At 27.6% G+C, this 57,671-nt stretch carries 48 protein-coding genes, 1 pseudogene and 1 riboswitch (1 of these 50 cut by a window edge); of the genes and pseudogenes, 37 read left to right on the top strand and 12 right to left on the bottom strand.

Going from position 1 to position 57,671, the window contains the following annotated elements:
• The 4 genes from I2E83_RS13520 to I2E83_RS13505 form a co-directional block, all read left to right on the top strand.
• Nucleotides 1-518, top strand: the 3' portion of a protein-coding gene (locus I2E83_RS13520) for an rRNA adenine N-6-methyltransferase family protein (protein WP_195266762.1). The gene continues 40 nt to the left of window position 1, outside the view; only the last 518 of its 558 coding nucleotides appear in the window; its start codon lies beyond the left edge, outside the window; it ends in the stop codon at nucleotides 516-518.
• Nucleotides 511-1,188 (top strand): response regulator transcription factor, encoded by a 678-nt coding sequence (locus I2E83_RS13515; RefSeq protein WP_195266763.1) that lies wholly within the window; start codon nucleotides 511-513, stop codon nucleotides 1,186-1,188. The genes I2E83_RS13520 and I2E83_RS13515 overlap by 8 nt, the downstream gene beginning before the upstream one ends.
• A complete protein-coding gene (locus tag I2E83_RS13510; RefSeq protein WP_195430390.1) occupies nucleotides 1,185-2,249 on the top strand; it encodes a HAMP domain-containing sensor histidine kinase in 1,065 nt (354 codons plus the stop codon). Before I2E83_RS13515 ends, I2E83_RS13510 begins: the two co-directional genes overlap by 4 nt.
• Before the next feature lie 262 nt (nucleotides 2,250-2,511).
• Nucleotides 2,512-3,186 carry a VTT domain-containing protein gene (locus I2E83_RS13505; protein ID WP_195430387.1) on the top strand — a complete coding sequence of 225 codons (675 nt, stop codon included), beginning with the start codon at nucleotides 2,512-2,514 and terminating at the stop codon, nucleotides 3,184-3,186.
• A gap of 128 nt (nucleotides 3,187-3,314) precedes the next feature.
• Here the strand turns inward: I2E83_RS13505 and I2E83_RS13500 are convergent, their stop codons facing one another.
• Nucleotides 3,315-3,836: a GNAT family N-acetyltransferase gene (locus tag I2E83_RS13500; protein ID WP_195430385.1), complete on the bottom strand. Its 522-nt coding sequence runs from the start codon at nucleotides 3,834-3,836 to the stop codon at nucleotides 3,315-3,317.
• A 391-nt stretch (nucleotides 3,837-4,227) separates the two neighbouring features.
• On the opposite strand from I2E83_RS13500, the gene I2E83_RS13495 reads away from it, so the two are divergent.
• On the top strand, nucleotides 4,228-4,407 hold the full coding sequence (locus tag I2E83_RS13495) for a hypothetical protein (protein ID WP_207733856.1): 180 nt from the start codon (nucleotides 4,228-4,230) through the stop codon (nucleotides 4,405-4,407).
• 412 nt (nucleotides 4,408-4,819) lie between these two features.
• On the opposite strand, the gene I2E83_RS13490 is transcribed toward I2E83_RS13495, so the two are convergent.
• Nucleotides 4,820-5,170, bottom strand: a complete 351-nt coding sequence (locus I2E83_RS13490; RefSeq protein WP_195430379.1) for a thioredoxin domain-containing protein — start codon at nucleotides 5,168-5,170, stop codon at nucleotides 4,820-4,822.
• A gap of 53 nt (nucleotides 5,171-5,223) precedes the next feature.
• Nucleotides 5,224-6,681, bottom strand: coding sequence for a DUF4317 domain-containing protein (locus tag I2E83_RS13485; RefSeq protein WP_195430376.1), 1,458 nt, complete (start codon nucleotides 6,679-6,681; stop codon nucleotides 5,224-5,226).
• A gap of 390 nt (nucleotides 6,682-7,071) precedes the next feature.
• Between I2E83_RS13485 and I2E83_RS13480 the strand changes: the two genes are divergently transcribed.
• Nucleotides 7,072-8,568 (top strand): glycoside hydrolase family 43 protein, encoded by a 1,497-nt coding sequence (locus I2E83_RS13480; protein WP_195430373.1) that lies wholly within the window; start codon nucleotides 7,072-7,074, stop codon nucleotides 8,566-8,568.
• 202 nt (nucleotides 8,569-8,770) lie between these two features.
• On the top strand, nucleotides 8,771-9,367 hold the full coding sequence (locus I2E83_RS13475) for a sugar O-acetyltransferase (protein ID WP_195430370.1): 597 nt from the start codon (nucleotides 8,771-8,773) through the stop codon (nucleotides 9,365-9,367).
• A gap of 145 nt (nucleotides 9,368-9,512) precedes the next feature.
• On the opposite strand, the gene I2E83_RS13470 is transcribed toward I2E83_RS13475, so the two are convergent.
• From I2E83_RS13470 to I2E83_RS13460, 3 genes are all read right to left on the bottom strand, one after another.
• Nucleotides 9,513-10,442 carry a TDT family transporter gene (locus tag I2E83_RS13470; protein ID WP_195430367.1) on the bottom strand — a complete coding sequence of 310 codons (930 nt, stop codon included), beginning with the start codon at nucleotides 10,440-10,442 and terminating at the stop codon, nucleotides 9,513-9,515.
• 10 nt (nucleotides 10,443-10,452) lie between these two features.
• Nucleotides 10,453-10,938, bottom strand: coding sequence for a C-GCAxxG-C-C family protein (locus I2E83_RS13465; protein ID WP_195430364.1), 486 nt, complete (start codon nucleotides 10,936-10,938; stop codon nucleotides 10,453-10,455).
• Nucleotides 10,939-11,017: 79 nt separating this feature from the next.
• Nucleotides 11,018-11,869, bottom strand: a complete 852-nt coding sequence (locus I2E83_RS13460) for a Cof-type HAD-IIB family hydrolase (RefSeq protein WP_195430360.1) — start codon at nucleotides 11,867-11,869, stop codon at nucleotides 11,018-11,020.
• Between the two features lie 381 nt (nucleotides 11,870-12,250).
• Here I2E83_RS13460 and I2E83_RS13455 point away from each other — a divergent pair, with 381 nt between their 5' ends.
• Both I2E83_RS13455 and I2E83_RS13450 read left to right on the top strand, forming a co-directional pair.
• On the top strand, nucleotides 12,251-13,222 hold the full coding sequence (locus I2E83_RS13455; protein ID WP_195430357.1) for a DUF2087 domain-containing protein: 972 nt from the start codon (nucleotides 12,251-12,253) through the stop codon (nucleotides 13,220-13,222).
• 96 nt (nucleotides 13,223-13,318) lie between these two features.
• A pseudogene (locus I2E83_RS13450) lies at nucleotides 13,319-13,444 on the top strand (MerR family DNA-binding transcriptional regulator); the annotation flags it as partial.
• A 197-nt stretch (nucleotides 13,445-13,641) separates the two neighbouring features.
• Here the strand turns inward: I2E83_RS13450 and I2E83_RS13445 are convergent.
• Both I2E83_RS13445 and I2E83_RS13440 read right to left on the bottom strand, forming a co-directional pair.
• Nucleotides 13,642-14,232: a class I SAM-dependent methyltransferase gene (locus I2E83_RS13445; RefSeq protein ID WP_195430354.1), complete on the bottom strand. Its 591-nt coding sequence runs from the start codon at nucleotides 14,230-14,232 to the stop codon at nucleotides 13,642-13,644.
• 13 nt (nucleotides 14,233-14,245) lie between these two features.
• Nucleotides 14,246-14,716: a MarR family transcriptional regulator gene (locus I2E83_RS13440; RefSeq protein ID WP_195430351.1), complete on the bottom strand. Its 471-nt coding sequence runs from the start codon at nucleotides 14,714-14,716 to the stop codon at nucleotides 14,246-14,248.
• 263 nt (nucleotides 14,717-14,979) lie between these two features.
• Between I2E83_RS13440 and I2E83_RS13435 the strand changes: the two genes are divergently transcribed.
• The 13 genes from I2E83_RS13435 (at nucleotide 14,980) to I2E83_RS13370 (ending at nucleotide 32,026) form a co-directional block, all read left to right on the top strand.
• A complete protein-coding gene (locus I2E83_RS13435; RefSeq protein ID WP_195430348.1) occupies nucleotides 14,980-15,849 on the top strand; it encodes an AraC family transcriptional regulator in 870 nt (289 codons plus the stop codon).
• A 566-nt stretch (nucleotides 15,850-16,415) separates the two neighbouring features.
• Nucleotides 16,416-17,495 (top strand): GntR family transcriptional regulator, encoded by a 1,080-nt coding sequence (locus I2E83_RS13425; protein WP_195265731.1) that lies wholly within the window; start codon nucleotides 16,416-16,418, stop codon nucleotides 17,493-17,495.
• Between the two features lie 233 nt (nucleotides 17,496-17,728).
• Nucleotides 17,729-19,387, top strand: coding sequence for a ribulokinase (locus tag I2E83_RS13420; RefSeq protein WP_195430345.1), 1,659 nt, complete (start codon nucleotides 17,729-17,731; stop codon nucleotides 19,385-19,387).
• A 9-nt stretch (nucleotides 19,388-19,396) separates the two neighbouring features.
• A complete protein-coding gene (locus I2E83_RS13415) occupies nucleotides 19,397-20,092 on the top strand; it encodes an L-ribulose-5-phosphate 4-epimerase (protein ID WP_195265727.1) in 696 nt (231 codons plus the stop codon).
• Between the two features lie 118 nt (nucleotides 20,093-20,210).
• Nucleotides 20,211-21,704: an L-arabinose isomerase gene (gene araA, locus I2E83_RS13410; protein WP_195265725.1), complete on the top strand. Its 1,494-nt coding sequence runs from the start codon at nucleotides 20,211-20,213 to the stop codon at nucleotides 21,702-21,704.
• A 116-nt stretch (nucleotides 21,705-21,820) separates the two neighbouring features.
• Nucleotides 21,821-23,296, top strand: a complete 1,476-nt coding sequence (locus tag I2E83_RS13405; protein WP_195265723.1) for an alpha-N-arabinofuranosidase — start codon at nucleotides 21,821-21,823, stop codon at nucleotides 23,294-23,296.
• Nucleotide 23,297: 1 nt separating this feature from the next.
• The gene (locus tag I2E83_RS13400; RefSeq protein WP_195265721.1) at nucleotides 23,298-23,552 is read left to right on the top strand and encodes a DUF6171 family protein; all 255 of its coding nucleotides are present in this window, start codon (nucleotides 23,298-23,300) and stop codon (nucleotides 23,550-23,552) included.
• 141 nt (nucleotides 23,553-23,693) lie between these two features.
• Nucleotides 23,694-25,946, top strand: a complete 2,253-nt coding sequence (locus I2E83_RS13395) for a glycoside hydrolase family 127 protein (protein WP_195430344.1) — start codon at nucleotides 23,694-23,696, stop codon at nucleotides 25,944-25,946.
• Nucleotides 25,943-27,418 (top strand): glycoside hydrolase family 43 protein, encoded by a 1,476-nt coding sequence (locus I2E83_RS13390; protein ID WP_195430342.1) that lies wholly within the window; start codon nucleotides 25,943-25,945, stop codon nucleotides 27,416-27,418. The genes I2E83_RS13395 and I2E83_RS13390 overlap by 4 nt, the downstream gene beginning before the upstream one ends.
• Nucleotides 27,419-27,750: 332 nt before the next feature.
• Nucleotides 27,751-28,728, top strand: coding sequence for a family 43 glycosylhydrolase (locus I2E83_RS13385; protein ID WP_195430340.1), 978 nt, complete (start codon nucleotides 27,751-27,753; stop codon nucleotides 28,726-28,728).
• 59 nt (nucleotides 28,729-28,787) lie between these two features.
• Nucleotides 28,788-30,146 (top strand): sugar ABC transporter substrate-binding protein, encoded by a 1,359-nt coding sequence (locus I2E83_RS13380; protein ID WP_195430338.1) that lies wholly within the window; start codon nucleotides 28,788-28,790, stop codon nucleotides 30,144-30,146.
• Nucleotides 30,147-30,208: 62 nt separating this feature from the next.
• Nucleotides 30,209-31,114, top strand: coding sequence for a sugar ABC transporter permease (locus I2E83_RS13375; RefSeq protein ID WP_195430337.1), 906 nt, complete (start codon nucleotides 30,209-30,211; stop codon nucleotides 31,112-31,114).
• A gap of 12 nt (nucleotides 31,115-31,126) precedes the next feature.
• The gene (locus I2E83_RS13370; protein ID WP_243249644.1) at nucleotides 31,127-32,026 is read left to right on the top strand and encodes a carbohydrate ABC transporter permease; all 900 of its coding nucleotides are present in this window, start codon (nucleotides 31,127-31,129) and stop codon (nucleotides 32,024-32,026) included.
• A gap of 161 nt (nucleotides 32,027-32,187) precedes the next feature.
• Here I2E83_RS13370 and I2E83_RS13365 read toward each other — a convergent pair whose 3' ends face one another.
• On the bottom strand, nucleotides 32,188-33,093 hold the full coding sequence (locus I2E83_RS13365) for an ArsR family transcriptional regulator (RefSeq protein ID WP_195430336.1): 906 nt from the start codon (nucleotides 33,091-33,093) through the stop codon (nucleotides 32,188-32,190).
• A 1,145-nt stretch (nucleotides 33,094-34,238) separates the two neighbouring features.
• Between I2E83_RS13365 and I2E83_RS13355 the strand changes: the two genes are divergently transcribed.
• The 11 genes from I2E83_RS13355 (at nucleotide 34,239) to I2E83_RS13305 (ending at nucleotide 46,388) form a co-directional block, all read left to right on the top strand.
• Nucleotides 34,239-35,057 carry an aldo/keto reductase gene (locus tag I2E83_RS13355; protein WP_195265717.1) on the top strand — a complete coding sequence of 273 codons (819 nt, stop codon included), beginning with the start codon at nucleotides 34,239-34,241 and terminating at the stop codon, nucleotides 35,055-35,057.
• A gap of 253 nt (nucleotides 35,058-35,310) precedes the next feature.
• Complete coding sequence (locus I2E83_RS13350) at nucleotides 35,311-36,441, top strand: DEAD/DEAH box helicase (RefSeq protein ID WP_195265713.1); 1,131 nt, start codon at nucleotides 35,311-35,313, stop codon at nucleotides 36,439-36,441.
• A 197-nt stretch (nucleotides 36,442-36,638) separates the two neighbouring features.
• Nucleotides 36,639-36,738, top strand: a riboswitch (purine riboswitch).
• Nucleotides 36,739-36,887: 149 nt separating this feature from the next.
• Nucleotides 36,888-37,877: an adenosine deaminase gene (gene add / locus I2E83_RS13345; protein WP_195265711.1), complete on the top strand. Its 990-nt coding sequence runs from the start codon at nucleotides 36,888-36,890 to the stop codon at nucleotides 37,875-37,877.
• Nucleotides 37,878-38,088: 211 nt separating this feature from the next.
• The gene (locus tag I2E83_RS13340) at nucleotides 38,089-38,712 is read left to right on the top strand and encodes a plasmid pRiA4b ORF-3 family protein (RefSeq protein ID WP_195430332.1); all 624 of its coding nucleotides are present in this window, start codon (nucleotides 38,089-38,091) and stop codon (nucleotides 38,710-38,712) included.
• Nucleotides 38,713-38,877: 165 nt separating this feature from the next.
• Nucleotides 38,878-39,147: a hypothetical protein gene (locus I2E83_RS13335; RefSeq protein ID WP_195430330.1), complete on the top strand. Its 270-nt coding sequence runs from the start codon at nucleotides 38,878-38,880 to the stop codon at nucleotides 39,145-39,147.
• 130 nt (nucleotides 39,148-39,277) lie between these two features.
• On the top strand, nucleotides 39,278-40,252 hold the full coding sequence (gene uvsE, locus I2E83_RS13330; protein ID WP_195430328.1) for a UV DNA damage repair endonuclease UvsE: 975 nt from the start codon (nucleotides 39,278-39,280) through the stop codon (nucleotides 40,250-40,252).
• Nucleotides 40,253-40,379: 127 nt separating this feature from the next.
• On the top strand, nucleotides 40,380-40,568 hold the full coding sequence (locus I2E83_RS13325) for a hypothetical protein (protein WP_207738510.1): 189 nt from the start codon (nucleotides 40,380-40,382) through the stop codon (nucleotides 40,566-40,568).
• Between the two features lie 393 nt (nucleotides 40,569-40,961).
• Nucleotides 40,962-42,728 (top strand): methyl-accepting chemotaxis protein, encoded by a 1,767-nt coding sequence (locus I2E83_RS13320; protein ID WP_195430324.1) that lies wholly within the window; start codon nucleotides 40,962-40,964, stop codon nucleotides 42,726-42,728.
• Nucleotides 42,729-42,983: 255 nt separating this feature from the next.
• Nucleotides 42,984-44,531, top strand: coding sequence for a glycosyl hydrolase family 18 protein (locus tag I2E83_RS13315; protein ID WP_195430321.1), 1,548 nt, complete (start codon nucleotides 42,984-42,986; stop codon nucleotides 44,529-44,531).
• 334 nt (nucleotides 44,532-44,865) lie between these two features.
• Nucleotides 44,866-45,123: a hypothetical protein gene (locus I2E83_RS13310; RefSeq protein WP_195265697.1), complete on the top strand. Its 258-nt coding sequence runs from the start codon at nucleotides 44,866-44,868 to the stop codon at nucleotides 45,121-45,123.
• Between the two features lie 17 nt (nucleotides 45,124-45,140).
• Complete coding sequence (locus tag I2E83_RS13305; RefSeq protein ID WP_195430318.1) at nucleotides 45,141-46,388, top strand: DNA polymerase IV; 1,248 nt, start codon at nucleotides 45,141-45,143, stop codon at nucleotides 46,386-46,388.
• 658 nt (nucleotides 46,389-47,046) lie between these two features.
• Here I2E83_RS13305 and I2E83_RS13300 read toward each other — a convergent pair.
• Complete coding sequence (locus I2E83_RS13300) at nucleotides 47,047-47,877, bottom strand: AraC family transcriptional regulator (RefSeq protein WP_195430315.1); 831 nt, start codon at nucleotides 47,875-47,877, stop codon at nucleotides 47,047-47,049.
• A gap of 180 nt (nucleotides 47,878-48,057) precedes the next feature.
• Here I2E83_RS13300 and I2E83_RS13295 point away from each other — a divergent pair, with 180 nt between their 5' ends.
• Entirely contained in the window at nucleotides 48,058-51,069 is a 3,012-nt protein-coding gene (locus tag I2E83_RS13295) for a glycoside hydrolase family 2 TIM barrel-domain containing protein (protein ID WP_347708066.1), read from the top strand.
• A 198-nt stretch (nucleotides 51,070-51,267) separates the two neighbouring features.
• Here I2E83_RS13295 and I2E83_RS13290 read toward each other — a convergent pair whose 3' ends face one another.
• Together I2E83_RS13290 and I2E83_RS13285 are read right to left on the bottom strand one after the other, a co-directional pair.
• The gene (locus I2E83_RS13290) at nucleotides 51,268-52,056 is read right to left on the bottom strand and encodes a TSUP family transporter (protein ID WP_195265692.1); all 789 of its coding nucleotides are present in this window, start codon (nucleotides 52,054-52,056) and stop codon (nucleotides 51,268-51,270) included.
• 119 nt (nucleotides 52,057-52,175) lie between these two features.
• The gene (locus I2E83_RS13285; protein WP_195430313.1) at nucleotides 52,176-53,045 is read right to left on the bottom strand and encodes an AraC family transcriptional regulator; all 870 of its coding nucleotides are present in this window, start codon (nucleotides 53,043-53,045) and stop codon (nucleotides 52,176-52,178) included.
• 157 nt (nucleotides 53,046-53,202) lie between these two features.
• Here I2E83_RS13285 and I2E83_RS13280 point away from each other — a divergent pair, with 157 nt between their 5' ends.
• From I2E83_RS13280 to I2E83_RS13270, 3 genes are all read left to right on the top strand, one after another.
• Nucleotides 53,203-54,690, top strand: coding sequence for a sulfatase-like hydrolase/transferase (locus tag I2E83_RS13280; RefSeq protein WP_195430310.1), 1,488 nt, complete (start codon nucleotides 53,203-53,205; stop codon nucleotides 54,688-54,690).
• Between the two features lie 13 nt (nucleotides 54,691-54,703).
• The gene (locus tag I2E83_RS13275) at nucleotides 54,704-56,074 is read left to right on the top strand and encodes a glycoside-pentoside-hexuronide (GPH):cation symporter (RefSeq protein WP_195430307.1); all 1,371 of its coding nucleotides are present in this window, start codon (nucleotides 54,704-54,706) and stop codon (nucleotides 56,072-56,074) included.
• Between the two features lie 233 nt (nucleotides 56,075-56,307).
• Nucleotides 56,308-57,420, top strand: a complete 1,113-nt coding sequence (locus I2E83_RS13270; RefSeq protein ID WP_195430305.1) for an anaerobic sulfatase maturase — start codon at nucleotides 56,308-56,310, stop codon at nucleotides 57,418-57,420.
• Nucleotides 57,421-57,671: the final 251 nt, after the last annotated feature.

The raw sequence follows: 57,671 nt of genomic DNA, 5'->3' as shown, positions 1-57,671 counted from the left end.
GGGCAATTGCACCAAGTGGAAAGTATTTAGCTAATAAAATAATAAGTAATATTAATTTTGAAAAAGCAAAATACATTGTAGAATATGGGCCTGGTACAGGTGTCTTTACAGAAAAAATTCTTGCTAGAATTAAAGATGATACTATAGTATTATTAATTGAAATTAATGAAGAATTTTATAATATTTTAAAAAGTATATATGGACACAAAAATAATGTAATAATCGTAAATGATAGTGTAGAAAATATTGATATAATACTTAAAAAATACTCAATAACAAATGTAGATTATATTATATCTGGACTGCCATTTACGTCATTACCTAAAAGTGTTTCAAACTGCATTTTAAATAAGACATCAAAAATAATAAGTGGCAATGGAGATTTTATTACTTTTCAATATTCACTTTTGAAGATTAGACTTTTTAAAGAGTATTTTGGGGAAATTAATTACACAAAGGTAATTAGAAATATACCACCAGCTTATGTATTAAAATGTACAGGAGGAAAAAATGCATAAAAATATATTAGTAGTTGATGATGATAAAGATATTAGAGAACTTGTAGCTGTTTATATGAAAACAGAAGAATTTTACGTTGATAAAGCTTGCAATGGAGAAGAAGCTCTAAAAATGGTTGAAGAAAAAAATTATGATTTAATTATCTTAGATGTTATGATGCCAAAAGTTGATGGAATGCAAGCTTTAATTGAAATTAGAAAAAAATATTCAATGCCTGTAATTTTTTTAACTGCTAAAAATGAAGAAATCGATATGATAAAAGGATTAGCTTTAGGTGCAGATGATTATATAGCGAAACCTTTTAGTTCAATGGAGTTAATAGCTAGAGTTAAAGCTCAATTAAGAAGATATACGGTATTTAATAATTCAGAAAAAGACATTATAACAATAGGTGATTTGACTTTAGACACAAAAATGCATAGAGTAATGATTTTAGGAAAAGAAGTAAAATTAACTCCTACTGAATATAAAATATTAGAGTTACTATGCAGAAATAGAGATATGGTATTTAGTGTTGAACAAATATATGAAAAAATATGGAGAGATAAATATGCAGTTGGAGACACATCAATAATGGTTCATATAACAAAACTTAGGCAAAAAATAGAAAAAGATCCTAAAAACCCAGAATATCTTAAAACAGTATGGGGAATAGGCTATAAGATATGAAAATTAGCTTTAAAAAACTAAGTATATATATGCTTTTTTCATTAGTAGTTTCTATTTTTGTGTGTGTTGAGTTTATTAAGTTTATAGCCCCTATAATGGAAAAGTTTATGATGGAAGAAAATATAAATCTTATTAAGATTCAGGTTACTGGCATTATTTTAATATTTTCTTCGATAACAGTATTTATTTTTACATTCTTATTTTTAATAAATAGAAAGGCAAAATATATAAATTATATATCAAAAGAAGTAAAAAAAATTAAAAGTGAAGGTTTTGGAAGAACTATTGAGCTAAGAGGAAAAGATGAGTTAACTGAGCTTTGTATGAGCATAAATGAAATGTCATTAGAGCTTAAAGAAAGAATTGAAAATGAGAAGAAAATAGAAAAAAATAAAAATGAACTAATAACAAACATATCTCATGATTTAAAAACCCCTTTAACTTCTATTATAGGATATTTAGAGTTGTTGAATGCTAAAAAGGTTGATGAAGAAAATAGAGATGAATATGTAAAAATTGCATATAATAAAAGCTTGAGGCTAAGGACATTAGTAAATGAGTTGTTTGAGTATACAAAATTGAATAGTACTGATATTAAAATTCGAAAAGTTAAGTTTAATATATCAACTTTAATAAATCAAATTGTTGGTGAAAGTATTATAGATTTTTCAGAAAAAGATATTGAAGTTAGATTAGAAAATCCATATAAAGAATTAAATTCTTTTATAGATAAAAAATTAATTTATAGAGTTTTTGAAAATTTAATGAAAAATGCTCAGAAATATAGTGATCCAAATTCTTTATTTCTAGTAATTGTTGAAGAAAATAATACTAATATAACAATATCTTTTATTAATAAATGTGAGGAGATACAAGAAGATGACTTAGATAAAATTTTTGAAAAGTTTTATAGGATAGACGAAGCAAGAAGTAGTGAGAATGAGGGAGCAGGATTAGGATTAGCAATTGCAAAAAAAATAGTAGAATTACACGATGGAGAGTTATTAGTAAAAAAATTAAATGAAAATATAGAATTTAAAATTATTTTAAATAAAGCATAGCAATTTAGCTATGCTTTATTTATTAAGAAAAATTAATATATTTATAAGCAAATTATTAAAAGTAAAAAATTAATATTTAATTATATTATTGCTAGGATGGTGTAAAAAATGAGTGTTTTAGGAAAAATAATTTTTGTATTAAATAAATATTTATTAGGCATTTTCGTCTTAATAATAAGTATTTTTGCATATCACTTTTTTAAAAAATTAAGAAATTAGTATATAGGTTTAATAGAAGATATGTATATGGAGGAGTTTAGTTATGGAACATAAATTAAGGATAAAAAATAAATTAAGCTTTAATATAAAAAAATGTTTAGTACTTTCTATGATATTAGTAATATTTATAATAATTTCGTTTATATTATCAAAAATAGGTGATATCTTAGATAAAAGCACATTGATAAATATATTGATTAAATATAAAGAGAAGTCAATGCTTATATATTTTTTAGTATGCTTTCTACAACCAATTATTTTACCATTACCAGAACCAGTTACAATAATGGTAGGTAGTTTAATATTGGGAGAAACTAAGGGAGCTGTAATAGGCTTTTTAGGAACTATATTAGGGATAATAAGTATGTTTCTTTTTTCTAGATATGCTAGTCAAAAGCTTATAAAAAAGATGGTAAATAGTAAGAAGATAGAAAAGTTTAATGAATATATAAAGAAAAATGAAACTTTAATCATTTTATTATTATTTATCTTACCTATTTTACCAGATGAGGTTATTTGTATTGGAGCAGGTATTGGCAAATTTAATGGATATAAATTCATTACTATAGCAATAATATCAAAATTAATTACAGCTTTTACATTATCATATTCAATAGAGTTGTTTAGTTTTAATCCGCTAAGTATTTTAATAATTGTAGCAATTATAATTTTAACTATTATAATTACTAAGCTTATTAATAGGGTTATATCAATATAAAATAAAAATAATTATTTAAAGTTAAATATTATTTCAGGTTATCTTTAAAAGTTATTATGTTTTAACATAATATTTAAATATACCATAATAAAACTATAGGTGGAGTTATCCGCCTATAGTTTTTAATATTACTTGTCTACTGGTTTAATAAGTTCCCAGTAAATCAAATTCTGGTCTCGATTAAATTCCTTCATACCAACCTTTTCTAATAGTCGTGCAGAAGGCTTGTTATCAATTAAACACTCTGCCTTAATAATTCTGACATTCTTTTGAGAAATTGCCCAATTCGTAATAGCCTTTAATGCTTCAAAACCAATACCTTTTCCTCTTTCGCTTTCTACTAATCCATAACCAACTTCAACTTCACCTTTTTCATCAGGCTTTCCATGAAAACCTATGTCTCCAATTACCTTCATAGTGTCTTTTTTTATAATCATCCAAACTTCAAAACCACTTGGTACTTTATCATTTTCTAATGATTTATATATAATAGGCAATATATCCTTAGTATCATTCGTTGGCCATTTTTTATCTATTTTAATTCCAAGTTTCTCAACTTCGTTACTGCTTCCATCCATTAAAGATTTAGTTATTTCTAATGTTATTGGTATTAATATTAACCTTGTTGTTTGTATATTTTTTAAATCCACTTTATTTTCCACCTTTCAATATTAAAAAGACTTAATAGAACTAAAGGTGGATTAGTACCTATAAATTTAAGTAGTAAACCACCTCATAGAATTTACAGTTATAAAACTTTTCATAAAATCAACTCCTAACATTATTAATTAAGAAAAAGATATAATCTAAATTAATTACATCTATATAGTAAGTGTACTAAACTCATAATAAAATGTAAATATTTTAATTATTTTCCTGTAATTTATAATTTATACCATGTACATAGACATTAACTTTATATTTTAAAATCTTTTACTTTTATATATGGATGAGATACATTACTTTAAATCAAGCTATTTCTTTAATAAAGTGGAGCCAGAATATTTCTATTATTATTGTGATAAACACGGTATGTTAATTATGCAAGGCATGGTAAATAACGGCTCATATTCTTTTATAAGAGATACAGCCCTTCCTACTATAGGTGTACTTAATATTAAAGATACAAGAAGAGGTAATAAAGAACAAAGAGAAATATTTATAAAGCATACTGAAGAAACAATAAAGCACCTTTATAATCACCCATGCATTATTGGATAGACTATATTTAATGAAGGATGGGGGCAGTTCCGAAGTGATAACCTTTATGAATTTGTTAAGAATATTGATAGCACTCGCTTTATAGATTCAACTTCAGGATGGTTTACTCATGAAAAGAGTGATGTAGAATATGAAGCTAATGGTTTATATACTTATGATAGGAAAGTGTGTAAGGTAGAAAAAGAAAAAATTCTAGAAGTTAGTTTTAAAATCAAAAAGATTATTGAAGAATTGCATTAAAAAGTTAATCTCTTATTTTTACAAAGGGGGTCGCGTTTCGCGAGCCCCTTTTAAACCATTGATTTTACTTGCTTAAAGACGTCTTTAAAGTTAAATTACTGGTTTTTATCTATTATTTAGTATATACAATTGAAAAGTTCTGTTAATAAAAATTGGATTAAATATATTATATTCATTTTAACATATCTAATATTTCATCCTCTGGAGTGGAGGAGTCACAACGAACTTCAATTTCTCCATTTTTATGAACAATAAAGCCTGGCACAGTTACAATATTATATTTATCTCTAAATTCTCTAAGTTCATTATCTAAATGGTTTGAACTATCAACATAATGAATTGGTGTAGTAACTTTACTAGCTAATTCACTTAATTTTTTAGCAAATTTACGGCAGTAAGGGCAGGTTGATCTTCCTATATATACAATAGCTTTATCTTCATTATTTAATAAGTCATCTGCTTCTATAGAAAGTATTTTGTTAAATGACTTTATATTTTCTTCATATTGATCTTCTTCAAACATTTTATATCCTCCTAATATTTTTCAGAATATTATACCAAACTTGAAGTGCTATATCAAATTAAGTCATCTAACCCATTAACTGTAGTTTGCTCATCTTCATTAATAGGAATAACTATACATTTTTGACCATCAATTATTTGAGATTTTATTTGAGGTATTTTTTCAGGTTTAACTTGAAGAATAACATCATAATCAGCTGTAGCATTATTATTTTCTGAATTTGTATCATCAAAATTTTCTATGTTGCTTTCTGAATCTTCATTTGAGTCAGTTTCAGAAGCTTCATCTAATATAATATCATCAGCACTACTTTCTAAAATATCATCATTATTTTTAGGCTTATCAGAATTACCTTCTAAATCATCATTGTTATCTTCTGATTTAGCATCATTATTTTCTGTAGCTGTTGGATTTTCATTATCTACCGCAGCTTCTTGCTTAACTTGCTCAAGTTTAGTTTGAAGTATTTCTACTTGTTTTTGAAGGTGCTTTTCCTTTTTTACTTGTTCATTTGCTTTAAGTACTTTTGCATCTATTAAATTTTCTACTAAAGGAAGTTCATCACCAAAGGTTTCAACATATGATTTTTCAATTTTTGTAGTAATTTCTTCAGGAATTCCACTTTCTATTAATAGACTTTGGATATCATCTTTTGTTAAACTTATAGGTTCAGCATCTGTATCATCATATATAGCATTGTACTCATCTAGCATATTATTTAAATTTTCTTGTACTTCCATAAAGATTTTTTCAGCTTTTTTTTCATCAGCGCTAAATGTATCTTTAATGATTGATTGGAAGGTTTCCTTTTGTATAGTAGCTGTTTGTTTTGAATAACAACCTAAAGCATTTTCCATTAACTCAGGATGTGTATCTTTTGCATTTTTAGTGTAATACATAATGGAATTTACATCTGAACTACGATCAATAAAAGCAGGAAAAACAAATCCATTAGTTGGAGCTTCAACTACCCAATCCCTAATACGAGCTTTTATTTTATTATCTTCCTCAAAGTATCTAAGTCCAGGCTCTGAAAGTGAAACAGGACATAGTGCGCATAATACATATTCATATACTTCTTCTGATTCATCTAACTTAGCGTTGTCTCTAGTTTTAGTAATAACATCATAAGCATCATGGAAAATAAGTATTAAAAAGTTACCAGTATAATCATAGTTATCTATAATTGAGTCATAAAATTCATCAAGAATAACATCATCCCTCAATTGACTACTTTTAAGTCTCATAAGAGAAACTTGTTTTTCATTTATAAGATCTTCATTAGTTGGAAAGTTAAGCTCTAAAATATTATTACCAATAGTACCAGACAGAACTTTTTTAGCAATTTCCAAGTATTTAAAGTATTCATCTTCATCTAAATTTAAAAAGGTTTCTCTAAATTTTAAAATAACATGTTTTTCTCCATTAACATAACAACCACACATTTTAGTAAAGGTGCAGTGATCCTTCTTTAAACGTCTTTTTAACTCAAGTATATCTTTTTTTCTCATATATAAACCTCTCAATCTAGTTTTTATATTTATATTATTTACTATTATATGTATATAAATAAGTAAGCTTGGGGAAGTGCAATTAAATCTTCGTACACTTATTTTAGTATAATATTTTTTCGAAATTAATTAAAGGTTTTATTACATGAACTTAAATTAGACTATGTAGTAGAAGAGTATTAATGAATGTCTATAGCCGTAAAAATGGATGAAAATAAATAATAATTCATTTTAAAATTTTATGTATTTCATCTGAAAAAATATAGGTATTTAGGATTTTACTTTCATGATATAATTTAGAAAATTCTTGCAATAGATAATAAAATAACTTAAAGAATATTGATATGTAAATAAGTAATTTTTACTATGTTATAATTGGAGGTAAATAAAGTGAAATACAATAATCCTATAATTAAAGGTTTTTATCCTGATCCAAGTGTATGTAAAGTTGATGATATATATTATCTTGTATGTAGTTCATTTCAATATTTTCCTGGTGTTCCTCTTTTTGAAAGTAAGGATTTAATTAATTGGAAGCAAATAGGACATTGTTTAACGAGAAAGAGTCAAGTTCAACTTGAGAATGTAAATAGTTCAGGTGGGGTCTTTGCACCAACTATAAGATATAATAATGGTAGGTTTTATATGACCACTAATAATAATACAACAAATCAGAATTTTTATGTATGGACTGATAATATTTATGATGAGTGGTCTGAGCCTATATATGTAGATCAAGGAGGAATTGATCCTTCTTTATATTTTGAAAATGATAAAACTTATTTTATAAGCAATGGAAGAGATGATTATGGAATGAGTGGAATAGTTCAATGTGAAATTGATATAGAAACTGGTAAAAAGCTAACACCTAGTCGTACAATTTGGACAGGTTCAGGCGGACGTTTTATTGAAAGTCCACATATGTACAAAATAAATGGAAAATACTATTTAGTTGTAGCAGAAGGAGGAACTGAATATGGACATATGGTAACATATGCTCGTGGTGATTCTCCATATGGTGATTTTGAAGGGTATAATTATAATCCAGTTTTGACAAATCGCAATTTAGGTGGCTATGAAATACAAGGAGTAGGACATGGAGATCTTATTGAAGATAATGATGGTAATTGGTGGATAATTCATCTTGGCTTCCGTCAGATAGGACAGTGGGAGCAATATCATCATTTAGGTCGTGAGGTTTTCTTAACTCCAATTACTTTTGGAGAAGATGGGTGGTTTATAGCAGGAGATAATTGTACAACAACTAATTCATTTAATCTTGCAAATATAACTAATAATGTTATTCAAAATGACAAGAAATACTATACTTTTGAAAATACTGACTGGGATAAGGATTGGTGTTATTTACGTACACCTAAGAGTGAAAACTATAAATTCACTGAGAATAAATTAGTATTAAAAGGAACAGATATTACACTTGATGATATTGATTCTCCAACATTTATAGGACTTCGTCAAAGAGATTTCAATGCTACTATTTCTTGTGAGGTATGTATATCAGAAGGGGAAAGCGGAATAACTTTATATATGGATGAAAATCATCATTATGATTTAGCAATACGAAAAACTGAAAATGGATATGAGGCAATTAAACGTCTTAATATTGGAGACATTAAATCAGTAGAAAAAACTGTAATTTTAAATGATATCAATAAGGTTTCCCTAGTTATCCGTGCAAATAATAGTGACTATAGTTTTTATGTTAAATCAGCTAGTGAAGAAACTAATCTTGGAACAGCTAAAACTAGATACCTTTCTTCAGAGGTTGCTGGAGGTTTTACAGGTGTTATTATTGGATTATATGCATATGGGGATGGTTGCCGCAATTATTCGGAGTTCACAAATTTTGAGTGCAGATATCTTTAATGAGTATAAATAAATATATCTTTTTATAATTAGTTTTAAAATATAGATTAGAATATTATAAAATACATTTTAATGTTATATTCTTATCTAATGGTAGGGACACGAAAAGTATAGATTTAAAGAAATTAATACAAATGGCGATAATTTATTAGAATTGAGCTATTTTTTATAAAAAAGGTTATATAGAGAAGGAGAATTGAAAATGAGAGATTATGAAAAAATGCATAGTGGAAAGATTTATAATTGTGGTGATGAAGAATTATTAGAAATGCAAACTAAGTGTTTGGATAAGTTATATGATTTTAATGCAACACGCCCAACAGAATTTGAAAAACGCCAAAGTATGTTAAAAGAAATGTTAGCAGAAATGGGAGAGGGGTGTTATATTGAACCTCCATTTCGTAGTAACTGGGGTGGGAAACATGTACATTTTGGCAATAATGTATATGCTAATTTTAATTTAACATTAGTAGATGATACACATATTTATGTAGGGGATTATACAATGTTTGGTCCTAATGTTACTGTTGCTACTGCAGCACATCCAATAGATCCTAATTTTCGTATGCCTGTAACACAATATAATAAACCAGTTCATATTGGGAAAAATTGTTGGATAGGAGCAGGTGCTATTATATTACCTGGAATTACAATTGGGGATAATACAGTAATTGGAGCTGGTAGTGTAGTAACTAAAGATATTCCTGCAAATGTTGTTGCAGTAGGAAATCCGTGTAAGGTTTTAAGAGAAATTAATGAAAATGATAAAGTTAATGCTCAAGAATTGATTTATAAATAAGATTCTATTGAGGTGATTGATATAAAATAACAAGAAACAACTTACAATGTTTTTAATGTAGTAAGTTGTTTCTTATTTACTTAAAAGATTATAATACTTGGTATAATTCATTTTTCTATCTTATAAAAGTGAATTATGATAAAAATTATTGAGTTATTGAATAATTCTTTTTTTCTGGAATTAAAAAAAGAATAAACCTAAATAAAGTATAAATTACTAATACTGTAGCAATAATTGTTTGAAATAAAAGGATATATTTTAAGAATCCCATATCATATCCTGTTTTAGCTAAGTAGTTCATAGTCATTTTTGTTGCGATTCCACTTATAACAAATGGAAATGTAAATGCAGAGTAGCTTGGGGAAAATGGCATTTTTAAATAATTTGGTAACTTAAATAAAACTATAATAAATGTTATGAATGCTAAAATAGATAAAAAAGATACCATTAAAAATGACTTTGTTTGCATTGATTGAATATACCCAGCAAGACAAAGATTTACAGGAGCTGCATATATACAGAATAATGGCTTAGCTGGACTAGGAATTTCTTTATATTTAACATATCTATATGTTACAACTACAAATAATATCATACATAATATAAATGCAAACCAAAATGCCAATGTGCCTATATTTGTTTTTTCAAAATCTGGGGCAGAAACACTTGCAACAGCTAGTCCAACATAAACTATAAAATACGTTGTAAAAACTTTTTTTATATCAAACTTTAATATAAATTTTATCGAGAAGTACACTATTAAACATAGATGAATAATTATTCCTAAATACCAAATATAAATAGCTTTGTCCCCTATAAAAGGTTTTATATAAGTAGATAAAAGCATTATAGCCATTGGAAATGTTGCAGATACACCAGCCATAATTGGATTTTTCATGTCTTCTTTTATCATAAATGGATACATTACAATTTTACATATTAGTAGTAGTCCTAGAATTAAAGATACAATTCCGCATACTAAACGAATAGATTCAGAATAGCTTTGAAGTAAATTACCTAAAGCCGCAAAACCAAGCATTACCCCTGAAATAGGGAGTGGTATTTTCTTTATCATAATTTATCCCCTATACTGTAACTAAAGAATCTGTATTAACTAGATTTAGTTCTCTTACTATTATTTCTGCAACTTTTCCAGCAACCATACCTGTAAACTGTATACATTGTTCTTTATGAGCCCCAGATGACATATCGAATTCTTTAGTTAATATACGGCAGCAAAGAGAATTTTTGCCGTTAGATTCTTTGAACCAATCATGTAATTCCTTTGATAATTCTAAATTTTTCTCTACTTTAGAATCTCCTTGTTTAGTACGACCAAAGAATAAACCTAAAGCCATAACCCCACCAGAAACTGCTCCGCATATACATTTAGAACGTCCGATTCCAACAGGAAATCCTGAAGCCATTGCAATTACTTCTTCAGGTATATCTAGCTCAAAGTTAGAACGTATGGAACTTATTAGTGCTTCAGAGCAGAAAAACCCTCCTCTAAATAGATCCTCAGCGTCTTTTGATATTTTTCTTATGCTTACCTCTTTTTTTATATTCATACAAAACCTCCATTTTATATAGTCACTTCCTGAACATTATAGAATATTTTTTAGTTTTAGTATTTCAATTTTCTATAGTTTAAATATCTATATCCTTAATATATTTATTTAGTGTGTAAGCAATACCATCTTCTTCATTAGATAAAGTAACTTCATCTGCTATAGCTTTTAAATCATCTACAGCATTAGCCATAGCAACTCCTATGCCTGCATATTTAACCATTGAGGCATCATTATGACCGTCTCCAAAAGCAATCATTTCTTCCTTTTTATAGCCTCTAGGAATTAAAACAGAATCTAAAGCTTTAGCTTTATCTATTCCTTTCGCAGTAAATTCAAAATAGAAATCTGCTGTAAACATGCAATTTAAAGTGTTTTTGAAGGGTTCCATCATTTCTTTATAATGAGATTTCAGATATTCAGGTTCTCCAGCAGTTAAAATTTTGTTTAATGGATAATCAGCAAAAGCAGCTAAGTCATCTTTTTCACAAAGTTTAAATTTACCACCACGAGCTTCGTATTGAATTATGTTAAAAGGTGCACCCTTATAATTTATTTCATTATTGAAAACATCATTTACATACATATAATTATCTTTGTCAATCATAGGCTTAACATCAAATTTCTTCATATGTTCAAGAACGGCTTGTCCTTCTTCAATACTCATAGTTTCATTAAATAAAACTTCATTAGTTTCACAATCTATTACCTTAGATCCATTAAAAGCAACTAAAAGCCCATTATTTTCATTCATTTTTAATTCTTTAGCAAGATCCATTAATCCAGAGGTAGGTCTCCCTGATGCTAAAACTAATATAGATCCTTCTTCTTGTGCTTTAATTAAAGCATTTTTAGTTTTTTCGGTTACAACTTTTTTACTATTAGTTAATGTACCATCAACATCCATAATAATTACTCTTATATTACTCATTTATCTTTCCTCCATAGTTCTTTTTATTTAATTATACTAATATTAGCTTTATAAGTGAATTGATTAATCAAAAAAAATGAGTAATTTATATGAAAAAATATAAAATTAAGGGATATTGAATAAAATAATTTTGTTATACGAACTTTTTAAAAGGATTATGGTATCAAATAATCTTACAGTTCAAATAAAGCTTAATAAATATGTTAGTCTAGTTAATTAATTAAATGGAGGAGTGGTAGTAACTAAAAAATACCTTTTACTATATATTTTTAATAAATATTAATATAAAGATATTAATTAGAAAGTTTATGTAATTGTATATTTGACATGAATATAAATAAATGTTATTATGTCTATAAAATTAATAGATGTGAGGGAAAAATGAAAGAGATTATTCGTAATGCAACTATAGAAGATTTTAAAAGAGGATATTTATGGGATGCTAAAAAAGGCGAGTTTATATGCTTAATATGTGGGAAGAATATTGGAATAAATACTGAAATTTTAAATGGCCATATGTTAGCTCATGGGTCTCCAGTAGAAAGATTATTGATATTAGATAAGAAATATACGGGACTTACTGAAATTCAAAAGGAATTGCTTGATATGGTATCTAGTAAATTTAGTGATAAAGAAATAGCTATCAATCTTGCTTGTTCAGAATCTACGGTTAGAAATATTAGGTTTTCATTAAGAGAGAGGGCAAGGCAAGCAAGAGCCTTTTTAGCTATTATGGAGTTAGTGGATGAAGGTACATTAAATTCAATGAATCATAAAATTAGATATTTCCCTATTAAAGAAGAAAAAAGAAAAGCCTTACTACCTAGATTTGCTAGTTTATTTGAGCCAAATAGGTTATATACAGAAAATGAAGTTAAAGTAATAATCAATAAAGTTTATGATGACGATGCATTAATAAGACGATATTTAGTGGACTATGGTTATTTGAAGAGAGATAAATATGGAGAAAAGTATTGTAAGGTAGAAGGAGAAATCACTATGGAAAATATGAAAAGAAAAGAACTTATAAATAATTATAAACAGCAAGAAGTAGAAATGGGAATAATTCAAATATATAATACAGTTAATGGTTGCTCTTTTGTAGATATATGCTCAAATTTATATAAGCCGTTTGAGTCAATAAAGTTTAAATTAAATTTAGGTAAAATAAGAATTAAAGATCTACAAGAGGACTGGGATAATTATGGAGAAAAGGCATTTGAATTTAAAGTTGTAGAAAAGCTTAAGAAAAAGGAAGGTTCTACAGAAAAAGAAGCGCTTGATGATTTAAAGGAACTTCTACATATTTGGATTGATAGCCAAGGAGATAATTTGAAATTATATAATAAGTAAAATTATTTTAAATTATATAAAATGAAATGTATAAACACTCCACTATAACACCAGACTTTATATAGGTGTTATTATAAAAATGGAGGTGAAAAAGATATGGAAAATATATATAAAACATCAGAAGTAGCTAAAATAATAGGAATTCATCCTAATACGGTACGGTTATATGAAGACCTTGAATTAATACCAAAAGCTAATAGACTATCCAATGGATACAGAATATCTAAATATTACAATAGATACATTAAGAAATTGGGAGATGAATGGGCTACTTTCTATTAAAAGAAAAGAAAAATGTATATATAACTTAAGAATACTGATATTTAAGACAATTATTCTTAATAGAAGAAGGAAGATAAATTTAAATAATACATAAGGCTATATTAATTAGTAAAACATAATTAATATAGCCTTATATATTATTTCTTAGCAATAAAGATGTATAAGGAATCATCTAGAGATAGTCTTTTTTCTATACTAAATCCAGCATTTATTAGCTCTTGTTCCATTTCTGATGAATGAATTCTTGGGGGCGCTTTATGACCAGAATTCAATTCTTTTTTTTCAAACTCAAGACATAAAAAATATCCACCTTCTTTAAGAACTCTTTTAATTTGCTCAAGTGATTTAGATAAAGGATTAACTTCATGTAAAACTAAAGAAGCTAGTATAATATCAATTGAATTCTCTGATAGAGGGATATTATCAATACTTCCTTGAAGTGATTTAATATTTGTAATCTTTCTATCCCTAGCCTTGGATTCTATAAAATCTAACATTTTTGAATCTAGATCTAATGCATAAACTGTGTTATCTACTATTTTAGCAGCTGGGATTGATAAATATCCTGTACCTGCCCCTAAGTCTAAAATACTATCACTTTTTTTAACAGGTATCATTTGTAATAATTCTTCTGCAGTGAAATTCTTATTTCTATCAGCATTTTCTAAATATTCTATTTTTCTTTTGAAATCATTCATTTCTTTTGAATGACAATGATGTTTTTCCATATATCAATTCTCCTTATTTTTTATTTTCAGAAGCATTAAAAGATTTAATGCTTGAATCTAATATAGAATGGAATTTCTCCAATCCATAGAGGATTTTTTCTATATCTTCAATTTTAGTATTTTTTATAGCATTAAAAAGGTAACCTTTTTTTATATATACAAAATCAAAATCCTTCATAAAATCATCAGAAAGAGATAGGTTAACAATCCGACGATTATCTTCAGGTATTTCTCTTACTAATACACCTTGCTTTTCAAGTTGAGTAACAATGCCTGATGCAGTACTTTTAGATAAATTTAACTTTTCACATAACTCCTTTAAAGTAATATAAGGAGTATTATATAATTGTCGCAATACCATAACTTGCTGAGAATTAAATTTATAATCTTTAAATTGCTCAAAGGAAATTTTATGGAAGTCTTCCCAAAGTAACTCATAAAGTTTTATTATTTTTTCGGTATAATTTAATGAAGATTTACTCATACTTAGAACTCCTTTTTAATGTTTTAATATAAATGTTCAAATAAACAAACAGTTCGTGTTTCCGAATTATTATTTTTACAATACTATGTATTTATTTTATAGTCAATGGATTACTTTTACATAATTGTGATATTATATATATACAAAATGTAATTAATTGAAATTAGTAGATTAAAATAATAAAAATTAGTCTGCAAAATGCGGCATCAAATATCGAGTAAAGTAATTTTGAAAAGTTTATTATTAATTTGAGGTGAGAAGTTATGGAGTGGGTAGATAAATTAAATGAATCAATAAACTATATAGAAGAAAATCTTACGGGTGAAATATCATATGAAGTTATTTCGAAAATTGCAGGATGCTCTGTTTATAATTTTCAAAGAATGTTTTCATATATAGCAGACAAGCCATTATCTGAATACATAAGAAATAGAAGGTTAACAATGGCAGCATTTGACTTATTAAACAATTCAGAAAGGATAATTGATATTTCTTTAAAGTATGGATACGAATCTCAAGATGCTTTTACGAGAGCTTTTAAAAATTTTCATGGGGTATTACCTTCAAAGGTTAGAAATGAAACAGTCCAATTAAAGTCCTGTCCTAAACTTTCTTTTCAAATAAAAATTAAAGGAGAAAATCATATGAATTATCAAATTGAACAATGGCCTGCATTTAAAGTAATGGGTATATCTAAGAAAGTAAAAACAGATGAAGCTTTCAAAGTAGTTCCTAATATTTGGGGAGATGCTTGGAAAGATGGTACTATGAATAAATTTTTAGAGAATTTTCCTGGGTATAGACCATCAGGTTTTTTAGGAATTGCACAAGGAGGAGAATGGGGAGAATCTGAATATATGGAATATATTATAGGAGTGACAAATCATGTTGATACATTAGACTGCGAATATGTTCCAGTACTTGAAGGCATGAAAGAAATTTCTTATCCAGCTGCAACCTGGGCAATTTTTGAAGTGAATGGAGAATTACCAGCTACAATACAAGATGTTTACAAACAAATTTATACTGAATGGCTTCCTAGCTCAGGATATGAGTTAGCTAATCTTCCAGTTATTGAATGCTATTTACAAGAAAATAAGCAAGAAGTTTGGCTTGGAATAGTAAAAAAATAAAAATCAACCCTGACTTTTTTTGCCTTACTTCTATAATTAAATTGTAAAAAGAAATAGCTTTGTAAAAGATAAAAAAGATAATTACGTAAGATAAGAAAGAATATAAGAGGAATTCAAGAGAAGATTTTATGTAGATAATATTGAAAATGATAAAATAGAAGAAAATTTTGATAATGGAGTTCTTAAAATAAATTTACATAAGTTAAATAAAGAACTTTCCAATATTAAGAAAATAGAAGTTAAATAGTATATACTATAAGTAACAATGAAGAAAGTTCTATAAAATAACCACGGTTATTTATAGAACTTTTCTAATTTTGTTAAATCGATATGAGTTTATAAAGTTGGATCATACATATAAGAAGAAACTTAAATTACAGATTTAGTAATAAACTTTATAAATTAGGTAAATCTATTTTGATTATTAACTAAAATAATTCATATTATTTAAACTAAATACATAAATAAATATTCATTCAAAAAAATTATACATTAAATAATATATTGCAATTAACTTTCAAAATATAATATAATTGTATGTACAATATATGAAAGGTAGTTAAGGCATGGATAAAAAAATAAAATACATTGAAATATTTGAATTTTATAAAGATAAAATATCATCAGGAGAAATAAAGGAAAATGAAAAGCTACCAACAGAACAAGAAATTGGGCAAATTTTTTCTGTAAGTAGGCATACAGTAAGACAATCTATAGTAGAACTAGAAAAAGAAGGCTATATTTATAGAGAAAAAAGCAAAGGTGCTTATGCTAAAAAATTAGATAAATTAAAAAAGACACATAGTAAGCTTGTTATAGTAATAACTACATATATATCTGAGTATATATTCCCATATTTAATTAAAGGTATTCAGGAAGCATTAAATGAAAATGGTTATGATATATTATTGTTAAATACTAATAATGAAAAGGCTAAGGAAAGAGAGCAATTAAAAAAGCTATTAGAATATGATGTTGCTGGAGCAATAATTGAACCAACAGCAAGTGCCTTAGGAAATACTAATGAAGATTACTACGCAGAAATAGATAAAAACAATATACCTTATCTTATGATAAATGCAACATATGATAAGGAAAACCAATCTTATGTTATAATGGATGATAAAAAGGGAACTTATACACTTTGTGATTATTTAATTAATTTAGGTCATAAAAAAATAGCTGGAATTTTTAAAGAAGATGATATACAGGGGTTAGAGCGTAAAAAGGGTTATTTAAAAGCATTAGAAAAAAATAAAATAGAAATTGATAGTACAATAATAGGGAATTTTAAAACTTACGAAGAAGATTTTTATGTATATGCTTTTGCAAAGAACCTATTAAGTAGAGGGGATAGACCAACAGCAGTTGTATGTTATAATGATAAAACAGCCATAAAAGTAATTAAAGTGGCTAAAGAACTAGGCTTAAAAATACCAGAAGATTTATCCATTGTAGGTTACGATAATGACGAAACTATTTCTGAAATATTAGATTATGGTATAACTACTATAAACCATCCTAAAGAAAAAATGGGAAAAAAAGCAGCAGAAATTCTAGTTTCATTAATAAACAAGGAAAAAGATAAAGCAAATTATATATATGATCCAGAAATAGTTAAAAAGGATAGTGTCAGAAAAATATAAATATTGAATCATAAATAGAAGTATGTATTAACAAAGTGTTAAACATACTTTTTTTATTTAAAATATAATTTTCTGAAAAATGCAAAAATATGTTACTTTTAAATGTTTACAATATAAATTTTATTTGCTATCATTTAATTGTACGTAACATTTATAATAAATATATAATTGTACGTACTGATGGGTAGTGTTTTAAATGTTTTATATTTTGTATGTAAAATGGAGGGGAATTTATGAGTAAATATTCTATAGGAGTTGACTATGGTAGTGAATCTGCAAGAGCATTACTACTTAATGTTAGTACAGGAGAAGAAGTTGTTTCAGAAATGATGACTTATCCTCATATTGTTATGACAGAAAAACTTCCTTGTGGTAAAAAATTAGAGCCTTTTTGGGCTTTGCAACATCCAAAGGATTATATGGATGTATTGGAATACATTATTCCAAAGATAATTGAGAAATCAGGTGTAAAAGCAGAAGATATTATAGGTCTTGGAATTGATTTTACAGCATGTACAATATTACCTATGAAAAAGGATGGAACTCCTCTTTGTTATTTGGATGAATTCAAAAGTAATCCTCATGCTTATGTTAAGCTATGGAAGCATCATGCAGCTCAAGATGAAGCAAATAAGTTAAATGAAATAGCAAATAATATGGGTGAAAAATTTATAAGTCGATATGGAGGAAAGATATCATCTGAATGGTTTATTCCAAAGGTATGGCAAGTGCTAAATGAAGATTCAAAGGTTTATGAAGAAACAGATAAATTCATAGAAGCTACAGATTGGGTAATAATGCAACTTACAGGTAAAGAAACCAGAAATAGTTGCACAGCTGGATATAAAGCAGTTTGGCATAAGCAAGAAGGATTTCCAAGAAAAGAGTTTTTAAAAGCATTAGATCCAAGATTAGAAAATTTATTTGAAGATAAATATGATTGTGAAGTTACTAGTTTAGGAGAAAGAGCAGGAGAGTTAACTGAAGAAATGGCTAAAAAACTTAAACTAAAGACTGGAATGCCAATAGCAATAGCTAATGTAGATGCTCATGTTGCTGTGCCAGCTATGGGAGTTACAGAGCCAGGAAAAATGGTTATGATTATGGGAACTTCAACATGTAGTATGGTTTTATCAGATAAAGAAGTAGTTGTACCAGGAATTTGTGGTTATGTAGAAGATGGAATAATACCAGGTCTTTATGGATATGAAGCTGGACAATCAGCTGTAGGAGATATCTTTGCATGGTTTGTTAATAGTTGTGTGCCAAAATCATATATAGAGGAAGCGGACAAGCTAGGATTAAATATACATCAATATTTAACTATGAAAGCAGAAAAGTTAAATCCAGGAGATTCAGGTCTTTTAGCTTTAGATTGGTTAAATGGTAATAGAACAGTTTTAGTTGATACAGATTTAACTGGATTTATATTAGGCTTAAATTTAAATACGAAGCCAGAAGAAATTTATAGAGCCTTAATTGAATCAACAGCTTATGGACATAAAAAAATAGTAGATACTTTTAATGAATATGGTGTTGAAATAAATGAACTATATACTTGTGGGGGATTACCACAAAAAAATAGAATGTTAGTTCAAATTTATGCTGATGTAACAAATCTTCCAATTAGAATTTCTAAATCCACTCAAACACCAGCATTAGGCTCAGCTATGTTTGGAGCAGTTGTAGCTGGGAAAGAAAATGGCGGATTTGACTCAATACATGAAGCAGCAAAAGTAATTCCAAGATTACTAGATGAAGTAATAACTCCTATACCAGAAAATGTAGAAATTTATTCAAAAATTTATGCTCATTATGATAGATTACACGATTACTTCGGCAGGGGTGAAAACGATGTGATGAAAGATCTAAAGAAAATGAGAAAACTTTAGGAGGTAACTATGTTAGAAGCATTAAAAAAGGAAGTTTTTGAAGCTAATTTAGCTTTAGTTAAAAATAATTTAGTTGTTTTAACATGGGGAAATGTTAGTGGAATTGACAGAGAAAATGGATTAATTGTTATAAAACCAAGTGGAGTAAGCTATGAAAAAATGAAAGAAGAGGATATGGTAGTTGTAGATTTAGAAGGAAATATAGTTGAAGGAAATTTAAGACCTTCATCAGATACAATTACTCATGTAGAGCTTTATAAAAGGTTTCCTAATTTAGGAGGGATAGTTCATACTCATTCCACATTTGCAACATCATGGGCACAAGCAAAAAGAGATATTCCTTCATATGGAACAACTCATGCAGATACTTTCTATGGATCAGTTCCATGCACTAGAATGTTATCAAATAACGAAATAAAAACTGAATATGAAAGAAATACAGGATTTGTAATAATTGAAACTTTAGAATCAAGAAATATTGAAGTTTTAAGCATTCCAGGAATAATAGTTGGAAGTCATGGGCCTTTTTCTTGGGGGGAGACTCCAAGTAAAGCAGTATCAAATTCAGTAGTCTTAGAGGAAATTGCTAAAATGGCACTTATAACTGAAAACTTAAATAATCATGTAACTCCAATAAATAAGGAACTTCAAGATAAGCATTACTTTAGAAAACATGGTGAAAATGCATACTACGGACAAAAGTAGTCAACACAATAGATAAATGGATAAGTATTTATTAACAAGTGATTGAATTAAAAAGTTTTTAAGCTATTTTATAGGACATAAAATAATTAATTTAAAGTAGAATTTAGGAGGGGTTAATATGTTAAGAGTTAAAGAATATAGTTTTTGGTTTGTAACAGGAAGTCAAGATTTGTATGGCGAAGAAACATTAAAGCAAGTTGCTGTAGATTCTCAAAAAATTGTAGAAGGATTAAATGAAGTTGATAGCATTAAATACAATATAATTTATAAGCCAACAGTTAGAAATGCTAAGGAAATATATGATGTTTGCTTAGCAGCAAATAATGATGAAAATTGTGCAGGAATAATTACATGGATGCATACATTTTCACCAGCTAAAATGTGGATTAGAGGTTTATCAATCTTAAATAAACCACAACTTCACTTCCACACACAATTTAACAGAGATATACCATGGGATACTATGGATATGGATTTTATGAATTTGAATCAATCTGCACATGGAGATAGAGAATTTGGATTTATAAATGCGAGAATGGGAAACAAGAGAAAGGTTATAGTTGGACATTGGCAAGATGAAGAAGTTCATAAAGATATAAATAAGTGGATGTCTGTTGCTGCTGCATTTGTTGAAGGCCAAAATATAAAAATAGCAAGATTTGATGATAATATGAGAAATGTTGCTGTAACTGAAGGGGATAAGGTTGAAGCTGCAATAAAACTTGGATGGACTTGTGATGCCTTTGGGATTGGTGATTTAGTTGAGGAAATAGAAAAGGTTACTTCTAATGAAGTAGAAGAATTAATTAAGATTTATGAAGAAAAATATGATTTTTGTGAAGAAGGAAAAATAGAAGGCAGTGTTAGAAATGCTATAAAATATCAAGCTAAGGTTGAAGTTGCATTAAGAAGATTCCTAGAAAAAGGCGATTATACAGCGTTTACTACTAACTTCCAAGTACTACATGGAATGGAACAATTACCTGGACTTGCAGTACAAAGACTCATGGAAGATGGATATGGATTTGGAGGAGAAGGGGACTGGAAAACTGCTGGATTAGTAAGGTTAATGAAGATAATGTCAAATAATATTGGAACATCATTTATGGAAGACTATACTTATCATTTTGAGCCAGGAAATGAAATGATATTAGGTGCTCATATGCTAGAAGTTTGTCCAACGGTTGCTGCAAACAAGCCAAGAATAGATGTAAAACCTTTATCAATTGGAGATAAAAATGATCCAGCTAGACTTATATTTAGTGGCCAATCAGGAAAAGCTGTATGTGCTTCATTAATAGATTTAGGCGGAAGAATGAGATTAATAATAAATGAAGTAAATGCTAAGGAAGTAGAAAAAGATTTACCAAACCTTCCTGTTGCAAGAGTTTTATGGACTCCAGAGCCATCATTAAAAGTTGGAGCTGAAGCCTGGATACTAGCTGGTGGAGCTCATCATACTTCATTTTCATATGTAGTTGATGCAGAATCATTATGTTATCTTGCAGATATGTATGGCTTAGAAGCAGTTGTAATAGGAGAAAATACTAATATAAGAGATTTCTCAAATGAATTGAAATGGAATAGCATTTATTGGATGTTAAATAAATAATGAATTGATGTTGAAACAATTCAAAATCAAGGTGAATTTAAAGTTAATGTAAAAACTAAGATTAATATAAATATAAAAATATACGATTCAAGAAAGGGTAACTAAAAGGTGAGGAAATGGCTAAATATATAATAAATACTGACAAAAAGATTTCAAAAATAAATAAGGAGATATATGGACATTTTTCTGAGCATTTAGGAAGATGCATTTATGAAGGAATATATGTTGGAGAAAACTCTGATATACCTAATACAAATGGTATGAGAACAGATGTTGTACAAGCTTTAAAAGAAATGAAAATACCAGTTTTAAGATGGCCGGGTGGTTGTTTTGCAGATGAGTATCACTGGAAGGACGGAATTGGGCCAAAAGAAAAAAGAAAAAAACTTATAAATACTCACTGGGGTGGAACAATTGAAGACAATAGTTTTGGAACACATGAATTTATGGAGCTATGTAGGCAACTTGAATGTGAACCCTATATAAATGGAAATTTAGGTAGTGGTACAGTTCAAGAAATGTCAGAATGGATAGAATACCTAACTTTTAATGGTGTATCTCCAATGGCTGATATTAGAAAAGAAAATGGACATGAGGAAGCTTGGAAGGTTAAATATTTTGGAGTAGGAAATGAAAATTGGGGTTGCGGTGGAAATATGACGCCAGATTTCTATGCAAATATGTATAGAAGATATCAAACTTATTGTAGAAATTATCCTGGAAACAAATTATATAAAATAGCTTGTGGTCCAAATGACAATAATTATAATTGGACAGAAGAGGTAATGAAAATAGCTGGCAATTTTATGGATGGTTTAAGTTTGCATTATTATACTTTCCCTGGAGGATGGTCTGATAAAGGTAGCGCTAGAGAATTTGATAATGAAACCTGGTATAAAACATTGAAAAAAACTCTTAAAATAGATGAGTTTATAAAAAATCATATAAATATAATGAATAAATACGATAAAGAAGAACGAGTTGGTTTAATTGTAGATGAATGGGGGAGTTGGTATGATGTTGAACCAGGAACTAATCCAGGATTTTTATATCAACAAAATACAATGAGAGATGCCCTTATTGCTGGTATTAACTTAAATATTTTCAACAAAAATTCAAAAAGAGTAAAAATGGCTAATATAGCTCAACTTGTAAATGTACTACAATCTGTTATTTTAACAGAAGGCGAAAATATGGTATTAACACCAACATATCACGTCTTTAATATGTATAAAGATCATCAAGAAGCAACTCTTTTAGAAAGTTATATTGAAACTAAAGAAATAGGATTAGAAGAAGATAATTTAGTACCTAATTTACATGAATCAGCTTCAATAGATAAAGATGGCAGAATAATATTTACTATTAATAACTTATCCATAACTGATGATTATAAAGTGGAAACAGAATTATTAGGTAAAAAACCTACAAATATTACTGCAAATATATTAACTAATGAAATGACAGCTTGCAATACATTTGAAAATCCAAATGTAGTTAATGTTGAAGAATTTAATAATTTTATAGTAACAGAAAAAGGATTAAACTTCACAATTCCAAAATGTAGCGTTATGAGATTTATTATTGAATAATATGAGTAAAACATTTTGCAGACGATGTCTTATGGATGAAGTTTTAAGTAAAGAAGAATATGTTCATATGAAAGAATATATTTCTGCAATAGATGATTATATTAAGGCTAGCGAAGAAGAGTATAAAAGAAGATTAAATATATGCAAAGAATGTGATTCATTAATAAATGGAATGTGTAAATTGTGCGGATGTTTCGTTGAAATTAGAGCTGCTGTTAAAAAGAATTATTGTCCTAACAAAAATAAATATTGGTAAAATAGTAGGCTTGTAAAAATATGAAATAGGCAAAGTAGAGATATTTTAGAAATAAAAAATAATATCAATTTAAGTACTAAAAGTATAAGAATTGATATTATTTTTTATATTAAAAACTATTAAAAGTTGAGAGGTTAATATATGAGTAAAATAAAGTTGTTAAATGGAATATTTAAAGAATCAGAAAGTAAGGGAAAGGAATACTTACTTTATTTAGATGTTGATAGATTGTTAGCACCATGTTATGAAGCAATTGGATTAGAGCCTAAAAATAAAAGATATGGTGGTTGGGAAGAAAGAGAAATAAGCGGTCATTCACTTGGTCATTATCTTTCAGCACTATCATATATGTATGTAGCAACGGAAGATGAAAAAATTAAAAGAAAGTTAGATTATGCAATAGATGAGCTAGGATATTTACAAGATATAGAAAAGAGTGGATATGTAAGTGGTTTTAAGAAAGATTGCTTTGATAAGGTTTTTAGTAAGAATTTTAATGTAACAAGATTTGATTTAGGTGGCAGTTGGGTTCCGTGGTATAGTATCCATAAAATTTATGCAGGTCTTTTAGATTCATATAAGCTAACAAATAATAAAAAAGCCTTAGATATATTAATAAAGTTATCAAATTGGGCAAAAAAAGGATTGGACAATTTAACAGAAGAAGAATTTGATAAAATGCTTTATTGTGAGCATGGCGGAATGTGCGAAGTTATGGGAGAGTTATATGAAATAACTAAAAATGAGGATTACTTAAAATTAGCAATAAGATTTATAGATAAGGAAATTATATATCCTCTCATAGATGAAAAAGATGAACTTGAAGGTAAACATGCTAATACTCAAATACCTAAAATTCTTGGAATTGCAAAGCTTTATGATATTACAAAAGAAGAAAAATATAGAAAAGCTAGTGAATATTTTTGGAATATAGTTACAAGTAAAAGGTCATATGTTATTGGAGGAAATAGCATAGATGAACATTTTGGAAAAATAGGAAGTGAAACTTTAGGGGTTACAACAGCTGAAACTTGTAACACTTACAATATGTTAAAACTTACAGAATATTTATATAAGTGGAATCATGACACTAAATATATGGATTATTATGAAAAAGCATTATATAATCATATACTTGCATCACAAGATCCAATAAGTGGAATGAAAACATACTTTGTATCAACAAAACCAGGCCATTTTAAGGTTTATTGTTCACCAGATAACTCCTTTTGGTGTTGTACAGGAACTGGCATGGAAAACCCAGGTAAGTATACAGGGAATATATATTACGTAGATGATAATAACGTATATATAAATTTATTTGTTGCTTCTAACATAGAATTAGAAGATAAAAATGTAAAAATAAAGCAAATTACAGATTTTCCGAAAGAAGAAAAAACAAAGATTATAATAGAAGAAACAAATGATTTAATGTATGAAATAAAAATAAGAATTCCTTATTGGTTAAATGGAGATATTAAAGTTTCTCTTAATAATGATGAAATAAATTATAAAAAAGAGGAAGGATACATTTCTATAAGTAAGCTATGGAAAAAAGGTGATGTTTTAAATATTAATTTAAATATGAATTTGCACATTTATACATCAAGAGAAGATAAAAATAAAATTTGCTTTATGTATGGACCATTAGTTTTAGCAGGAACATTTGGTAGAGAAAATTTCCCAGAAACTGATATATTAGAAGATCACTTAAAATTGAATCACTATAAATGTATAGATGTACCTATGATAATAAGTGAAGATAATAAGCTTCTGGAAAATATTACGAAAATAGAAGATCAAAGCTTAGAGTTTAAACTAAATTTTAATAATGGAAATATCAATAATTTTGTGAAATTAAAGCCATTTTATGATATTCACCATGAAAGATATAGTATTTACTTTACTAAAATGACTAAAAGTGAATATGAAAACAAAGGATTATTTAGCTATAATGAATTATTAGAAAGTATAACTATAGATAAAATTAATTTTAACGAGCAGCAAATGGAAATAGAACATAAACTAAGTACTAAAAATTCAATTTCAGGTTATTCTTTAGAATATAGCATGGGATATAGAGAAGCACTAGATAAGGGACATTTTAGCTTTTTATTAGAAGCAGGATTAGAAGATGAGCTATATTTATATTTAAATAAATTAAATCAAGATAAAACGTCATTTGATATTTATTTAGAAGATAAATTGTTAGAAAAAGAAATTATTGAAAATGAAGAAAAGAATGGTGTATCATATTACCTTTACCATATTCCAAAGGAGATTATAAAAGAAAAAATAGAAATAAAAATAAAAGCAAGAGGAAATTTATCAACGGGAAAGATATTTTCAGCCAGACTAGTAAATAAAAAACGTGAGCTAAGGGGGATTTTATGAGTAAATTCGTAAAAAAGTGTACTTCAGCAGTAGTTCTTACAGGAGTTATATTAAGTAGTGTAGCGTGTACTTCAAAGGATGAGAAAGTTGATATAACTTTCCAAAATGTTTCCGTTCATGACCCAGCAGTTATAAAGGTTGATGATACATTTTATATAACTGGATCCCATATGGCTGAGGCTAAATCAACAGACTTAATAAATTGGACAAGTATTTCGGATTCTGTTAAAAACCAAAAGTTATTTGAGAATATAAAAGTAGAATTAAAGGAAGCATTAGACTGGGGAAAAACTACGACTTTTTGGGCTAGTGATTGGATAAAATTAAATGATGGGAATTATTATTTGTATTATTGTGTATGTGAAGGTTCTTCGCCTCAAGGAGCTATAGGATATGCAGTAGCAGATAGTATAGATGGACCATTTAAAAATTTAGGGCTGTTAGTTAAATCCAGTGGAAAAGATGAGTTAAAATATATAGACGAAAATGAAGAAGAAAAAATATATGATGCAAATATTAACCCAAATGCAATAGATCCTGCTCTTTTTTATGATGAAGATGGGAGGCTTTGGATGATGTATGGTTCATATTCAGGAGGGATTTATATATTAGAGATGAATCCTGATAATGGATCAATATTAGGTGGACAAGGAACTTATGGAAAGAAGATATTAGGAGGGTACCACTCTGAAATTGAAGCATCATATGTTACTTATAATAAAGAAAAAGGATATTATTATTTATTTTTATCTTTTGGTGGACTAACATCGGATTCTGGATATAATATGAGAGTAGCTAGAGCTAAAAATCCAGATGGACCATATTACGATGCTATGGGAAATGATATGATTGATTGTAAAGGAGTAAGTGGAAAGGCTTTAGCAGCTCAAAATCAATATATAATGAATTATGGCAATAAGCTATTTGGAAATTTTAGATATCCCATAAGTGAGAATATTAATGATGAATCTTTAGATCCATCAGATTTGGGATATGTATCACCAGGACATAATTCTGTTTATTATGATGAAGAAACAGGAAGATATTTTTTAATATTCCACACAAGATTTCCAGATACGGGAGAATCATATCAAGTTAGAGTTCATCAAATGTATTTAAATGAAGACGATTGGTTTGTAGTTTCTCCATATAGATATATAGGTGAAAGTATTGGTGAGTATAAAGAAAAAGAAATTCTTGGAGAATATAGTTTTATAAATCATGGAAGAGAAATATTTGATTTAGTTAGGGAATTTGTAAATATAAAATTAAACAAAGATGGAACAATAACTGGAGATATTGAAGGTACTTTTAAATTTAAAGACGGAAATAAAATAGATATAAATATAGATGGAGAAATATATAAAGGTGTATTTGTTGAGCAATATGACATAAATAATAAATCATATACTATGACTTTCACCGTAATGGGAAGTAATAATGGTATAGCTTTATGGGGAGTAAAAAAGTAATTTTAATGATATTATACAAAAGTATATAATAAAAGTGCATAAAGGTATTAATAATAGATATTATTTTATATTTTGTTAAAATAATATCTATTTTTATTTTTCTAAGGTAATAAAATGGAAATAAGCATAGATAAATCTAAATATATTACAGCGGAATTTTATTTACTCTAGAAAAACCTAAAATTATTTTAGATTTATCTAAAATAATTTATTGACTATTATAACAAAAAATAGTATATTATAAATGTAAGATTTAGTAAAAATTAATCAAGGGGGAGAGAGTTTATAATACACTTAATTGTAAACGATATTACGAGTATGGAGGAAAAGTTATGGGAAATGATGTCTACAATAATCCAATTGTAATTCAAAGAGCAGATCCATGTATATATAGGCATACAGATGGTTATTATTATTTTACAGCTTCAGTACCTTCATTTGATTATATAGAACTTAGAAGAGCCAAAAAAATAAATGATCTTCAAGATGCAGAAGCTATTACAGTATGGAAAAAGCATGAATGTGGAGAAATGAGCCAATTAATTTGGGCTCCAGAAATTCATTATATCAATAAGAAATGGTATATATATTTTGCAGCTGCTCCTGATAAGAATATTACAGGAAAAACATTTAATCATAGGATGTATGTAATTGAATGTGAAAGCGAAAATCCCTTAAAGGGTAAATGGATAGAAAAAGGAAGAATTAATACAGGTTGGGATTCATTTTCGTTAGATGCTACCACTTTTTCACATAATGGTAAATTATATTATGTGTGGGCTCAAGAAGATTGTGAAGCAGAATCTAAATCAAATTCTAATATCTATATAGCTGAAATGGAAAATCCATGGACTTTAAAAAGTAAAGCTGTTTTATTATCTAAGCCAGAATATGGTTGGGAAACAAAATTATATTGGGTAAATGAGGGACCAGCAGTTATTAAAAAGAATGGTAAGATATTTATGACATATTCGGCAAGTGCTACAGATGAAAATTACTGTATGGGAATGCTAACAGCAGATGAAAATAGCAATTTATTAGATAAAAATTCATGGAAAAAGTCAAAAAATCCTGTTTTTAAATCATCTTATGAAAATAGGCAATATGGACCAGGACATAATAGTTTTACAACATCAGAAGATGGAAAATTAGATTTATTAATTTATCATTCTAGAAATTACTTAGAATTAAAGGGAGATCCTTTATCAGACCCAAATAGACATGCGAGAATTGAAATTATTCATTGGAATGATGATGGAACACCTAACTTTGGAATTCCATCAAAGGATAGTAAAGAATTTGAAGTTTAAACCTTAAATTTAGTTTAAGCTTTGAGGTATAAAAGAATAATTATGTGGGAGGATTATTTATGTTAAAAAGGTCAAAAAGATTTTTTGCTATGATTGCTACAGCTGTTATGTTAGTTGGATGTGGTAGTGGTGCTAATGATGAAGGTGCTAAAACTGCTGACGGAAAAAAAGAAATAACTTGGATGTGTTATGGACAACCTCAAGAAACAGAAGTTTATGAGCAAGTTATAAAGAAATTCGAAGAAAAGTATCCAGATGTTAAAGTTAAACTTGTTTCAACTACTCAAGATCAATATGGTCAAAAAATACAAGCAGCTATGGCTTCTAATACTATGGCGGATGTTGTTTATATGGGACCTGGAGATGTAAAGGCATGGGTTAATTCTGGAAAAATGCTCAATTTAGATGAGTATATAGAAAAAGCAGAATCTGACGGAATTATTAAGCTAGATGATGTTTGGGATCTTGCATTAAAGAAATATAAATATAATGGAGAAGTAATCGGAGAAGGCAGTTTATATGCAATGCCAAAAGATGTAGGACCATTTGGATTTGGGTATAACAAGACATTATTTGAGAAGTTAGGGATTCCATTACCAGACAAAGAAAAACCATATACATGGGAAGAATTCATGGATGTTTGTAAAAAGCTTACTAATGATACAGGTGGAGATGATTCTTCATGGGGTACTGGTTTAAATATTAACTGGTCACTTCAACCTTTTGTATATAGTAATGGAGCTGATTGGATAAACGAAGATGCTACTAAAGTTACAGTAACAGATACAAAGTTTGTTGAAGCATTACAATACTTTGCAGATCAAACATTAAAATATAAAATTACACCATCTGCAGAACAAGCACAAACTTTAGATACTTATCAAAGATGGTTAAAAGGTCAGTTAGGTTTCTTTGCTGTTGCTCCATGGGATATAGCAGCATTTGAAGATCTTCCATTTGAATATGATATAATTCCTTGGCCAGCAGGTTCTACAGGTCAAACAGCAAGTTGGCTAGGCTCAGTTGGATTTGCGGTTTCAGCAAATACTAAATATCCTCAAGAAGCAGTTAACTTAGCAATTTTCTTATCTACAGATGTAGATGCAAATAAGATGGTTGCAGATAAACAAATACAAGTTCCTAATATAAAATCATTAGCTAAGGACTACTACTTAAATACAGATAATAACCCTCACAATAAGCAAGTATTTATTAATTTAATAGAAAAGTACGGTAAGCCACTACCAGGAGAAAGAACTTATAATGCTGAATGGTATAATAAATTTTTTGAAGGTATTCAAGATGTATTAGATGGAAAAATTTCAGCTAAAGATTACTGTGAAAAAGTTCAACCGGAAATGCAAGCTCTTTTAGATAAGGCTATAGAAAAGGAATCTAAAGAAAAGGCTAAGAATTAATAGTTTTATATAGGTGTTAGGGTCATCCCTAACACTTATATTGAATATGTGGGAGGAAAGGCATGGAATTAAAGGCTAAATCAAAATTTAAATCAGGTTATTATGCAAAAGAAAGAAGAGAAGGATATTTATTTGTTCTTGCACCTGTATTACAATTTTTCCTATTTGCATTTGTACCGTTACTTTTTTCACTTTATGCTGGATTTACAGACTGGACATCAATAGGGAAAGCTGAATTTATAGGATTACAAAATTTCAAAGAAATATTTGCAGATACAAACTTCTGGAAATCTATATGGAATACTTTATTTATGATGATAGGGATACCGATAGGACTTGTATTATCTTTATTATTAGCTCTTGCAATGAATAGAGATATTCCAGGAAGAAATACTTTTAGAGTGCTTTATTATATTCCTGTTATATCATCTATTGCAGCAGTATCCATATTGTGGAGATGGGTTTATAATGGGGATTATGGATTATTAAATCAGGTATTAAGTGTATTTGGAATAGATGGACCTAATTGGTTAAATAATGAGGCTACAGTTAAACCTGCTATTATGGCTATGACGATATGGAAGGGTTTAGGTATGTCAATGTTATTATATCTAGCTGGATTACAAAGTATCCCTAAAGATTTAAAAGAAGCCGCAGAAATAGATGGTGCCAATACTTTTCAAGTTTTTAAATATATAACGATTCCAACTTTAAGACCTGTTACCTTTTATTTAATTATTACTGGTATAATAGGAGGCTCTCAAATGTTTATTGAACCTTCAATTATGGTTGATAATGGTGGAGTTAACTATAGTGCAGCAACAGTTGTTTATTACTTATGGGATAAGGCGTTTAAGAATTATCAAATGGGTTATGCTTGTGCAGTAGGTTGGATATTAGCTATCTTTATATTTATAATAACTTTAATCCAATTTAAATATAAAGGCGACGAAGTATTTGGAGAGTAGGAGGTGAGATAAATGCTAAATATTGAAAAAACTATGGTTACAAAGAAAAAGTCAAAACAAACAAAAAGTCTTGGACGAAAAAAACAGCATAAATTAGTTAATTTTATTTTATTTTTAGCTCTTTTAGCAGGATCACTAGTGATGATAATTCCTTTACTTTGGATGTTATCAACATCAGTAAAAAATAAATTAGAAGTATTTGCAATGCCACCAGTATGGATACCGACAGAAATAAACTGGGGTAAATACTCAGAAATATGGACAAAAGGACCTTTACTAAGCGGATTGAAAAACAGCTTAATAGTATGTGTACTAGTAACTACTATAGGTACATTTACATCAAGTTTAGCAGCATTTTCATTTGCTAAATTAAGATATCCTCATAAAAATACAATTTTCTTAGCGTTGCTTGGAACCATGATGATTCCTTTTGCTATAATTATGATACCGCAATTTATAATATTCTCTAAAATAGGATGGGTTGACACATTAAAACCATTAATAATTCCTGGTCTATTTGGTAATGTTAGTATGATATTTTTCTTGAGACAATACATGCAGGGGATACCAACTGATTTTATTGAAGCGGCAAGATTAGAAGGCTGCTCATTCTTTAAAATATATTATAAAATAATATTACCATTATCTGGACCAGCAATTTCAGCTCAAGTTATTTTATGGTTTATGGGAATATGGAATGATTATTTAGCACCTTCTATATATATAAATACACCTGAAAGAATGACTATACAAACGGTTATACAATCATTTAATGCAACATATGCAATACAAACAGATTTTCCTTTAATTATGGCAGCATCAATTATGTCAATGTTACCAATAATAATAGTATTTGTAATTTTCCAAAAGTGGATTATTGAATCTATTGCTATTACAGGTATTAAAGGATAATATTGAAATATAATTATAAAAAGAATAAATCAATAAATATAAAAGTATTAGTAAGCTTTGATATAATCTCATTATAGTGGTATTAAGATAATAATCTATAAATGAGAAAATTCAATATTTACTAATACTTTTTTTAGTAATTTTAATTATTATACAAATCCTTAGTTATATATAACACGAACGTGAATTCCTTGATTATAATTTCCAAAGTCTTTTCCAAAGATAGTTAATCCACCTATATGTTTAGCATTTTCAGGCACAGATATCTTTAAAGAAATATCACTTCTATAACTCAAATTTAAATCTTCTAATGTTATATCTGATAATTTTAATCCATCTATAAAAGTACCATATTGATTTATTGATAGCAATTTTAAAAGTCCATATTGGTTCCAATTTGGAAACCACCAAGAAGGTGTAAGAAGCCCTTTGCTATCTCCAAAGTCTCCAGGACTAGTCCATGAGCCAAGATTTATATCATTTATAGAAAAATTGATATCCGATGGCCAATCATTACATATACCAGGAGCTTCTGAACTTATTTCCATGGATAGTTGAATCTCTGAAACTCTTTGGTTTGGCTTCAAATAATTTGGGATTTTATATTCTATAAACCCCTTAGTAAACCAAAGTATAGAGGCATTTATTCTTTCTGGATCAGCAAAATAATTTGGATTATCAACTTCACCAATTAATTTGTCTTTAGTTGCAATGCCGCATGTAGGCTCTATTTCATAAGAAGAATAATGACCTATTGCTAAATCTAAATCGTAAGAATTTTCAGGATTATCTAATTCCATGTCAACTATAATTTTAGTCTCATGTAAAGAACAAATCTTTTGCAATCCATGCTTAGCAGTTAAATTATTAGTGACAATAAGACCGCATTCTTCTAATTTTTTTATATGCATAGTTAAAGCACCATTTGTTAAATTAAGTTTTTCAGATAATTCATTTATATTTAGTTGTTTATATTCAGAAAGTAAATTCAATATATCTATTCTTACTTCTGAGCTTAAAGCTTTAAAAATTGAAATTCCGTCTTTTAAATCTTTTATATGTATCATCTGTAGTACTTCTTTTTAGAGAATATAATTCTCTAAAAAAACTCCTTTCTTTTATTAAATATATTCATTATACTTTCTTTGTTTTAGTATTATTTTATATTTATTTAAAACAATACTAAATTTATTTTAAATATTTATTTTCTATAAAGAAAAATACATGCTTCATATTTTTTATTATTAAAAATGAACTAATGCTTACAATAAATAATGTTATTATCGATTTAGAATTAATTAAAATAAATGTACTTAATAATATAATAACTAAATTTACTATTGAAGTAAAAGGATTTTTTATCAAAAGATAAAATGAGAGTTTTAGCGTATCTAGAGTATTAATATTGTATTTAGATATAATTATTAATGAGTATGACATTAAAATTATATCAACAGTTAACATAATAAATAGTGGGATGATTAAAAATAGAAACTTACTATTAATAAGACATAATTTGAGATCAAATATTATTACAAAAGCTGTAATTAATAAAGGTATCCATAGCTTTAAAGAAATAAGAAAATTCTTTTTGTAACAATAAAAAAATTCTTTTGTTATAGATAAATTATCATCAGATATTATTTTATTAATGAAAGCACATAATGCAACTAATGCTGGTCCAGATAATATAGAGGCTATCAAGAATATAAGTATATTATAAAATCTTATTTCAAATAAATAAACTGATAGGATTAGCAAAATATTGCATATTGAAAAATAAATACTTGATAGAAAAAACAAATGTATATAGTTGAATAATTTACTAATTTTATTTTCGTTAGAATTAGAATAGTCAATCATTGAATATCACCTCTAAAATATACTTGTATATGTATATTTTATCATTATATTTTAAAAAAGTCTAAAATATTTTATTTATATTTAAATATATTTATTCTGGATTTTTATATAGTTTTACTTTATAAGTGAATACTTTAAGAGTTATTTATTATATTTGTTCAAATCTTTTAAATTAAAATGAAATATTAAATTTAATATTTTTAACTCTATTTACTAATACTATTTTATATAATTAGATTTTATTTAATTTTTCAAATGTGCAAAATAAATAAAAAAATCATATAAAGTTTCTAACCTTAAAAATTAGTTATATAATAAATAAATATTAAAAGTATCTAGGAGGTCAAAAATGAATATAGATAGTAAGATAAAAATGAATACTGGCACTGAAATTTATCAATTTGGATTAGGGGTTTGGCAAAGTGGTCCTGAAACTAAAGAAGCTGTTCTTGATGCATTAAAAGCAGGATATAGGCATATTGATACTGCAGCAGCATATAAAAATGAAGAAGCTGTAGGAGAAGCGATAAGAGAAAGTGGAATTCCAAGAGAAGAGTTGTTTATAACAACAAAGCTATGGAATCAAGATATGAGAGATCATAAAGTAATGGAAGCTTTTGAATTAAGTTTAAAGAAACTTGGCTTAGATTATGTAGATTTATACTTAATACATTGGCCAGTTAAAAATGAATATATTTCATCATATAAAGTAATGGAAGAAATTTATAAAAGTGGCAGAGCAAAAGCTATTGGAGTATCAAATTTTAAAACTCATCATCTTCAAGATTTATTAGATAATACAGAAATTGTTCCAGCAGTAAATCAAATGGAGTTTAATCCTCAAATGCAAGACAATGATATTTTAGAAATGTGTAGAGAAAAAGGGATTGTATTTGAAGCTTGGTCACCACTTGGCTCAGGAGCTTGCCTTGATGATAAAGGAATAATAGAAATAGGTGAAAAATATAACAAATCTGCAGCTCAAGTTATTATTAGATGGTTATTACAAAAAGGAATAGTAGTATTCCCTAAATCAGTGCATGAATCAAGAATAAAAGAAAACGCAGATGTATTTGATTTTAACTTAACAAATGAAGATATGAAATTAATAGATGGAATGAATAGAAATTTAAGAACAGGGGCTGATCCAGACAATTTTGATTTTTAATAGAAAAAGTAAATTTTAATTTAGATACTTAATAAAATAGAAATGTAAATAAGAAAAAGAGTATGAAATTATATATATTTTACACTCTTTTCTTTTTATATTTACCTTAGAATATAAAGTTTAATATATAGGTAAAGATAATGATTGAAAGATAATTAAAAGAAAAAAGTAATAAATATTAATATATTTTGACAATCTTCTAAACTATTGATAAAGTTAAGAGGCACATAATTTAATGAAAGAGGTACTAGTTATGGAAAAGAGTTTTGAAAATCTAAAAATAAATGAAAAAATAATTAGTGGATTAAATGCTATGGGAATAAATGAACCCACTGAAATACAAGAAAAAATTATTCCATTGGCCCTAGAAAAAGTTAATTTAATTGGACAATCAGAGACAGGTACAGGAAAAACCCTAGCATATCTTTTACCTATAATTGAAAACATAGATATAAGCAAAAAAGAAATGCAATGTATAATATTAGCACCAACTCATGAATTAGCTATTCAAATAAATAATACTATAAATGAAGTAAAAAAGGCATCAGGTTTAGAAATTACCTCTACACCTTTAATTGGAAGTGCTAATATAAAAAGACAAATAGATAATTTAAAAGCAAAACCACATATTTTAGTAGGATCATCAGGAAGAATTCTAGAATTAATAAGAAAAAAGAAAGTAACTGCTCATACAATAAAAACTATTGTAATTGATGAAGTAGATAAGCTTTTAGATAAAAATAATCTTCCAACTGTAAAAGATATAATAAAGGTTACACCAAAGCTAACTCAAGTTATGATGTTTTCAGCTACATTAAATGGTAAAACTTTAGATATTGCTAAAACTTTAGCAGAAGACATAAAAGTAGTTTCAGTTAAGAATAACAAAGTTAATGAGAATATAAATCATAATTACATAAAGACTGATAGTAGAAAGAAAGTTGAAACTTTAAGAAAACTTTTAAATGCCTTAAAATCTCCAAAGGTTTTAGTATTTAATAATGATAGCTATACAACTAACACTGCTGTTGAATATTTGACATTTAATAATGTTAAAGTAGCAGCTATTGGTGGAAATGGAAAGATGGAAGATAGAAAAAGAGCTTTAGAGAACTTTAGAAAAGGTAAAATTAATGTTTTAATTGCTTCTGATATAGCAGCTAGAGGTTTAGATATAAAAGGAATAACTCATGTTGTTAATTTTGATATCCCAGAAGATTCTAAAGACTATCTACATAGAGCAGGTAGAGTTGGAAGAGCAGGAGAAACTGGTGAAGTAATTTCTTTAGTTGATGATAAAGAAGAAAAAATAATTAAAATGCATGAAAAGAGTTTTAAAATAAACATTCCAGAAAGAATTCTTTATAGAGGAAATATAGAATAGTAATTACTTAATTAAGGGGCTGCCGCATAAAGCAAGCTAATGCAAAATGAAGAATGTGAAATTTTGTATTTTCAATTGTGCGGCTGCTCTTTTTTATTTATTAACTAAATATAAGCAATATCAATATTATGATATAACACATCAAAATTTTATGTTGACTATTCATGTATATATGCTAAAATAAATATTAATTTAAATAAAGATACATTAAATACCTTCGTATAACCCTAATAATATGGTTTAGGGGTTTCTACCAAGAGCCAAAAATTCTTGATTACGAAGAAATCATTTTATTTGTGATTTCTTCGTAATCAAGAATTTTTTTATATCTAAATATATTTAAATTAATAATATATTGTTGATTTAATCTAAAACTAAAGTAGTTTGTTTGTATATTGAGAAGATTATTTTTTACATATATAAGAATTTTAAGGAGGACTAATTTTATGGATATTAATAACTTACCTAAAATAGAGCTTCACTGTCATTTAGATGGTAGCTTAAGAGTTGAAACGGTTATAGAGCTTGCTAAAAAAGAAAATATTCTATTAGACAGTTATGATTATGATTACGTTAAAAATTTATTAACTATTGCAGAGGATTGTGATTCTTTAGATGAATATTTAAAGAGGTTTGATTTACCTAATGAAGTTCTGCAAACAAAAGAAAATTTAAGAAGGGCATCTTATGAGTTGTTAGAAGATGCTGCAAAAGAAAATGTTAAATATATAGAAGTTAGGTTTGCACCAATATTTCATACAAAAAAAGGACTAGCTTTAGAAGAAATTATAGAAAGTGTTATAGACGGCATAAAAGATGCTGAAAATAAGTATGATATAAAAGGTAATGTAATAATTTCTTGTATTAGAGGATTAGATTTAAATCATGTATATGAATCTATAAGAGCAGGAGAAAAATACCTTGGAAAAGGTGTTGTAGCAATAGATTTAGCATCATCTGAAAAAGAAGATTTTGCTTATGAATATATAGAAGCAATGAAAATTGCAAAGGAAAAGGGATTTAGAATTACAATCCATGCAGGAGAAACTGGATTCGGTAAAAATGTAAGAGATTCCATAAATCTTTTAGGAGCGGAAAGAATAGGACATGGAGTATTTATATATAATGATGAAGAAGCATATAATCTAGTAAAAGAAAATGGAATAACATTAGAAATGTGCCCCAAAAGTAATGTAGATACAAAAGCTGTAAATTCATATGAGGATCATCCTATATATAAATATCATAAAGATAATATTAAAGTTAACCTTAGTACGGATAATAGAACAGTTTCTAATATAAATTTAAATGAAGAAACAAGCAAATTAATTGAAACATTTAAAGTAAATCTAGATGAATACAAAGAAATTTATATAAATAGTGTTAATGCGGCTTTTTGTGATGATGAAACAAAAGCAATGCTTTTAGCAATATAATAAATGCCCAAGGGGATATACCCCTTGGGTATTTATTATTAGACTAAGGAAATTATTAATTTGATTTGAAGTTAAAATCAATAATGTTCACTTATGTAATTGGAAATATAATCAACTATTAATTACTCAAAATATTAATATAATAAGTATTATAGGAATAAATGATTCAAATACCAAGATACTTTTAAAATATAGGAAAAGGATATAGATTATGATAGCATATAAGATAAAAATAGAATTAAGAGATAGTGAACCATTGATATATAGAAGAGTTATAGTTCCTTCTAATATTAGTTTTGAAAAATTACATAATATAATTCAGATTTCCATGGGATGGAGAAACAGTTATTTATATGATTTTAATATTAAAGAAGAAAATTTAAGAGTTACTTGTGATAAAGAAGCAATATCTGAATATGAACTTTATTCTAAATTAAAGTTAAATGAAAAAAATGATCCTAATGGATTTATAAAGAATATGCTTAAAATTAAACCTAAACTTAGTAGTGAAGTTAATGTAGATTATTATTTAACTAAAAGTAAAAAAATTGAATATGTATACGATTTTGGCGATTACTGGAAACATGATATTATTGTAGAAGAAGTAATTGAAGATTATATAAATGATTATCCTAAATGCATTGAAGCAGAAGGAAATTGTCCACCTGAAGATATCGGAGGAATAGAAGAATATATGGAATTTTTAGAAGTAATTAATGACAAAAACCATCCTGATTATGAAAATGTAGCCTTATGGGCAAGTAAACAAAATTATAAAGAAGGTTTTGATATTGAAAGTGTTAATATCCTTATGAAAGAAATAAAAAATATTTAAATTAAATCTAATTTTATATTAATTAATTAAATGCACTAAGTTTACTTCTTAGTGTATTTTTATATTAAAACAAAATTTTTATATAAAGATAATCCCTTATATACCAAATACTAACATAGTAAAATAAGGTGTAAGGTAATATTACACAAATATAAAGGAGAATGTATGAGTGAAAAAATATATAATGTTTTAAATACTATTTTTATTATCATAGTATTAATATTGTTTATCTTAACAACAATTAATAAAGACATCTTCAATATAATACCTCAAATAATACTTTTATTTTCAGGAATTTCTTCTGTTATAAATGGTAAATTTAAATATAAAAAATACTCTAGAGTATCATTTAAGGAGCAATTTATATTAGGTATATGTGTAACTATATTAGCTATAGTTTATTTAACTGGTACAATAATATCTATATCTCAATAAAGATTAGCTAATAGAGAATTAAATATAATAGTTCGAGTGAGAATAGAATTTTGCATATTTTAAATTTATAAATGTAATTTTTTTATCAGGGAATACTACTATTAAATAATGCTTAGATAGGAGAATATTTATGATAGTAAGATTTGGATATGTTGCTATTTCAAACATATTAGGCAAAAAGGTAACAAGCTCTAGTACTGTTACTTTTGCAAATTATAATAAAATTACATCAGAAGAAAAGAGATTAGAAAAGTTAAAAACTGTGGCTTTATCAAATTTAAATGCATTACAAGAATTATTAAAATATAACATAAAAAATAATATACATTTTTATAGAATAACATCAGCATTAATTCCTTTAGTAACTCATCCTGAAGTTGGATATTGGGGACATAGAGAAATATTAAAAAAAGATTTTGAATATGTTGGGAAACTGATAAAGGATTCTAATATGAGAGTCGATACTCATCCAGATGAATTTAATGTTATAAATAGCAGTAATACTAAAGTTGTTCAAAATACATTAATAAACTTAATGAGACAAGTAGAGTGGTTTGAAGACATGAATTATAAGCAAGGTAAAATGGTAATTCATGTAGGTGGAGCAACTGGAGGAAAAGAAGCAGCAATAGATAGATTTATTAATAACTTTAATGAATTTCCTAAAAATCTAAGAGACAAATTAATTATAGAAAATGATGATAAAACATATACAGCTAAAGAAACATTAAAGTTATGCAAAATATTAAATATACCTATGGTTTTAGATATTCATCATCATAATTGTAATAATGAAGGAGATGACATTGTAAATATTTTAGGTGATATATTAAGCACTTGGGATAATGAAAGCTTGCCACCTAAGATGCATTTTTCATCGCCTAAAGATACGACTTTAATTGATAAAGTCGATAAGAAACATTCAGACTTTATAAATCCATATGATTTTATAGAATTTATGGAAATTTTAAAAATATTTGATAAAGATATAGATGTAATGTTAGAATGTAAAGAAAAAGATGTTGCTCTATTTAAATTAGTTGATGATATAAGAGAAATTAAGCCTAAATATAAATGGATTGATGAAACTACTTTAAAGATATAAGTTATATAAGCTTACAATATAAAAAAACTTATATTGTAAATAACATATTTAATAAATGGGGGTGAGTAATATTTTAATATCTTTAATTTTTTTTATAATATTATTAATATATCTTATATGTAGAGTTATGCAACATGATATGGAAGATAAAAAACTAATGTTCATATCTATTTTTACCTTTTTAACAGGAATAAGTATCTCATCTCTAGTTTCAAATGGTGATGATAACTTTAGCTTTTTTGCAAAGCTAATAGCATCTATATTTATGGTTTATGGTTTTATTTCAGGAATACAGTTTTTAAGAAGAAAAAACTAAATTAATTATACTAATTAAAATAACTATGCAAAAATAATCACTTCATTATTTTTGCATAGTTATTTTAATATTTATATAGAAAACTACAGTTATATTTTAAGGAATTTAGAATTATAAATTTAAGTTTTATTATATTAATAAAAATATATAAGTACAATACATTTTATAGTACAGTTTCATCTATAACATACGAATATTTATATATGAGAAAATCAAAAACGTCTGAAACATATAGAATAATATCATTAAGGTATATACAATATCAAAATGAAATGATGTTTCTTTAATTCTATTTAAAATAGCATTAAACATAATACAGGATAATTTTTGAAATTTTAATGTGTGTTTTAAATACAATTATATACTAAAGATTTATAATAAGGAGGACTATTCATGAATAAAGTTAAGTACAAACTAATTATTGTTACGATGTTTATATCTCTAGTAACAGCTTTAATCATAACAGCTACTATGACTTTTAAAAACATCCAAAGTAATAGCAAATTATTATCTATTCAAAAAGAAAGTTTAAATGAAGATTATGATCAAAGAATAAAGGAGCAAGTAGAAATTGCTATTTCCATGATAGATGGACTTAATGAAAAAATTAAAACTGGAGTACTTACAGTTGATGAAGCTAAAAAACAAAGTGCAGAGTTACTAAGAAATTTAAAATTTGGTGAAGAGGGTTATTTCTGGGCAGATACTGTAGAAGGAGTAAATGTTGTATATTTAGGAACTGACACTGAAGGGAAAAATAGACTTAATGATAAAGATGCTAAAGGAAATTATATGATAAAAGATATAATTGAAAATGGTAAAAAAGAAGAGGGAGGATATACTGAATATTGGTTTCCTAAAGCGGGAGAAAGTGAGGCATCTCCTAAAAGAAGCTATAGTAAGCTTTATAAGCCATTTAATTGGGTAATAGGAACAGGAAATTACATAGATGATATTGATGAAATAATAGATGCTAGAGAAGCTATAGTAAAACAAGATTTAGTAAATAGTATAGTTATTAATATATTTTTACTAGCAGGTTCACTATTAATAGCTATAATTTTAGCTTTTATTTTAAGTAAGCAAATAACCAATCCACTTATAAGAATAAAAGATTTTGCCATTAGACTATCTTCTTATGATTTTAGCCATTCAATTGACTTTAAAAGTAAAGATGAATTTGGAGAAACTGCAAATGCATTAAATAAAGCACAGGAAAATGTAAGTAACTTAGTAAAATTAATTATTGAGGATTCTGAAAATATAGGAGCTTCGTCAGAAGAACTTTCAGCAACAGTAGAAGAACTATTTTCTAAAATTGTTATAATTGATGAAGCTGTTGATACTATTGCTTCTGGAATACAGGAGTCTGGAGCTGTAACAGAAGAAATAAGCGCATCAATTGAAGAAGTTGATGCAAGTATAAATATATTATCTGCTAAATCTATGGATGGAAGCAATATATCAAATGCTGCAAAGAAAAGGGCTATAGAAGTTAAAGATAGTAGTAAAAAAGCAATTGAAGAAACAAGAGAAGTATATACTCAAAAGAAAGAAAAGATGGAAAAAGCAATTGAAGATGGTAAAGTTGTAGAAAGTATAAAAGTTATGGCAGATACTATAGGAAGTATAGCTGAGCAAACTAATTTACTTGCATTAAATGCAGCTATTGAAGCAGCAAGAGCAGGGGAACAAGGAAAAGGTTTTGCAGTTGTTGCAGATGAAGTAAGAAAATTAGCTGAACAGTCAGCTGAATCAGTGAAAAATATTAAAGAAACTATTTTAAAAGTACAACATGCATTTAAAAGTAGCATTGAAGCAGGAAATGATATACTAGAGTTTGTTAACACTAATGTAAATTTACAATTAGATGCATATGGTGAAACAGGTAATAAGTATCATGACGATTCTGAATTTGTAAGCCAAATGTCTGATGAAATTGCTGCTATGTCTGAAGAAATAACAGCTACAGTTGGACAAGTTAGTGATGCTGTACAAAACATGGCTGCATCTTCACAAGAATCTAGCGAAAAGGCAGAAGATATTAGAGAAAGCATGAGAGAAACTACAAAGGCAATTGAGCAAGTTGCACAAACAGCTCAAAATCAAGCAGAACTTGCTCAAAAACTAAATGAAATGGTTCAAAAATTTAACATATAGATAATTAAAATGAACTAGCCTACTTGCTTGGGGCTAGTTCATTATTTTTTATAATATATACTAAAAAATATATTGTGTATTATATTTACATGATATCAAAATAATGTAAAATATAATTAAGGGCGCTTAGTTATTTTATTTATTTTGGAGGTGATATTTATAGAATCTTAAGATATATATCTAAAAGATAAATATTAATCGTGATAGACAGAAGATAAATAATTTTAAAAGGTATGTATAAGGGGAAGGGATAATATGTATAAAAATTTCAAGAAAATCTTATCACTGTTTATTGCTACACTAATAATAATGACTATTACGCCAAGTTCAAAATTTAAAGCTGATACCAATATAGCTGGTAATGGAAGATTACTTGTTGGATATTGGCATAATTTTGATAACGGAGCTGGGATTGTTAAAATAAGAGATGTAGATCCAGCATGGGATATAATAAATGTTTCATTTGGAGAGACATATACAGATAGAGCAGTTGTAGAGCTACATCCAGTTTATAATGAAAAGGAATTCATAGCCGATATCGATTATGTACAAAGTAAAGGTAAGAAAGTAGTTTTATCTTTAGGTGGTGCAGAAGGTACAATTCAAGTTCCAACAGATGCAGCAAGAGAAAAATTTATGACATCACTTACAGGTTTAATAGACAAGTATGGATTTGATGGAATAGATATTGATCTTGAAGGTGGAAGTGGAATGATACTTCAACCTGGAGATACAGATCTTAAAAATCCTACTACGCCTCAAATAGTTAACTTCATTAAGATTATCAAGGACTTAGTAAAAAAATATGGAGACAATTTCATTATAAGTATGGCTCCAGAATTATCATATGTTCAAGGTGGTAATACTGGTTATGCAACTAATTGGGGGGCATATCTTCCACTTATAGATGCAGTAAGAAATGAACTTGATTATTTACAAGTTCAACACTATAACTGTGGAGGAAATATGGCCCTTGATGGAATTACCTATAATCAAGGAACAGCAGATTTTCAAGTTGCTATGGTAGAAATGCTATTACAAGGATTCCAAACAAGAGCATCAAAAAATAGCTTCTTTGCTCCATTAAAGCAAGAGCAAGTAGTAATTGGTGTTCCAGCTTCACAAAAAGGAACATTAAATCCAAATTCAGGCTATATCCCACCAACAGAAATGCTTAAAGCTTTAAATTATTTAATAAAAGGACAATCCTATGGTGGTTCTTATAAAATGATAGGAGAGAAATATCCAAATCTTAGAGGAATAATGGCTTGGTCAATAAATTGGGATAACGTAAACAATAAAGAATTTGTTAAGAGCTATAGACCATTTTTTGATTCATTATCTGAAGTAGTTCCAGAAAAACCATCACTAAAAGCGGCATCAGTTAAAGCATCAGCAGTTGCTAATAAAAGCTACTCATTAACTATTAATGTGCCAGCTTATAATACTGCAACATCATATGAGCTATTTGAAAATGGCAAATCTATAGCAACAGGTGCATTAACATCAGGATTAACATCTGTTCAAACAGTTAAAAAGGATTTTACGAATAAGGCTTATGGAACTTATACTTACTCAGTAACAGTAAAAGATGCAGCTGGTGTATCTGTAACTTCAGCAAACTGCGTAGTAGAAGTTAAAGAAGTTGAAGTACCATCAGTACAAGAATGGCAATCAGGAGTTAGTTACAAATTAGGAGATAAGGTAACTTATCAAGGAAAAACTTATGAGTGTATATATGCTCACACATCACATATGGGATGGTTACCAGGAACAGTTCCTACTTTATGGAAACAATTATAAAGTTGCCAAAATAATAAAAAATATATAAATAAAGTTTTATACAAAGTAGCTAATTATAATTTTATAGTTAGCTACTTTTCTATTATGTAAATTTTCAAAGTAATTTTATTAATAAATCATATTAACAAATATAAAAGTAATATAAATAGTATATACATATTATATATTATTAAAATTCTATAAATTCTAATAAGTACTATACTTAATAAGTTAAATTAGTATTTTAATAAGATTATGAGTAATTTATACAATAAAAACATATAATATATTTATCTTTACAAAAGAACATATGTTCGATATAATTAATTTAAGAATTTCCAGAGGAGGGATATCCTTGAAGGTTATAGCTAAACCAATACAAATGATAGCATGGTTTAATGAAGATGGATCCATTAATCCCATTAGATTCAAAGTACTTGAAGAAGAAAGTAAAGTCATAAAGATAGAAAAGGTTTTAAAGAGAGAGAAAGAAAAACTATCAGGCAAGGTAATGGAAAAGTTTGTATGTAGTAGCTGTATAAATGGTATAGAAAAAATATTTGAAATTAAATATGATGCAACTAATTATAAGTGGATTTTATTTAAGTATTAGAAAGGTAGTGTGCTTTTGTGGAAGAAAGAATAGTTTTTCATATAGATGTTAATTCAGCTTATCTTTCTTGGACAGCAGTAAGGATGTTACAACTAGGGGAAACTACAAAAGATATTAGAGAAATTCCATCAATAGTAGGTGGAAATACTGATGAAAGGCATGGAATTGTATTAGCTAAGTCCATTCCTGCGAAAAAGTATAAGATAAAAACAGGTGAGCCAGTTGTAGATGCATTAAAGAAATGTCCTGATTTAAAAATATTTAAACCTAATTATAGATTATTTATGGATTGTAGTAATGCTATGTATAATTTGCTTTGTGAATATTCACCTAAAATTCAAAGATACTCTGTAGATGAAGTATTTATGGATATGAGTCATTTTAAAGAAAATTATATTGAAAAAGCAATTGAAATACAAAGTAAAATAAGAAGTGAACTTGGTTTTAATGTTAATGTAGGAATAAGTACTAATAAATTACTTGCAAAAATGGCAAGTGACTTTGATCCTAAAAATGCTATCCATACATTATTTAAAGAAGAAATTAAAGATAAAATGTGGCCTCTACCTGTAGATGACTTATTCATGGTTGGAAGAGCTACAAAAAGCAAGTTGGATAAGTTAAATATAAATACTATAGGTGAACTTGCAAATTTTGATATAGGGATTCTGGAAAGCATTTTTAAAAGCCATGGTAAGGTTATTTATAACTATGCAAACGGAATAGAAGAATCGTCAGTTAGAAAATATAATTATATAAATGTCAAAGGAATAGGAAATTCTACTACTATAGCTTGGGACGTAACTTCAAAAGAAGAAGCCTTAAAAATAATTTTATCACTTACAGAATCAGTTTGTATAAGATTAAGAAACAATAAGAGTTTATGTAAGGTAATTTCAATATCTATAAAAGGATTTAATTTTGAAAGATATATACATCAAAGGACATTATCAAATTATACAGATTGTACAGAGGAAATATATAAAGAAATTGTAAAAGCATTTAATGAATCCTGGAGAGGAGAACCAATAAGACAGTTAGGCGTAAGAGTTACGAATCTTTGTAGTAATGAATTTTTCCAAAGTTCTCTATTTGATAATGAAAGATTAGAAAAACAACGCGCTTTAGATAAAACCATAGATTCTATTAGAGAAAGATATGGGAACTATTCAGTAATTAGATCAACATTCTTGCATTCTGGTATAAAAGCCATAAATGGTGGAAATGGAGAAGATGATTATCCTATGATGGGAAGTATATTGTAGCAATTGATAATATATAATTAGTGATTGATAGTGAATAATAAATATATAATTAATAAAACATGGAAGGAAAAATTTCTCGCAAATTAAACTTTCATTTTAAATAATTAATGATATACAAATTTAACAATAAGGTACATTAACATCCGAATTGACGTCTGTTCAAACAGTTAAAAAGGATTCTACAAGTAAGACTTATGGAAACAATTATGATATAACTAGAGTCATAAGAGTTTAGTATATAAGTTTAAAAAGAAGTAGTTAATTGAGAAATTTCAATTAACTATTTCCTTTTCTTTATTTAAGAATATAAACTCCATTAATAATAAAGTATTCCGTTAATACAGCTATATATGATAGGATTCTTTTAATCATTTATTTAGCGAAACTTCAAATAGTTCAATAAATACTAAAAGAATATAAGTATGAAAGTAATCAAATTTTAATAAAGAAAGAGCTGCATATGGTTGTAACTCTTTCTATAAATCTAGTGAAGCTTTAATGAAATTTTAAATAATTGTTTATGTACTGAAAACTAATTAAGAAAATTTAATAGTGCGATATTAAATTGAGATATCCTAAATTACAAAAAATAAAAATAGTAAATTATGATGTCATAGTAATTGAAAAGATTCTAAATTAAAATACAACTTAATATTCTTTATTTTTTTTGATGAGTTTTTCTATAATTTGAAGCAGACATAGAAAAATGTTTAGAAAAAGCCTTAGAAAATAATAATGGATCACTATAACCAACTTTATTTGCAACTTCTGATATGGGTAAACTAGTCTCTTTTAGTAATAGTGAAGACTTATACATCCTAATATTAATCAAATAACTTTGAGTAGATTGACCAAGATGTTTAATAAACATCTTGTATAAATAACTTCTGCTTAGACTTACATGATTAGCTACTTCTTGTACTGTTATTGCTTTCATATAATTATTATTTATAAAGTCAATAGATTCTTGAATATAAGTATGAGTTAGATTATTAGAGTATTTAAAAGATTTAGGAAATTCGGATGAAATATAATATAAAAGTAAATGTAATTTACTTAATAATAATATATCATCAGAAGAAGTTTGATTATATTTCTTTGAAATATTGCACATATCAATTATTGTATTAGGAATTTTTGATTTTTTATTAAAGTTAATAATGCAGGTGTCTATGATTGAAGTTCTTTTAAGATATTCATTTATGTTTTGTCCACTAAATCCTACCCAATAATATTTCCATGGATCATCAATAGAAGGTATATATTCTACATGCATTCCTTTTAATAGAATGAACCCATCTCCCTTCTTTAGTGTATATATTTTATTATTAATTTTAAAAACTCCACTACCTTTTGAAATGTAATGTATAACAGCATTTTTTACTACTTCATAATTATAACCAATTCCTGGTGTACTTTGTTCAATTCCACATTCATCTAAGTTTGCTTCAAAATTATTATTTTTATATTTTTTCCATAAAATCTGCATTTCATCCTCCTAATATTTTTTTGGAAACATTATAACATGTTTTAGCACTATAATTCTATATTAAAGTAAACAATTATTAATTATAATATAAATATACTTAAGTAAACGCTTTCTAGAAGCGAAAAATATGTTTATGATTCATTATTATAATGTATCTATTTTAAAGAAGGGGGAATAAAAGTGTTGTTAAATTCGTATCATGAAAATATTTCTTTTTTGCATGTAAATATGATGCCTAGAAGAAGTTATTATGTTCCATTTGAAAGCATTAATGAATCACTTAAAAATATAAATAGAGAAGAGCAAAAGAGATTTAAATCATTAAATGGAATATGGGAATTTAAAATTTTCGATAATTTGGAGCCTTTCGATATTAATATTGAATTAACTAATAATAATGTTGATTTAATAAGCGTTCCTTCTGTCTGGCAAATGGATGGGTATGATACTCATCAATATACAAACGTTAAATATCCAATCGGATTTAACCCACCATTTGTACCAATGAATAATCCTTGTGGGCTGTATACAAGGGATTTTGAAATAGATGACTTTTCAAAAGACAAGGATTATCATCTGAATTTTGAAGGAGTAGATTCATGCTTTTATGTATGGTTAAATGGTAAGTTTATTGGATATAGCCAAGTCTCTCATAGTATTTCAGAGTTTGATATAACAGAAGAAATATTAGAAGGAAAAAATAAAATAGCAGTACTTGTTTTAAAGTGGTGTGATGGAACTTATTTTGAAGATCAAGATAAATTTAGAATGTCTGGTATTTTTAGAGATGTATATATTTTAGAACGTTCTAAATCAAGGATTATAGATTATAAAATAACTACAGATATTGATCTAGAAAAACAAATAGGATTTTTATCATTTGAAATTATAGATAAGGTAGAGAATCCTGAAATTAGTTATTTTCTATTAAATCCTAAAAATGAAATTATTCTATCTGGATCCATGATAGATGATGATATTACTCTAAAAATAGAAGAAGTTGAACTTTGGAATCCTGAAACTCCTAATTTATATACTTTATTAATTAAGACAGATTATGAAGTTATTAAAGAAAAAGTTGGGATGAGAGTAATTTCTATTGAAGATAAGATTATAAAGCTAAATGGTGTAAGCATTAAGTTGAGGGGGGTGAATCATCATGATAGTCATCCTTTAAAAGGGTATGTAATGACAAAGGAAGATTTAATTTTGGATTTAATACTAATGAAATGGCATAACTTTAATTCAATTAGGACAGCCCACTATCCAAAATCTCCTATTTTTTATGAGATGTGTGATGAATATGGATTTCTTGTTATCAATGAAGCCGATATTGAAACACATGGAGTTGTTGAATTATATGGACGAGGATACCTTGAAAACTATAATATGATAGCAAATGATCCTATTTATGAAAATGTTATTAAAGATAGGATTGAAGCTTCTATTATTCCCTATAGGAATAGATCTTGTATTTTCATGTGGTCAGTTGGGAATGAATCAGGATTTGGGTGCAATTTTGAGAATGGTTTAATAAGGGCTAAGGAACTAGATAATACTAGGCTATTACACTATGAAGGAGCATATTATGCAGATAAAAATAGAGAGAATGATTTTAGCAATATAGATGTTATTAGCCGTATGTATCCTAGTATTGATGAAATAAAGGATTATTTTAATAAGGGAATAGATAAACCATTAATATTATGTGAATATGCACATGCAATGGGGAATGGTCCTGGGGGCTTAAACGAGTATGATGAATTAATCCAAGAGCACCCCGAATTTGCAGGAGCTTATGTTTGGGAATGGTGTGATCATGCCGTATACATAGGAAAAAATAAAGAAGGAAAGGTAATGCATGGGTATGGTGGAGATTTCGGAGAAAGTACTCATGATGGAAATTTCTGCGTTGATGGGTTAGTATATCCAGATCGTATTCCTCATACAGGTCTTTTAGAATATCAAAATATTAATAGGCCTATAAGAGTAGTAGATTTAGATAAAATCAATAAAAAAGTTAAGTTAAAAAACATGATGGATTTCAAAGATGTAGGTAATTTTTTGAAAGTTAAGTACAAGCTTTTTTCAGATGGTAATATTATTGCTGAAAAAGAATTGTTACTTAATACCTTGAAGGCAAGAGAAGAAAAGTGGTATAGTTTAGATTTACCAGAAATACCAAATACAATTGTAACTATATTATTTGAATACATTGTAAAATTAGATTTCCTATTATATAAAGAAGACTTGGTATTAGGACATGACCAAGTAATATGGTCTAACAATATAAAAAGTCTTAACTCATTTAAAACTATTATAAAAGTAAATAGTGATGAAGAAGAGTTTATAATAAATGAGACATCAAAAGAAATAAAGATAACTAATGGAAATTTTAATTATGTTTATGATAAAAGCACTGCATTATTCAAATCAATAGAAAATCAAAATTTCAAATTCATTAAAGATTATATGAATTTTAAAATATGGCGTGCTCCCACTGACAATGATAGGAAAATAAAGATTGAGTGGATGGAAGCTGGTTTTGATAGGGTAGAAACAAGAGTATATAAAACAACAATAGAAAAGATGACAAATTGTATAATAATTACAAGTCATTTAAGCCTAATACCTATATACCGTGAAAAGATATTAGATATTATAGTTAAATGGTTTATACTACCAAATGGATTAATAAAGTGTGAAATTAATGCAATTAAGAACGTTAATTTACCTTTTTTGCCTAGGTTTGGAGTCGAAATAAAATTGGATAAATCTTATGAAAGCATAAGTTATTTTGGATTAGGGCCTTATGAAAATTATCAAGATAAGCATTATGCTAGCTATTTAGGAAGATTTAATACAAGTGTTTCAAAAATGCATGAAGATTATATTCGTCCTCAAGAAAATGGAAGTAGAAGCCTATGTAAGGAAGTTAAAATTTATAATAAAGACTCAAGTATTTATGTTGTATCTAGTGATGATTTTAGTTTTAATGCATCCCATTTTTCAACTGAAGAGTTAACAAATAAAAATCATAATTATGAGTTAATCGAAGATGATGCAACTTACTTGATAGTTGATTATAAGCAAAGTGGAATAGGTTCAAATAGCTGTGGGCCAGAACTAGATAATAAATATAGACTAAACGAAAAAGAGATAAACTTTACATTTTATTTAAGATTTGAATAAAAGTAATACTTTTTAATATAGAAATAAGTAATCAAGACCACCCGTCAAACGGGTGGTTTGTTCTATGCCTATAATTTTAAAACGGAGTTTTTTTATTTCTGATTATTACTAGAAGCATCCATGATACACAGATCAACCCTGTAGTTATTATAAATAATAAAATAATCAGGACCGCTCCATTTGACTGGAGGTCCTGATTTAAATATATTTGAAAATATTATAAATATTAATACATATGATTAACAGCATCACAACAATAAATAATTTGTCTACCTTTTCATTATTCATTCTTTTGTTCAACAAATTACCAATAACTCCACCTAATATCCCACAGAATATCATCAGTAATAAAATAGTGATATCAAAGTAGGGAATATTCCAAGTTATTATTGTGGATGCAAGATTCGATATTTGAGAAAACATAATTACATATATTGAATACATAGTGGCTTCACGAGTACTCATTGAAAAGAAATAGAATAGTACTACCAAATTAATCGGCCCCCCTCCAATCCCAAGGAAAGAAGACATAATACCCAAGATTAGACCAATAAGGAATATTATTAGTTTACTTTTAATATTAAGGGTGTGAATCTTGTATTTATGAATTGTATATATTAGTGTTCCTAATGTAATGATTAATAAAATGATTGCCTGGATTGCCCCAATTTTATTGCTGTCTGGAAATATTTTCAAGATATCTTGAAATAATGAATTACCGATTAGCCCGCCAATAACACTACCCAATGCTAAGACAGTAGCGAGTAATTTATTAAATACAAATTCATTCTTGATTTTAATATTTTTACTTAATGAAACTATTGACATAGATAAAACTGTACAACCTGATAAAAAGGAAACTGCTTTCACAGACATAATTCCAACTGCATCTAGTACTGGCTTTATTATAACCCCTCCACCAATTCCACATATCGAACCAATGATTGATGACAACATACATACACAAATAATAATAATATATACCATTTTGCTACCTCACTTTCTATTTTAATTAATTAAAACATACTTATGAGTATAACAATGTACAATTTTTAGGCTATAGCTTTTAATGACTCTTATATGTATAATTCTGCTTTTTTAAGTAATCATGTAACAGAATACCATTCAGGTGTACGTGATTCTAATAAATATTTTTTAAATTTGCTTGGTGACATTCCTGTTGATTTTTTAAAAACCTTACTGAAATAAAGCGAATCTTGAAATCCTACGACAGAGGATATAGTTGAAATATTCATAGTTCCTTCTTCAAGAAGTTCCTTCGATTTTTCTATTCGAAGTTCATTTAAATAACTCATCGGAGAAATGCCCATTTGTTTTTTGAATTTATGTGAAAAATAGCCTTCACTCAATTTACAATAGTCAGACATTGATGAAATAGTCCATGGTTCCATATATTTTTGATTAAGTTGAATTACAAGTCTATCTATTGAAAAATCGTTTTCGGTAGATAGAAGGTCGGCTTGGGACAATCTAGAAATCATAGCAAGCATAAAATATAAATTACTTACTACGATATCTTCATAACGTTTTTTTTTAAGCTGAAGCTCTGTAATAATCGATTGGAATAATTGTTTTAATATTAAATTTTCTCCTATATAACAATTTTTTATTTCGAATTTATTAATAAGAGTTTCACATTCTTTTCCAGTAAAATGAATCCAATATATTTCTGGCTGCTCGTTAGCATAGTAAGAATATACTTGGGGTTCCAGTGGTTTAAATAGGATGATATTACCACTAGATAATAACTTCCATTCATTATCTAATAAATAATGCCCTGATCCTTTATATACATATATAATTTGATAGTCTAGCCTTCCATTGGAGCGATCTTGATGGTAATCTTTAGTTTTAAGAATTTGTTCACCACAACAATTCACCATTAATTGAGTAGTATCATCATTATATCCAATAATTCTTCGTTGATTTCTTAAGTGTCCAGAAATATTAATCATTGTCATCCCCTCCTTTTCTTTGAATACCATAACATAGAAAAGCAGAATTGTCCATATTGAAAACATTTTCTGATATAGGATTATCTATGTGCTCTAAGTATAATAAAATTGAAAAAAAGAAAAATATATATTGTTAAATATGAAAGGAGAAATAAGTTTGAAAAGACAAGTAGTTTTTTTGATGACTGACACAACAAGAAAAGATATGTTAGGTTGTTATGGTAATTTAGATATGAAAACTCCACATTTGGATAAGCTGGCATATGAAGGTATAAGATATGAAAATGCATATTCGTGTCAACCAGTATGTGGACCAGCTAGAAGTGCGATTTTTACTGGAACATTTCCACATACCAATGGTATGGTATCTAACAGTATTGCAATGGGTGATAATGTAAAGACGATTGGTCAGAGACTAACAGATAATGGTATTGAATGTGGTTATATTGGTAAATGGCATTTAGATGGTGGGGATTATTTTGGCTTGGGAGTTTGTCCAGAAGGATGGAATCAAGATTATTGGTATGATATGAAATGCTATTTGGAAGAGTTACCAAAAGAAGAAAGGGTAAAATCTAGAAATCCAGAAACAGCATATGAAGAAGGGTTTTCTGAGAATTTTACATATGCTCACAGATGTTCAGATAAAGCAATCAGATTTTTGAATGAATTTAAAGATCAAGATTTCTTTTTAACTGTTTCTTATGATGAACCACATGGCCCATCTTTGTGTCCAGCACCATACAATACAATGTATGATGGATTCAAATTTGATAGATGTCCAAATTTCCAAGATGATCTATCTAAAAAGCCTTTCATGCAGCAAGTATGGGCAGGAGATAATCTCAATGCAACTGAAGAGGAAATTAATAAACCTTCTAAGGGATTATCTTTATTTTTGGGTTCTAATTCTTTTGTAGATTATGAAATTGGACGAGTTTTAGAGGTGATTAATGAACTTGTACCAAATGCTTTAGTTATATTTACCTCTGATCATGGAGATATGCTTGGAGCGCATAGGCTATTTTCAAAAAATGCTACAGCTTACAAGGAAGTTGCTAATATTCCGCTGATTATAAAAGGGGGAATAAAGGAATTCGTATGCGAGGAACCAGCCTCTCATATTGATTTAGCTCCTACCATAATGGATTACTTTGGATTACCTATTCCAAAGTTACTTGAAGGACATAGTATGTTGAAGCAAATCTATAATCCATCAGAAAAAATAAATGATGTTGTTTTTACAGAATTTACTCGTTACGAAGTAGATCATGACGGATTTGGTGGTTTACAGATAATGAGAGCCGCAATTAGCAAAAAATATAAATTGGTAATTCATTTATTAGATACGGACGAATTCTATGATTTGGACAAGGATCCTTATGAGATAAATAATTTAATAATGGATGAAGCATATGAGAAAGAACGAAATGAATTACATGATATTTTAATTAATCATATGAATGAAACACGTGATTTGTATAGAGGATATCAATGGTCTATGCGACCTTGGAGAAGAAATATAACTCCTATATGGGATAATGAAGGTTATACCAGACAACGTGAAAATGAAGAGTATGAGCCTAGGCAATTAGATTATGATACAGGATTGCCAATGGAGAATGCAGTAAGAAGAAAGAATTAAGGGGGAAGAGAAAATGGGTGAGAAGAGATATTTAAAATGGTATAATAAAGTAGGTTATGGTTCGGGAGACATTGCAGGAAATGTGGTTTTTGCTTTTGTATCATCATTTATTATGATTTATCTGACTAATAGTATTGGGCTGAATGCGGGTATTATTGGTAGTTTAATTGCTGTTTCAAAACTATTCGATGGAATAACTGATTTATTTTTTGGAGTTATGATTGACAAGACAAACAGTAAGATTGGAAAAGCAAGACCGTGGATGTTAGGAGCGTTTGTAGGATGTGCAATTACGTTAGTTGCTCTTTTTGCAATTCCAGTTGAGTTAGGAGAGTTTGCAAAATACGCATGGTTCTTTATTGCATATGTCCTATTACACGCAGTCTTTTATACGGCAAATAATATTGCATACTCTACATTGACAGCTTTAATAACTAGAAATAGTAAAGAACGAGTGCAAATGGGATCTATAAGATTTATATTTGCATTTGCTACAAGCCTTTTAATTCAAACAATTACAGTTAGTGCGGTGGAGGTATTTGGCGGAGGTGCTACTGGTTGGCGTACAATTGCAATTATTTATGCCATTATTGGATTAATTGTAAACACAATTTCTGTTTTTTCAGTAAAGGAATTACCTGCTGAAGAACTTTATGATACAACTCTTCAAACAGGAGAAAAAAAAGAAGAACACTATAGTTTTATTGAAATTGTTAAATTATTAGTGTCAAATAAATACTATCTGATTATTTTAGTTGTTGATGTCTTACGACAAATTTATTCTGCAATGATTAATATGGGTATTTACTTTATGACATATGTCTTGGGAAGTGAAAAATTATTTGGAGTGTTTTCTTGGGCGATTAATATTCCTATTATTATTGGTTTATCTATTACTCCTATGATTGTAGCAAAGATGAAGGGGCAGTATAAAGTAAATGCAGCAGGATATGTAATTGCGGCTATTGGGCGTATGTTTGTTGTAGTAGTAGGATATATTGGTAACTTGCCATTGATGTTGGTATTTACTGGACTTGCTGCCTTTGGTATGAGCGCTTTTCAGGGAGGTTTAAATGCTCTTATCGTACAATGCTCAGAGTATACATATTTGAAAACACATAAGAGAATAGACGGCTCTATGTATTCTTGTACTTCTTTCGGATTGAAAATTGGAGGGGGAATTGGAACAGCGATTGCAGGATGGTTACTTGCATATAGTGGCTTTGATGCTTCCTTGGCAACTCAAAGTCAAGCATGTATTGATATGCTTTATATTATGTATCTTTGGATACCTATGTTCATCAATATTATTATTGCAATTCTGCTGATGGGATTAGATGTTGAAAAAGCAAATGATCGTTTAAGAGCAAAAATTGAGGCCTAGTTTTTCAAATAATTAACTAATTTGTATTATGATAAAGGTTGATATTTGTTCATCAGCCTTTATTAATTTTAAAAGCTCAAGTGCGTTAATGAATGATATATTTTACAAAATTACTTGTATTCATTTAGTTAAGTGTAAGCCCTGTATAATCAGAATTATTATGTATGATTTTATAATGGAATTTGAAAATAATTAATTGATAAAGAAAATAGAAAAAAGTGAAGGAGATAGGTATGCCAAATATTACTGTTATGATTAAGCCAGCCTCAGGATTATGTAACATAAGATGTGATTATTGTTTTTATTCAGATGAAATACAAAATAGAGAATCTCCATGCTTAGAAATTATGGATGATGAAGTAATTGATCGGGTAGTACAAAAAACACTGTCTTTTGCAACTGGGCATTGTAATTATTTATTTCAAGGTGGAGAACCAACATTAGCAGGAATTTCTTTCTTTGAAAAATGGTTAGAATATGAGAAACGTTATAATATAAATAGTGTAAAAATCAGTCATTCAATCCAGACGAATGGTTATTTATTGAACAAGGAGTGGTGTGATTTTTTATCTAAAAATAGATTCCTTGTAGGATTATCTATTGATGGGATTAAGTCAACACATGATTTATATAGGAAAGATCATTCAGGACAGGGAACCTTTGAAAATGCAATGAATGCAGCTAATTTACTTAAGAATGCAAATATAGAATTTAATATTTTAACAGTAGTTAACAGTAAAACAGCTCCTGAAATTCAGAAGATTTATGAGTTTTATAAAAAGAAAGGATTTATATGGCAGCAGTATATAGCTTGCCTAGATCCAATAGGAGTAGCTCAGGGAAAAAAAGAATATTCTCTTACGCCAAAAGTATACGGACAGTTTTTGATAGAGCTATTTAGGCTATGGGAAAAGGATTTGTATCAAGGTACGCAACCATATATAAGGCAGTTTGAAAATTATATAGGAATACTTATGGGAGAGCCTATAGAATCATGTGAGCAAAGAGGAAGTTGTAGTTTTCAGACTATAGTGGAAGCTGATGGTAGTGTATATCCTTGTGATTTTTATGCTATGGATTCGTATAAACTAGGAAATTTACTTGTTGATAATTTTGATAACATTAATCATCAACGCAGAATAATCAGGTTTGTTGAACAATCTTATAATCATGCAGAAAGTTGCAAAAAATGTGCTTATTTTGGAATTTGTAGAGGTGGGTGTCGCAGAAATAGAGAACAGTTTTGTGAGGAAGAAGGGATTAATTATTTTTGTGAAGCGTATAAAATGTTTTTTGATGAATGTTTATCAGATATAAAAAAAATAGCAATTCAATGCCTGAAATAGTAGAATAATTTGAATCTACTAAGTTGATAGAAAAAATTAATTAATATATAGAAAGGAATTTATTCAGTAATTAGATCAACATTCTTGCATTCTGGTATAAAAGCCATAAATGGTGGAAATGGAGAAGATGATTATCCTATGATGGGAAGTATATTGTAGCAATTGATAATATATAATTAGTGATTGATAGTGAATAATAAATATATAATTAATAAAACATGGAAGGAAAAATTTCTCGCAAATTAAACTTT

The sequence above is a fragment of the Clostridium sp. D46t1_190503_E9 genome (assembly GCF_015555225.1).
Taxonomy (GTDB): domain Bacteria; phylum Bacillota; class Clostridia; order Clostridiales; family Clostridiaceae; genus Clostridium.
This window is presented reverse-complemented; position numbering and strand designations above follow the sequence as displayed.

Bases quoted from the DNA above. Each gene is read 5' to 3' on its own strand.
- I2E83_RS13470 (WP_195430367.1), bottom strand. From the start codon at position 10,442: ATGATAAAGAAAATACCACTCCCTATTTCAGGGGTAATGCTTGGTTTT.
- I2E83_RS13300 (WP_195430315.1), bottom strand. From the start codon at position 47,877: ATGCAGATTTTATGGAAAAAATATAAAAATAATAATTTTGAAGCAAAC.
- I2E83_RS13510 (WP_195430390.1), top strand. From the start codon at position 1,185: ATGAAAATTAGCTTTAAAAAACTAAGTATATATATGCTTTTTTCATTA.
- I2E83_RS13370 (WP_243249644.1), top strand. From the start codon at position 31,127: ATGCTAAATATTGAAAAAACTATGGTTACAAAGAAAAAGTCAAAACAA.
- I2E83_RS13365 (WP_195430336.1), bottom strand. From the start codon at position 33,093: ATGATACATATAAAAGATTTAAAAGACGGAATTTCAATTTTTAAAGCT.
- I2E83_RS13390 (WP_195430342.1), top strand. From the start codon at position 25,943: ATGAGTAAATTCGTAAAAAAGTGTACTTCAGCAGTAGTTCTTACAGGA.
- I2E83_RS13420 (WP_195430345.1), top strand. From the start codon at position 17,729: ATGAGTAAATATTCTATAGGAGTTGACTATGGTAGTGAATCTGCAAGA.
- I2E83_RS13515 (WP_195266763.1), top strand. From the start codon at position 511: ATGCATAAAAATATATTAGTAGTTGATGATGATAAAGATATTAGAGAA.
- I2E83_RS13270 (WP_195430305.1), top strand. From the start codon at position 56,308: ATGCCAAATATTACTGTTATGATTAAGCCAGCCTCAGGATTATGTAAC.
- I2E83_RS13485 (WP_195430376.1), bottom strand. From the start codon at position 6,681: ATGAGAAAAAAAGATATACTTGAGTTAAAAAGACGTTTAAAGAAGGAT.
- I2E83_RS13355 (WP_195265717.1), top strand. From the start codon at position 34,239: ATGAATATAGATAGTAAGATAAAAATGAATACTGGCACTGAAATTTAT.
- I2E83_RS13445 (WP_195430354.1), bottom strand. From the start codon at position 14,232: ATGGAAAAACATCATTGTCATTCAAAAGAAATGAATGATTTCAAAAGA.
- I2E83_RS13465 (WP_195430364.1), bottom strand. From the start codon at position 10,938: ATGAATATAAAAAAAGAGGTAAGCATAAGAAAAATATCAAAAGACGCT.
- I2E83_RS13425 (WP_195265731.1), top strand. From the start codon at position 16,416: ATGGATAAAAAAATAAAATACATTGAAATATTTGAATTTTATAAAGAT.
- I2E83_RS13395 (WP_195430344.1), top strand. From the start codon at position 23,694: ATGAGTAAAATAAAGTTGTTAAATGGAATATTTAAAGAATCAGAAAGT.
- I2E83_RS13315 (WP_195430321.1), top strand. From the start codon at position 42,984: ATGTATAAAAATTTCAAGAAAATCTTATCACTGTTTATTGCTACACTA.
- I2E83_RS13415 (WP_195265727.1), top strand. From the start codon at position 19,397: ATGTTAGAAGCATTAAAAAAGGAAGTTTTTGAAGCTAATTTAGCTTTA.
- uvsE (WP_195430328.1), top strand. From the start codon at position 39,278: ATGATAGTAAGATTTGGATATGTTGCTATTTCAAACATATTAGGCAAA.
- I2E83_RS13495 (WP_207733856.1), top strand. From the start codon at position 4,228: ATGCAAGGCATGGTAAATAACGGCTCATATTCTTTTATAAGAGATACA.
- I2E83_RS13380 (WP_195430338.1), top strand. From the start codon at position 28,788: ATGTTAAAAAGGTCAAAAAGATTTTTTGCTATGATTGCTACAGCTGTT.
- I2E83_RS13440 (WP_195430351.1), bottom strand. From the start codon at position 14,716: ATGAGTAAATCTTCATTAAATTATACCGAAAAAATAATAAAACTTTAT.
- I2E83_RS13320 (WP_195430324.1), top strand. From the start codon at position 40,962: ATGAATAAAGTTAAGTACAAACTAATTATTGTTACGATGTTTATATCT.
- I2E83_RS13325 (WP_207738510.1), top strand. From the start codon at position 40,380: ATGCAACATGATATGGAAGATAAAAAACTAATGTTCATATCTATTTTT.
- I2E83_RS13285 (WP_195430313.1), bottom strand. From the start codon at position 53,045: ATGATTAATATTTCTGGACACTTAAGAAATCAACGAAGAATTATTGGA.
- I2E83_RS13460 (WP_195430360.1), bottom strand. From the start codon at position 11,869: ATGAGTAATATAAGAGTAATTATTATGGATGTTGATGGTACATTAACT.
- I2E83_RS13435 (WP_195430348.1), top strand. From the start codon at position 14,980: ATGGAGTGGGTAGATAAATTAAATGAATCAATAAACTATATAGAAGAA.
- I2E83_RS13505 (WP_195430387.1), top strand. From the start codon at position 2,512: ATGGAACATAAATTAAGGATAAAAAATAAATTAAGCTTTAATATAAAA.
- I2E83_RS13385 (WP_195430340.1), top strand. From the start codon at position 27,751: ATGGGAAATGATGTCTACAATAATCCAATTGTAATTCAAAGAGCAGAT.
- I2E83_RS13290 (WP_195265692.1), bottom strand. From the start codon at position 52,056: ATGGTATATATTATTATTATTTGTGTATGTATGTTGTCATCAATCATT.
- I2E83_RS13475 (WP_195430370.1), top strand. From the start codon at position 8,771: ATGAGAGATTATGAAAAAATGCATAGTGGAAAGATTTATAATTGTGGT.
- I2E83_RS13350 (WP_195265713.1), top strand. From the start codon at position 35,311: ATGGAAAAGAGTTTTGAAAATCTAAAAATAAATGAAAAAATAATTAGT.
- I2E83_RS13340 (WP_195430332.1), top strand. From the start codon at position 38,089: ATGATAGCATATAAGATAAAAATAGAATTAAGAGATAGTGAACCATTG.
- I2E83_RS13375 (WP_195430337.1), top strand. From the start codon at position 30,209: ATGGAATTAAAGGCTAAATCAAAATTTAAATCAGGTTATTATGCAAAA.
- I2E83_RS13275 (WP_195430307.1), top strand. From the start codon at position 54,704: ATGGGTGAGAAGAGATATTTAAAATGGTATAATAAAGTAGGTTATGGT.
- I2E83_RS13490 (WP_195430379.1), bottom strand. From the start codon at position 5,170: ATGTTTGAAGAAGATCAATATGAAGAAAATATAAAGTCATTTAACAAA.
- add (WP_195265711.1), top strand. From the start codon at position 36,888: ATGGATATTAATAACTTACCTAAAATAGAGCTTCACTGTCATTTAGAT.
- I2E83_RS13405 (WP_195265723.1), top strand. From the start codon at position 21,821: ATGGCTAAATATATAATAAATACTGACAAAAAGATTTCAAAAATAAAT.
- araA (WP_195265725.1), top strand. From the start codon at position 20,211: ATGTTAAGAGTTAAAGAATATAGTTTTTGGTTTGTAACAGGAAGTCAA.
- I2E83_RS13455 (WP_195430357.1), top strand. From the start codon at position 12,251: ATGAAAGAGATTATTCGTAATGCAACTATAGAAGATTTTAAAAGAGGA.
- I2E83_RS13335 (WP_195430330.1), top strand. From the start codon at position 38,878: ATGAGTGAAAAAATATATAATGTTTTAAATACTATTTTTATTATCATA.
- I2E83_RS13400 (WP_195265721.1), top strand. From the start codon at position 23,298: ATGAGTAAAACATTTTGCAGACGATGTCTTATGGATGAAGTTTTAAGT.